At 71.4% G+C, this 57,671-nt stretch carries 45 protein-coding genes (1 of these 45 running past the window's edge); 29 read left to right on the forward strand and 16 right to left on the reverse strand.

Annotated features, from left to right (window positions below; genetic code table 11):
• The coding region (locus tag HZZ10_RS06115) for an acetylxylan esterase (RefSeq protein ID WP_306525945.1) at positions 1-1,030 on the forward strand (1,030 nt) is incomplete at its 5' end.
• 112 nt (positions 1,031-1,142) lie between these two features.
• The gene (locus tag HZZ10_RS06120) at positions 1,143-1,970 is read left to right on the forward strand and encodes an ANTAR domain-containing protein (RefSeq protein ID WP_179912843.1); all 828 of its coding nucleotides are present in this window, start codon (positions 1,143-1,145) and stop codon (positions 1,968-1,970) included.
• A gap of 31 nt (positions 1,971-2,001) precedes the next feature.
• Here the strand turns inward: HZZ10_RS06120 and HZZ10_RS06125 are convergent, their stop codons facing one another.
• The gene (locus tag HZZ10_RS06125; protein WP_179912844.1) at positions 2,002-3,702 is read right to left on the reverse strand and encodes a SpoIIE family protein phosphatase; all 1,701 of its coding nucleotides are present in this window, start codon (positions 3,700-3,702) and stop codon (positions 2,002-2,004) included.
• 268 nt (positions 3,703-3,970) lie between these two features.
• Here HZZ10_RS06125 and HZZ10_RS06130 point away from each other — a divergent pair, with 268 nt between their 5' ends.
• From HZZ10_RS06130 to HZZ10_RS06165, 8 genes are all read left to right on the forward strand, one after another.
• The gene (locus HZZ10_RS06130) at positions 3,971-4,393 is read left to right on the forward strand and encodes an FHA domain-containing protein (RefSeq protein WP_179912845.1); all 423 of its coding nucleotides are present in this window, start codon (positions 3,971-3,973) and stop codon (positions 4,391-4,393) included.
• A 1-nt stretch (position 4,394) separates the two neighbouring features.
• On the forward strand, positions 4,395-5,264 hold the full coding sequence (locus HZZ10_RS06135; protein WP_056136041.1) for a PP2C family protein-serine/threonine phosphatase: 870 nt from the start codon (positions 4,395-4,397) through the stop codon (positions 5,262-5,264).
• Positions 5,261-6,844 (forward strand): FHA domain-containing protein, encoded by a 1,584-nt coding sequence (locus HZZ10_RS06140; RefSeq protein WP_156382861.1) that lies wholly within the window; start codon positions 5,261-5,263, stop codon positions 6,842-6,844. The genes HZZ10_RS06135 and HZZ10_RS06140 overlap by 4 nt, the downstream gene beginning before the upstream one ends.
• Positions 6,841-9,147 (forward strand): serine/threonine-protein kinase, encoded by a 2,307-nt coding sequence (locus HZZ10_RS06145; RefSeq protein ID WP_179912846.1) that lies wholly within the window; start codon positions 6,841-6,843, stop codon positions 9,145-9,147. The genes HZZ10_RS06140 and HZZ10_RS06145 overlap by 4 nt, the downstream gene beginning before the upstream one ends.
• Positions 9,144-15,302 carry an Ig-like domain-containing protein gene (locus HZZ10_RS06150; RefSeq protein WP_179912847.1) on the forward strand — a complete coding sequence of 2,053 codons (6,159 nt, stop codon included), beginning with the start codon at positions 9,144-9,146 and terminating at the stop codon, positions 15,300-15,302. Before HZZ10_RS06145 ends, HZZ10_RS06150 begins: the two co-directional genes overlap by 4 nt.
• A gap of 105 nt (positions 15,303-15,407) precedes the next feature.
• On the forward strand, positions 15,408-16,397 hold the full coding sequence (locus HZZ10_RS06155; RefSeq protein WP_228087168.1) for an AAA family ATPase: 990 nt from the start codon (positions 15,408-15,410) through the stop codon (positions 16,395-16,397).
• Position 16,398: 1 nt separating this feature from the next.
• Entirely contained in the window at positions 16,399-17,631 is a 1,233-nt protein-coding gene (locus HZZ10_RS06160) for a DUF58 domain-containing protein (RefSeq protein WP_179912848.1), read from the forward strand.
• Positions 17,628-20,039, forward strand: coding sequence for a transglutaminase TgpA family protein (locus tag HZZ10_RS06165; protein WP_179912849.1), 2,412 nt, complete (start codon positions 17,628-17,630; stop codon positions 20,037-20,039). Before HZZ10_RS06160 ends, HZZ10_RS06165 begins: the two co-directional genes overlap by 4 nt.
• 35 nt (positions 20,040-20,074) lie before the next feature.
• Here the strand turns inward: HZZ10_RS06165 and HZZ10_RS06170 are convergent, their stop codons facing one another.
• The 3 genes from HZZ10_RS06170 to HZZ10_RS06180 form a co-directional block, all read right to left on the reverse strand.
• Positions 20,075-21,220 (reverse strand): ice-binding family protein, encoded by a 1,146-nt coding sequence (locus tag HZZ10_RS06170; protein ID WP_179912850.1) that lies wholly within the window; start codon positions 21,218-21,220, stop codon positions 20,075-20,077.
• A 173-nt stretch (positions 21,221-21,393) separates the two neighbouring features.
• The gene (locus HZZ10_RS06175; RefSeq protein WP_179912851.1) at positions 21,394-21,813 is read right to left on the reverse strand and encodes a hypothetical protein; all 420 of its coding nucleotides are present in this window, start codon (positions 21,811-21,813) and stop codon (positions 21,394-21,396) included.
• Positions 21,810-22,154: a PadR family transcriptional regulator gene (locus HZZ10_RS06180; protein WP_179912852.1), complete on the reverse strand. Its 345-nt coding sequence runs from the start codon at positions 22,152-22,154 to the stop codon at positions 21,810-21,812. The genes HZZ10_RS06175 and HZZ10_RS06180 overlap by 4 nt, the downstream gene beginning before the upstream one ends.
• 175 nt (positions 22,155-22,329) lie before the next feature.
• Between HZZ10_RS06180 and HZZ10_RS06185 the strand changes: the two genes are divergently transcribed.
• On the forward strand, positions 22,330-23,013 hold the full coding sequence (locus HZZ10_RS06185; protein ID WP_179912853.1) for a TetR/AcrR family transcriptional regulator: 684 nt from the start codon (positions 22,330-22,332) through the stop codon (positions 23,011-23,013).
• Between the two features lie 9 nt (positions 23,014-23,022).
• Here HZZ10_RS06185 and HZZ10_RS06190 read toward each other — a convergent pair whose 3' ends face one another.
• Genes HZZ10_RS06190 through HZZ10_RS06200 form a run of 3 tightly spaced genes read right to left on the reverse strand, consistent with a single transcriptional unit; the run spans position 23,023 to position 26,726 of the window.
• A complete protein-coding gene (locus HZZ10_RS06190; RefSeq protein WP_179912854.1) occupies positions 23,023-23,964 on the reverse strand; it encodes a carbohydrate ABC transporter permease in 942 nt (313 codons plus the stop codon).
• On the reverse strand, positions 23,964-25,013 hold the full coding sequence (locus HZZ10_RS06195; protein WP_179912855.1) for an ABC transporter permease: 1,050 nt from the start codon (positions 25,011-25,013) through the stop codon (positions 23,964-23,966). The genes HZZ10_RS06190 and HZZ10_RS06195 overlap by 1 nt, the downstream gene beginning before the upstream one ends.
• A gap of 6 nt (positions 25,014-25,019) precedes the next feature.
• Positions 25,020-26,726, reverse strand: a complete 1,707-nt coding sequence (locus tag HZZ10_RS06200; protein ID WP_179912856.1) for an extracellular solute-binding protein — start codon at positions 26,724-26,726, stop codon at positions 25,020-25,022.
• 168 nt (positions 26,727-26,894) lie between these two features.
• Here HZZ10_RS06200 and HZZ10_RS06205 point away from each other — a divergent pair, with 168 nt between their 5' ends.
• Entirely contained in the window at positions 26,895-28,238 is a 1,344-nt protein-coding gene (locus HZZ10_RS06205; protein WP_179912857.1) for an MFS transporter, read from the forward strand.
• Positions 28,239-28,390: 152 nt separating this feature from the next.
• Complete coding sequence (locus tag HZZ10_RS06210; protein WP_308507504.1) at positions 28,391-30,055, forward strand: MDR family MFS transporter; 1,665 nt, start codon at positions 28,391-28,393, stop codon at positions 30,053-30,055.
• On the opposite strand, the gene HZZ10_RS06215 is transcribed toward HZZ10_RS06210, so the two are convergent.
• The gene (locus HZZ10_RS06215) at positions 30,052-30,630 is read right to left on the reverse strand and encodes a recombinase family protein (RefSeq protein WP_056136072.1); all 579 of its coding nucleotides are present in this window, start codon (positions 30,628-30,630) and stop codon (positions 30,052-30,054) included. The genes HZZ10_RS06210 and HZZ10_RS06215 overlap by 4 nt on opposite strands.
• 215 nt (positions 30,631-30,845) lie before the next feature.
• On the opposite strand from HZZ10_RS06215, the gene HZZ10_RS06220 reads away from it, so the two are divergent.
• Positions 30,846-31,205: a hypothetical protein gene (locus tag HZZ10_RS06220; RefSeq protein WP_056136076.1), complete on the forward strand. Its 360-nt coding sequence runs from the start codon at positions 30,846-30,848 to the stop codon at positions 31,203-31,205.
• Between the two features lie 272 nt (positions 31,206-31,477).
• Here HZZ10_RS06220 and HZZ10_RS06225 read toward each other — a convergent pair whose 3' ends face one another.
• The 3 genes from HZZ10_RS06225 to HZZ10_RS06235 all read right to left on the reverse strand — a co-directional run bounded on the left by HZZ10_RS06225 (position 31,478) and on the right by HZZ10_RS06235 (position 34,400).
• Entirely contained in the window at positions 31,478-32,041 is a 564-nt protein-coding gene (locus tag HZZ10_RS06225) for a GrpB family protein (RefSeq protein WP_179912858.1), read from the reverse strand.
• Between the two features lie 61 nt (positions 32,042-32,102).
• On the reverse strand, positions 32,103-33,308 hold the full coding sequence (locus HZZ10_RS06230) for a Gfo/Idh/MocA family protein (protein ID WP_179912859.1): 1,206 nt from the start codon (positions 33,306-33,308) through the stop codon (positions 32,103-32,105).
• A 48-nt stretch (positions 33,309-33,356) separates the two neighbouring features.
• A complete protein-coding gene (locus HZZ10_RS06235; RefSeq protein ID WP_179912860.1) occupies positions 33,357-34,400 on the reverse strand; it encodes a LacI family DNA-binding transcriptional regulator in 1,044 nt (347 codons plus the stop codon).
• A gap of 179 nt (positions 34,401-34,579) precedes the next feature.
• On the opposite strand from HZZ10_RS06235, the gene HZZ10_RS06240 reads away from it, so the two are divergent.
• The 4 genes from HZZ10_RS06240 (at position 34,580) to HZZ10_RS06255 (ending at position 37,167) form a co-directional block, all read left to right on the forward strand.
• Positions 34,580-34,921 (forward strand): L-rhamnose mutarotase, encoded by a 342-nt coding sequence (locus tag HZZ10_RS06240; protein ID WP_308507505.1) that lies wholly within the window; start codon positions 34,580-34,582, stop codon positions 34,919-34,921.
• Positions 34,922-34,975: 54 nt separating this feature from the next.
• The gene (locus HZZ10_RS06245; RefSeq protein ID WP_218928498.1) at positions 34,976-35,473 is read left to right on the forward strand and encodes an AAA family ATPase; all 498 of its coding nucleotides are present in this window, start codon (positions 34,976-34,978) and stop codon (positions 35,471-35,473) included.
• A gap of 182 nt (positions 35,474-35,655) precedes the next feature.
• Entirely contained in the window at positions 35,656-36,471 is an 816-nt protein-coding gene (locus tag HZZ10_RS06250; RefSeq protein ID WP_235533974.1) for a potassium channel family protein, read from the forward strand.
• Positions 36,472-36,717: 246 nt separating this feature from the next.
• A complete protein-coding gene (locus HZZ10_RS06255; protein ID WP_179912862.1) occupies positions 36,718-37,167 on the forward strand; it encodes a hypothetical protein in 450 nt (149 codons plus the stop codon).
• A 61-nt stretch (positions 37,168-37,228) separates the two neighbouring features.
• Here HZZ10_RS06255 and HZZ10_RS06260 read toward each other — a convergent pair whose 3' ends face one another.
• Positions 37,229-37,798: a GNAT family N-acetyltransferase gene (locus HZZ10_RS06260; RefSeq protein WP_179912863.1), complete on the reverse strand. Its 570-nt coding sequence runs from the start codon at positions 37,796-37,798 to the stop codon at positions 37,229-37,231.
• A gap of 189 nt (positions 37,799-37,987) precedes the next feature.
• Here HZZ10_RS06260 and HZZ10_RS06265 point away from each other — a divergent pair, with 189 nt between their 5' ends.
• Both HZZ10_RS06265 and HZZ10_RS06270 read left to right on the forward strand, forming a co-directional pair.
• Positions 37,988-38,842: an isocitrate lyase/PEP mutase family protein gene (locus HZZ10_RS06265; RefSeq protein ID WP_179912864.1), complete on the forward strand. Its 855-nt coding sequence runs from the start codon at positions 37,988-37,990 to the stop codon at positions 38,840-38,842.
• A 56-nt stretch (positions 38,843-38,898) separates the two neighbouring features.
• On the forward strand, positions 38,899-40,551 hold the full coding sequence (locus HZZ10_RS06270) for a DNA-3-methyladenine glycosylase 2 family protein (protein ID WP_308507506.1): 1,653 nt from the start codon (positions 38,899-38,901) through the stop codon (positions 40,549-40,551).
• 51 nt (positions 40,552-40,602) lie between these two features.
• On the opposite strand, the gene HZZ10_RS06275 is transcribed toward HZZ10_RS06270, so the two are convergent.
• Positions 40,603-40,953, reverse strand: a complete 351-nt coding sequence (locus tag HZZ10_RS06275) for a ribbon-helix-helix protein, CopG family (RefSeq protein ID WP_056136100.1) — start codon at positions 40,951-40,953, stop codon at positions 40,603-40,605.
• On the reverse strand, positions 40,950-41,222 hold the full coding sequence (locus HZZ10_RS06280; protein ID WP_056136102.1) for a hypothetical protein: 273 nt from the start codon (positions 41,220-41,222) through the stop codon (positions 40,950-40,952). The genes HZZ10_RS06275 and HZZ10_RS06280 overlap by 4 nt, the downstream gene beginning before the upstream one ends.
• 271 nt (positions 41,223-41,493) lie before the next feature.
• On the opposite strand from HZZ10_RS06280, the gene HZZ10_RS06285 reads away from it, so the two are divergent.
• The 4 genes from HZZ10_RS06285 (at position 41,494) to HZZ10_RS06300 (ending at position 46,940) form a co-directional block, all read left to right on the forward strand.
• On the forward strand, positions 41,494-41,718 hold the full coding sequence (locus HZZ10_RS06285; RefSeq protein ID WP_156382864.1) for a hypothetical protein: 225 nt from the start codon (positions 41,494-41,496) through the stop codon (positions 41,716-41,718).
• Positions 41,719-41,868: 150 nt separating this feature from the next.
• Complete coding sequence (rhaI, locus tag HZZ10_RS06290; protein WP_179912865.1) at positions 41,869-43,044, forward strand: L-rhamnose isomerase; 1,176 nt, start codon at positions 41,869-41,871, stop codon at positions 43,042-43,044.
• Position 43,045: 1 nt separating this feature from the next.
• The gene (locus HZZ10_RS06295; RefSeq protein WP_179912866.1) at positions 43,046-45,121 is read left to right on the forward strand and encodes a bifunctional aldolase/short-chain dehydrogenase; all 2,076 of its coding nucleotides are present in this window, start codon (positions 43,046-43,048) and stop codon (positions 45,119-45,121) included.
• Positions 45,122-45,347: 226 nt separating this feature from the next.
• Positions 45,348-46,940: a rhamnulokinase gene (locus HZZ10_RS06300; RefSeq protein ID WP_179912867.1), complete on the forward strand. Its 1,593-nt coding sequence runs from the start codon at positions 45,348-45,350 to the stop codon at positions 46,938-46,940.
• A gap of 82 nt (positions 46,941-47,022) precedes the next feature.
• On the opposite strand, the gene HZZ10_RS20015 is transcribed toward HZZ10_RS06300, so the two are convergent.
• The gene (locus tag HZZ10_RS20015) at positions 47,023-48,138 is read right to left on the reverse strand and encodes a GNAT family N-acetyltransferase (protein WP_194229679.1); all 1,116 of its coding nucleotides are present in this window, start codon (positions 48,136-48,138) and stop codon (positions 47,023-47,025) included.
• Between the two features lie 282 nt (positions 48,139-48,420).
• On the opposite strand from HZZ10_RS20015, the gene HZZ10_RS06315 reads away from it, so the two are divergent.
• Together HZZ10_RS06315 and HZZ10_RS06320 are read left to right on the forward strand one after the other, a co-directional pair.
• Complete coding sequence (locus HZZ10_RS06315) at positions 48,421-49,974, forward strand: GAF domain-containing protein (RefSeq protein WP_056136109.1); 1,554 nt, start codon at positions 48,421-48,423, stop codon at positions 49,972-49,974.
• A 157-nt stretch (positions 49,975-50,131) separates the two neighbouring features.
• Positions 50,132-51,748 carry a methyl-accepting chemotaxis protein gene (locus tag HZZ10_RS06320; RefSeq protein ID WP_056136470.1) on the forward strand — a complete coding sequence of 539 codons (1,617 nt, stop codon included), beginning with the start codon at positions 50,132-50,134 and terminating at the stop codon, positions 51,746-51,748.
• A gap of 293 nt (positions 51,749-52,041) precedes the next feature.
• Here HZZ10_RS06320 and HZZ10_RS06325 read toward each other — a convergent pair whose 3' ends face one another.
• Complete coding sequence (locus HZZ10_RS06325) at positions 52,042-53,598, reverse strand: GAF domain-containing protein (RefSeq protein ID WP_179912868.1); 1,557 nt, start codon at positions 53,596-53,598, stop codon at positions 52,042-52,044.
• 646 nt (positions 53,599-54,244) lie between these two features.
• Between HZZ10_RS06325 and HZZ10_RS06330 the strand changes: the two genes are divergently transcribed.
• From HZZ10_RS06330 to HZZ10_RS06340, 3 genes are all read left to right on the forward strand, one after another.
• Positions 54,245-55,777 carry an ABC transporter substrate-binding protein gene (locus tag HZZ10_RS06330; protein WP_308507507.1) on the forward strand — a complete coding sequence of 511 codons (1,533 nt, stop codon included), beginning with the start codon at positions 54,245-54,247 and terminating at the stop codon, positions 55,775-55,777.
• A gap of 117 nt (positions 55,778-55,894) precedes the next feature.
• Positions 55,895-56,860 (forward strand): ABC transporter permease, encoded by a 966-nt coding sequence (locus tag HZZ10_RS06335; protein ID WP_308507508.1) that lies wholly within the window; start codon positions 55,895-55,897, stop codon positions 56,858-56,860.
• Positions 56,857-57,671, forward strand: partial view of an ABC transporter permease gene (locus tag HZZ10_RS06340; RefSeq protein ID WP_179912869.1) — the 5' portion only. The gene runs 118 nt beyond the window's last position; 815 of the gene's 933 nt are visible here — the first part of the coding sequence; the start codon lies at positions 56,857-56,859; the stop codon falls past the right edge of the window. The genes HZZ10_RS06335 and HZZ10_RS06340 overlap by 4 nt, the downstream gene beginning before the upstream one ends.

Raw genomic sequence — 57,671 nt, forward strand, 5'->3', positions numbered from 1 at the left:
TCTCGACCCCACCCTCCACACCCCCCGAGGACCTGTCATGCCGCACTTCGACCTCCCGCTCGACCAGCTCGTCACCTACCTGCCCGACCGCGAGGAACCCGCCGACCTCGACGAGTTCTGGCACCGGACCCTGACCGAGCAGGACGCCGAGCACCCCCTCGACGTGACCTTCGAGAGGGTCGACACCGGCCTGACCGAGATCGTCACCGAGGACGTCACCTTCACGGGCTTCGGCGGGCAACCGGTCAAGGGCTGGTTCCACAGGCCGGTCCGGCTCGAGGGCCCCCTGCCGACTGTCGTCACCTACATCGGCTACGGCGGCGGTCGCGGCCTGAGCCACGAGTCCGTGCTGCACGCTGCGGCCGGGCACGCGACGCTCGTCATGGACAACCGGGGGCAGGGCAGCGGCCACCGCGTCGGGGCGACCGGCGACGCGGGGCCGACAGGTTCGCACGCGGCAGGCTTCCTCACCGCCGGGATCGAGTCTCCCGAGACGTACTTCTACACACGTATCTTCACCGATGCCGAGCGGGCGGTCCGCGCGGCCCGGCGGCACACAGCGGTCGACTCGTCGGCGGTCCTGGTCTCGGGAGGTTCGCAGGGCGGCGCGCTGTCCCTCGCCGCAGCAGCGCTCACCGAGCTGCGCGACGGTCTCGGCGAGCCTGCGCTGCGTGGCGCGATCGTCGACGTGCCCTTCCTCGCGCACGTCCGCCGGGCGTCGGTGCTCACCTCCGCCCGTCCCTACGGCGAGCTCGTCGAGTACCTGCACACCCACCGCGACAGCATCGAGCAGACCTTCCGCACCCTCAGCTATGTCGACGGCGTGAACCTCGCTGCCCGGACCACGGTCCCGGCGATGTTCTCGGTCGGTCTCATGGACGAGATCTGCCCGCCGTCGACCGTCTACGCGGCCTACAACCACTACGCGGGACCAAAGGAGATGGTCGTGTACCCCTACAACGGCCACGAGAACGGCGGAGCGTTCCAGGAGGTCGAGCACCTGCGCTTCGCCCGGGAGCACCTCGGCTGAGGTGCGGGCAGGCCGCCGGGGCACCGGGGGGCTTGTGGGTGAAGTTCTGCCGACCTAGGCTGGTCGTCTGGTCATGACGCGGCTGGTACGACGTCAGGTGGGAGAACCGGCGATGACCAGCTCGACCTCGACCTCGGCGGCACGTGCCGTCCGGGGCGACCCGTCCCCAGACCCAGCGACCGCCGAGCGCGACATGACCACAGCGGTGTGGTCGGCCCAGCTCCGGGAGCACGCCGTCGGCATGGTGATGGAGTGCCTCGGCCTCCCAGCCTCCGAGGCGCGGAGCCTGCTCGAGAGCTGCGCCGAGGTGCACGGCGTGCCCGTGGAGAACCTCAGCCGCTGGATCGTCGACGACCTGTCGAGGGCGGGGAGCGCGCACTCCCACGTCGTGGCGGCCTTCTTGTCCGACCCCCTCGTCCCGGCCACGGCGCCGGACCGGCGCCACTTCAGGGTCGTGGACGTCGACGGGCACGTCCTCTACAGGCCCACCTACGACGCGTGCGAGCTGGTCCGTCAGGTCGGCACGGCCCCGGCCGGTGCTGTCGTCCAGGTCGAGGCGGCCGACGGGACGTGGGTCGACGGTGTCGGCCGGTGGTCCGGGATCCTGGGGATGGTCTCGCTCGAGCCGCAGGTCCTCGCCGAGACGGACGCCGTCGTGCTGGCGGACCCGGCGACGTCGGACGGGGGGACGGTGTGGCGCATGGCCTTGCTCGACCACCAGGGGCGGGCCCTCGCGGAAGGCACGCTCCCGCCGCGCGCAGCCCCCACTCCCGACCGCTCGCTCGTCGAGCGCGTGCTGCACGGGATGGGCCTGGCGCGCGTCGGCGACTGGGTGGGGTCGAGCGGAGGCGGGGACCGTCCCTTCCACGTCGCCAGGATCCGCCAGGCCGAGGCGTCGTCGCCGTACCAGCCGGCGCGGGGCCACAGCGCTCGTACCTGAGCGCGGCGCGGACCCGGGCTGTGGCAGACGGTTAGACGTCCTGCGGCATCGCCCGGACCAGCACGAGCGCCACGTCGTCCGCCTCGGCTCCCGGGGCGAGCGTCGCCAGGACGTGGTCGGCCAGGTCGTCGACCGAGAGGTCCTGCCGGCCCGCGAGGGTGCGGGTCAGCAGGTCGATGCTCGTGGAGAGCAGGACACCACGACGCTCGACGAGCCCGTCGGTGTAGAGGAACAACGTGTCGCCGTCGCGCAGCTCGACCTCGTGGTCGTGCCGCTCGGCCGTGGGCAGCAGCCCGACGAGCACGTCGTTGGGGCGGTGCAGCAGCTCGACGGTCCCGTCGGCCCGCAGCAGGACGGGGTAGGGGTGCCCGGCGTTCGACCACCGCAGGGTCCGGACCCCGCGCGCCCTGTCGGCCTCGCTCTGCTCGATGCGTGCGACCACGGCCGTGGCTGTCGCCCCGCTCCCGAGCGCGAGGCCCAGGACGGCCTTGTCGGTCTCCTCGAGCACGGCCGAGGGGCAGCCGCCCGTGACGTACGCGATGGTCCGCACGATGCCCCGCAGCTGGGCCATGGTCGCGGCCGCCCGGTGGTCGTGCCCGGTGACGTCGCCGACGACGACTGTCGTCGCGCCGTCCTTGGTGACGAAGGCGTCGTACCAGTCCCCGCCGATCTCGAGGTCGTCACCGGCTGGCTGGTAGCGGACCACGACCTCGAGGTCGCGGGGCGTGGGCGGCGGGGTGAGCAGCGAGTGCTGCAGCTCGATCGACCCTTCGCGGGCCTGCCGGGCGCGGATCTCGTTGAGCTCGGCGTGGGCCCGCAGGTAGTCGATCTGCGCGCGCTGCCACTCCGAGGCGCGCACGGCCGAGGCGACCGCGGAGGTCGTGAGCATCATGAACTGCCTCTGCGAGGCGTCGAAGGGTCTGTGCGGACGTGCGCGCATCACCAGGACGCCACCGGGGGCGCTGTCTCCGTCCACCTCGAGCGGGGCGACGAAGGTCCTCTCGTGCACGACGGGGCGGCCTGTCGTGCGGACCTTGTCCACCAACCCGGTCGGGAGCTCGGCGAGCAGCGCGTCGTCGCTCGTCGCGGCGAGCCGGATCCCCGAGGGCGACGGCAGGTAGACGGCGCAGGCCTCGACGTCGGCCGTGCCGCCGAGCAGGTCGACGACGGTCCGGGCGAGGTCTTCGGTGCTGCCCCGGTGCTCCTGGAGCGCGACGTGCAGCGCGTCGACCGTGCTGAGGCGCCGACGGTCGACCACCTGGCTCGTCGTCTCCGTCGCGATGTCGAGGACACCGACGACCTCACCGGCGTCGTCGACGAGAGGGGAGTACGAGAAGGTGAAATAGGTCTCCTCGTCGAAGCCCGAGCGGTTCATCAGCAGCGGGGTGTCGACGCTCCACGTGGGACGGCGGGTCGTGAGGACCTCGTCGAAGAGCGGGCCGACGTCGTCCCAGATCTCCGCCCACACCTCGTGCGCCGGTGCGCCGAGGGCCCACAGCCGCTTCTGCGTGCCGAGCATCTCGCGGTACCCGTCGTTGTAGACCATCGTCAGCTCGGGCCCCCACACGAACATCACGGGGAAGCGCGTGCTGAAGCACATCCGGGCGGTCTGCCGCAGCGACTCGTCCCAGGTCGAGATCGGACCGAGCGGTGTCTGCTCCCACGGGAAGGCGAGCGTGGCGGCGCCCATGTCGCTGCTCAGCGCCGTCGGCGCGAACCACTCAGAATCCATCGGACCAGCGTAGTGGCCCTCAGGCACCGAGATCCGCGTGCAGCCGACGACGACAGAGGCGGCTCCGGCGCCCCGTGCCAGGGCCGATCTGGCACCCTGCCCGCGTAGCCCGACGGCTCGCCGACACCTGTCGTCCACAAGGAGAAGTTCGTCCTGGTCGCCTCTTGCGCAGCACGGTAAAGTTCGCACGACTGCCCTGTGCCCGATCCGCCTCGCTCACGAGGGGGAGGGCCGGTGGAGCGGTACCACCATCGGGAGGGACTGGACCGTGAGCGAGCCGACAGGTCGACGTGCGCCAGGAGCGCAGGCCGGACCAGCCCTGCAGCAGGGGCACCCTGTGCACCCCGGGCACGGCCACATCGTGCTGCGCTTCTCCGACGGCACCGAGCACAGGCTGCGCGGCATGACCCTCGTCGGCCGCAGCCCGCAGGCCGAGCCCGGAGAGGTCATCACCGACCTCGTCTCCGTCGTCGACCCGGGCCGCTCCGTCTCCAAGACCCACCTGCTCGTCGGCATGGACGCCCGCGGGCTGTTCGTCCAGGACCGCCGCTCGACCAACGGCACCGTCGTCACGCTCCCCGACGCCCAGCAGATCCTCTGCGGCGAGTCCCAGACCGTCCGCGTCCCCGCGGGGGCCACGGTGTCCTTCGGCGACCTCGGCTTCGTCGCCGACGCTGTCGAGCAGGACTGAGATGGCTGCCGTGTACACCACCTGGGGGACCGCGACCGACACCGGACGCGTGCGCACCCTCAACGAAGACGCCCTGCTGGCCCTGCCCCCGGTGTTCCTCGTCGCCGACGGCATGGGCGGGCACGAGGCCGGTGACGTCGCCAGCCGCGTGGTCGTCGAAGAGTGCTCGGTCCTCGTGGGCCGCACCTCCGTGACCATCGAGGACGTCCAGGACTGCCTCGAGCGCGCCGTCGCCCGCATGCACGACATCCTCGGCGACCGCAGCGGCGGCGCGACAGTTGCCGGGGCCGCCGTCGCCACCCACGAGGGCGCGCCCTACTGGCTCGTCTTCAACATCGGCGACTCGAGGGTCTACAGGCTCTCGACCGACGGCTTCGCGCAGGTGAGCGTCGACCACTCCGTCGTCCAGGAGCTCCTCGACTCCGGCAGGCTCTCCGAGGACGAGGCCGTCACCCACGCCGACCGCCACGTCGTCACCCGGGCCCTCGCGACAGACTCCTCCTTCGAGCCCGACTACTGGCTGATCCCCGTCGCCCCCGAAGACCGCCTCCTCGTGTGCTCCGACGGTCTCACCGACGAGCTCGACGACGCCGCCCTGCACCGCATCCTCTCGACCGAGGCCGACCCCCAGGCCGCCGCCGAGTCCCTCGTCGAGGCTGCGCTCGCGGCTGGCGGCCGCGACAACGTGAGCGTCGTCGTCGTCGACGTCGCCACGGTCTGGAACCACCTCGGCTCGACCGACCTCACCAACGACCACGAGACGACGGTCAGCCGCGACGAGCACGCGGCCGTCGTGTGGGACGAGCAGAAGCACGGCGCGACCCTGCCCCGCACCGGCGGACCCCGCACGGCCACGGGAGGCCTGCGATGATCGTCCCCGTCTACACCCCGGGCGACTGGGTGGCCGTGGTCACCGACGGCGCCGTCGCGCTGCTCCCGCCGACCATCGACGAAGACCGCCTCACCCAGGTGTGGGACGCTCTGCGCGAGAGCTCCGACCTCACCCACAGCCTCACGGTCCTCGCCCGCGGCGGTCTCGTGGGCCTGCCGCCCTTCGCGCTCGTCTCGGTCGTCGACGGGCACGTGCGCGGGTTCCTGCGCGGCGACGTCAGGCTCTTCACCGCCGACGCCGACGGCACCCACGAGCACTCCGCAGCGCACGTGGCCACCTGGGCCGAGATCAACGTCGCCGACGCCGGAGCCGTGACTGTCGCCGTCCCCGCCCAGGTCGCCCCCGAGCGTCGTGGACCCCGGATGCCCGCGCTCGCGGCCGTCGTGCGGGCGTCGAGCGTCGAGGTCAGCCTGCGCGCGGGCGTCGAGGCACCCTCACCCGTCCCGCCGGTCCGCGAGCCCGCGGCCGGGGCGCCGGCTGCCTCCGAGACGACCACCAAGGACGGGCTCGACGCGGACGCCCTCGACGGGGAGCAGCCCCTCGACCCGAGCATCCCGGTCCCGGGCCGCGCCGCCCGGCGTGCCCTGGTCACCGACGAGCCCGTGGCCGGTGCCCGGACCAGCCACGCGGCGACAGCCCCGGCGGCACCCCAGCCGAGCCCCGACCCGGTCCGCGACGCCGAGCGTGCCCGCGAGTACGTCGCCCGCCGGGCCCGCGCGACAGCCGCCCAGGCACCGCTCCGCGACAGGACTTCGGTCCCCGACGCAGCCCCGGCCACCTCGCGCCGCGGCTACGACGCCGCGCGCCGCGCGGAGCCCGTCGTGGTCCCCGCGACGTCGGCGACCTCCGCCTCGCCCCTCGTGGCGCGCGCGGACGAGGTGGCACCGCCGCCCCCGCCCGCGACCTCTGCGCCGGTCGTGCCGTCGGTCACCCCCGTGCCGGTGCCTCCAGCAGCACCCGCGCCCACCGCTCCTGCGCCGGGCGGCCTCGACCCCGCGCTCGTCGACCCCACCTTCGCCGAGATGACCGTGGTCCCGGCCGCCGAGCCCGAGCCCGTCGCGCTCGAGCTCACGGGGCCTGACGTCTCTGCGCTCGTCGACGACGACGACAGGTACGGCAGCACGGTGCTCTCGACGAGCCTCGTCGAGATCCGTCGGCAGATGAACAACCGCGAGCCGGACGCCCTCCCCGGGCCCTTCCCCGTGCCCGCGGTCCCGAGGGTCCACAAGATCCGGATGTCCTCAGGGCTGCTCGTGCCGCTCGACCGTGCGGTGCTCATCGGGCGTGCGCCCGTGGTCTCGCGCGTCGCAGCGCGCGACCTGCCCAGGCTCGTCACCGTGGTCAGCCCGAACCAGGACATCTCGAGGACCCACGCCCAGGTGCACACCGACGGCGAAGACGTCCTGGTGACGGACCTCAACTCGACCAACGGCATGCTGCTCACCGAGGCCGGCCACCCGCCGCGCAGGCTGCGCTCCGGCGAGCCGACCCCGATCGCCCCGGGCGCCCTCGTGGACCTGGGCGACGGCGTGACCTTCACGCTGGAACGTGACAGGTGAGCGCCCGCCGGCAGCCCTCGGTCCCCCCGAAGATCCCGGGCTACGAGTTCGTCCGCCTGCTCGGCATGGGCGGCTTCGCCGACGTCTTCGAGTACCGCCAGGAGCTCCCGCGCCGGTCGGTCGCCGTCAAGGTGCTGCTGTCGGGCTCGCTCGACCAGGAGGCCCGCGAGGCCTTCTTCGCCGAGGCCAACGTCATGGCCCAGCTGTCCCACCACCCGTCGATCGTCACCGTGTACCACGCGGACATCGCCTCGGACGGTCGCCCGTACCTCGTCATGGAGTACTGCTCCCGCCCCGGGCTCGGCACGCGCTACCGCATGGAGCGGTTCACCGTCGCCGAGGTGCTGCGCACAGGCATCCGGGTGGCGTCGGCCGTCGAGGCTGCCCACCACCTCGGGATCCTGCACCGCGACATCAAGCCCGCGAACATCCTCGCGACAGACTTCGGCTGGCCGGCGCTGACGGACTTCGGCATCGCCTCGACCCTCGGCTCCTCGGCTGCGGCGACGGGGATGTCGATCCCGTGGGCGGCGCCCGAGCTGCTCGCCGAGCGTCCGACGGGCGACGCCCGCGGCGACGTGTACTCCCTCGGTGCGACCATCTACTCCTTGCTCGTGGGACGCTCGCCCTTCGAGGTGCCCGGCCGCAGCAACAGCCCGGCCGACCTGCTCTCGCGGATCGAGCGCTCGCCGCTGCCCACGATCGACCGCGAAGACGTGCCGCCAGGCCTCTCGGCCGTGCTCGCCCGCGCGATGGCCAAAGACCCGGACCGCCGGTTCCTCAGCGCCCTCGCGCTCGCGCACGCGCTCCAGCAGGTCGAGCGGTCCATGCACCTGCCCGTGACGAGCATCGACCTGTCGCAGGACATCCTCCCGGACTCCTCGGCGAGCCGTGGTGACCTCGGCGGACCGCCCGGCGACGGCTCGCGCGACGACCAGGTGACCCGTCTGCGCCCCGTCGTGAGCATCGACCCCGACGGCGGTACAGGTGGCGCTGGAGGCACTGGCGGTGTCAGCAGCTTCGCGTCGCAGGGCGCCCCTGCGCCCTCGACCCGGGCGCAGGCCCGTGCCGCACGACGCACGCAGGCACCGCCACCGCCGCCGGCCGACGAAGCCCCGCGCGCCTTCGACGAAGACGCCACGCGTCTGCGACCCATCACGACGATCACCGCGCAGACGGCCGTCCCCGAGCCGGGCCGCGACGCGCGGTCCTGGGGCTCGACCGACGGTGTGCGCACGACGACGGGCGGCACGGCTGCGCGTCGCGACGACGCGTCACGCGGGCCTGCGCAGGACGCCGCGCAGCAGCACCCTGCAGGTTCTCCGGGGCAGCAGCCGTACGCAGCCTCGCAGTACGCGGACCCGCAGTACGCCGACCTCCGGTACGCAGACCCGGCGCAGGCAGGTCTCGGGCAGACAGGGTCTGGGCCCACCGGGCCGCAGCACGACGACTCGCTGTACCCGTCGTACCCCTCGTCCCCGTCGTACCCGTCCCACCCGTCGAGCCCGTCGCAGCCTCAGCAGCCCTACCCGCAGCAGGCTCCCTCCGGCTACGCAGGCGCGCCTCAGGGTGCCGCGCCCACCGACAGCCGGCCCGGGGACGGGCCAGCGGCACCGTGGTACCAGGGGAGCGCCCCGGCAGGGCACGCCCCGGCAGGCCATGGTGCCCAGCCTGGCGTGCCGACCGCCGCACAGGGCTACCCGGCGCCGGGCCAGCAGCACCTGCCGCTCCCGCGCGGTCCGCAGGCCCCGCTCAGCCAGCAGGGTCCGCTCGGTCTGCCCCAGGCCCCCTTCAGGCCGGCGGCCACGGCCTTCTCGCCCACCCCGGCCGAGATCCGGTCGCAGCACTACCGCAAGCCGTCCTCCGACGAGGAGCCCGGACGTCGCGGCCCGCACCGCGGGTGGCTCGTCGGCGCGGGTGCCCTGGTCGTCGCCGCGCTCGTGGTCGTCGGGGTGCTCACCCTCGGCCGCGGGGCCGACGAGAACCCCCAGGCCGGCGACGACCCCACGTCCACCCCGACCTCCGTCGAGGAGGCCACGGTCCCCGGTCCGGCCAAGCTGACCGGCGTCGACCAGGGGGACGGCTCTGCGCTGTTCACCTGGGAGAACCCCGACGAGAAGGACGGCGACTCCTACGTGTGGCGCGAGGTCGCCGTCGACGGTCAGGGCGACGCACGTCGCACCACCGTCACCCAGGTCGAGGTCCCCCTCGACGAGACCACGGGCGTGGTCTGCATCGAGGTGTCCATCGTCCGCCAGGACGGGCGCGCCTCGACGATGCCCGTGCAGGAGTGCTCCCGATGAGGCTCGGTCGTGGCACCACGCGCGCCGAGCGGGTCCGGTCGACCTCGGCCGTCGTCGCCGGGGTCACGGTCCCGGCGGTCCTCGCGATCATGGCCGTGATCGACCCCGGCGTGAAGATCGCCGAGGTCGACCTCAACGACGGCGCCGTGTGGGTGACCAACCGGTCAGAGCTCAAGCTCGGCCGCTACGACGCGACGGTCCGTGAGCTCAACGGCGGGCTCGTCGCGACAGACCCGTCCTTCGACGTGCTGCAGTCCGGGCAGGACGTCCTGCTCGTCGAGCCCGGCAGGGTCTCGACGGTCGACCCCGCGACCATGGCCCTGACCACCCAGGCCGAGGTCCCCGCAGGATCGCAGGTCGCGATGGGCGCGGGTGTCGTGGCCGTCACCTCGCCCGAGGGCTCGGTGTGGGTGCGGACCATGACGTCCCTCGCCTCGGTCACGAGCGACACCCCGGGTGACATCGACCTGGGTGACGGCGGCATGGCCGTGGTCGACCCAGACGGCCTGATCCTGGCCCTCGACCCGACCGACGGCACTGTCCACCGGGGCGAGATGGTCGACGGCGCGCTCGCCGTGACCGACGCCGGCACCCTCGAGGGCGCGGCCGGTGTCGAGCCTGAGGCCGTCACTGCGGTCGACGGGACGCTCGTCATGCTCGCCGACGGCACGCTCCACGGGGACGGCTGGACGACCGACCTGGTCGACGGCGCCGCCCCTGTCCTCCAGCAGCCCTCGACCTCGGGCACGTCGGTCGCCGTCGGGACGACCACCCACCTGCTCGAGGTGGACCTCCGGTCCGGCGACGTCGCGGTGACCCCGACCTCCGGGCAGGGCACGCCTGCGGCCCCCGTGCGGCTCGGCGACTGCCTCTACGGCGCGTGGGCCAGCCCCACGGGCAGCTATCTCGTCAGGTGCGGCGACGACGAGCCGACCCTCATCGACCTCGAGCGCATGACAGCCCAGAGCACCCCGGTGTTCCGCGTGAACCGCTCGGTCGTCGCCCTCAACGACACGCTCCAGGGCCTCCTGTGGCTGCCCGACGACATGCCGCGCGTCCAGGTGCCCAACTGGGACCAGATCGAGCAGGACGACGACACCACGGACACCGAGGACGAGTCCGACGAGGTCGAGACCACCCAGCAGCAGCTCACCGAGTGCACGCCGGAGTCTGCGGCCCCGGGCGCGGTGGACGATGACCTCGCCGTCCGCCCCGGGCGCTCGACCATCCTCGAGGTCCTCAACAACGACACCGCCGGCGACTGCGGCATCATCGCGATCGACGAGATCGACACGACCACCCTGGACGCCGGCTTCGCGACAGTCGAGACGATCTACGGCGGGCGTGCGCTGCAGGCCGTGGTGTCACCCCAGGCGCAGGGCAGCGCGAGCATCACCTACACGATCTCGGACGGACGGGGGAACAGCCCGCCCTCGACCGCGACGGTCACGCTGCGCGCCTCCGACCCCGACAGCAACTCGGCCCCGCTCGAGCTGCGCACAGGATCGGTCGAGGTCGAGCAGGGCGCGACCGTCGACGTCGACGCCCTCGCGAACTTCGTCGACCCGGACGGCGACGAGCTCGTGCTGCTCGACGCCGTGACCGACGGGACCGCGACGGTCCGCGCCCGCCAGAACGGCATGCTCACCGTCACGGCCGAGGGGGAGACCCTCGGCCGCCAGACCGTCACCCTCGTGGTGAGCGACGGCATCGAGCAGACGACCGGCCAGGTGGCCGTCGACGTCCGCGCGACGGGGTCGCTCCCGCCGAAGATCGACCCGATCCACGTGGTGACCGAGGCCGGCAAGGACGTCGACGTCGACGTCCTCGAGTCCGTCCACAGCCTCTCCAGGGAGCCCGCCCGCCTCGCGAGCGTCGACGAGCCTGCCGGGACCACGGTCTCGCCGAACCTCGACGACGGCTCCTTCACCTTCACCGCGACCAACGCCGCCACGTACTACGTGCCGTTCACAGTCGTCGCCTCGCCGCAGCAGGCCCAGGGCCTGGTCCGGGTGGACGTCGTCGAGCCGTCGACCGCACCCCAGCGGCCCGTCGCCGTCCGCGACCTCGCACCGCTGCCGCGGGGCGGCGAGGTGCTCGTCGATCCCCTCGCCAACGACGTCGACCCGGCTGGCGGCGTCCTCGTCGTGACGGCGGTGTCCGCCGCGGAGGGCTCGGCCCTCCAGGCCGTGGTCGTGGACCACAGGTACGTGCGCATCAGCTCCCAGCGCGACCTCGACGCGCCCGAGACCCTCGAGTACAGGGTGTCGAACGGCTTCGAAGAGGTCGCCGGGGAGATCCTCGTCCAGCCCGTCCAGCCGAGCGGCCTCGACCACCCGCCCGTGCTGCAAGACCTCGAGGCGACGGTCCGCACCACAGGCGTGGTGACGGTCCCCGTGCTCGACAGCGCGGTCGACCCTGACGGCGACGAGATGAGCATCGTCCCGGACCTCCTCGAGACCCTGCCGGCCGAGAAGGGCCTGCTCTTCGCCTCGGGTGACGTGCTGCGCTTCCAGGCCTCGGGGGAGACCGGTACCGTCGAGACCACGTACAGCGTCCAGGACGCCGGCGGGAACGTCACCACGGCGAGGCTGTCGATCTCGGTCCACGCCTCCGACCCCGAGACGAAGGCCGCCCCGCGGCCTCGCGCGCTCACGGCGCGCACCTTCGACGGCGAGACCGTGCGCATCCCGGTGCCGCTGACAGGCATCGACCCCGACGGTGACGGCGTCACGCTGCTCGGTCAGGGAGACTCCGTGCCGAGCCTCGGCCGTGTCGTGGCTGTGGGCGCGGACTATCTCGAGTACGAGGCGTACCCCGGCTCCTACGGGACCGACACCTTCCAGTACGCGGTCGAGGACTGGACCGGGCAGCGGGCCCAGGCGACCGTCCGCGTCGGGATCTCCCCGCGCAGCGTGCAGGGCCAGCCGATCGTGGCGCGCAACGACGAGGCCACGGTCCGCCCCGGGCAGCGCGTCGAGGTGCGGGTGCTCCGCAACGACGTGGACCCCTCGGGCGGAGAGCTGACGCTCGCCCCCGAGCTCGAGGTCCCCCCGGGTGTCGACGCCCACGTCGACAAGCGGCGTGTGGTCGTCACCGCTCCGGCCGAGCCCGTCGACGCGCTCACGATCGTCTACACGGTCACCAACACGCTCGGCTCGACAGCCCGGGCGACCCTGACCCTGCACGTCGTCGACGACGCCCCGATCGCGGCCCCGATCGCACGTGACGTGACCGTCGCCCCGATCGAGGTGGTCGACAAGACGAGCGTCGAGGTCGACGTGCTCGCCCTCGCCGAGAACCCTTCCGGACCGCTGAGCGACCTCGAGGTGTCGATCCCCTCGTCACACTCGGGCGTCGCGCAGGTGATCGGCGACGGGCAGGTGCTCGTCACGCTCACCGACCGCACGCAGACCATCCCGTACAGGCTGACGAACACCCGGCCCGAGGCCGACGGCGTGGGGGCCTACGCCTTCATCGTCGTGCCTGCCCTCGGTGACTTCCCGCCGACCCTGCGGCCCAAGGCGCGCGAGCTGCGCGTCGCCTCGGGCGAAGAGCTGGTCATCTCCCTCGCCGAGTTCGTCCAGGTGGGCACCGGCAAGACCGCGCGCGTCCGCGACGCCGAGAGGGTCTCCGCGACCAACTCCGACGAGGGCGAGCTGGTCGTCGACGACACCACGCTGCGCTACGTCTCCGCTCCCGGGTACGCAGGCCCTGCGTCGATCACCGTCGAGGTGACCGACGGCGCGACCCGCGACGACCCCGCCTCCCGACGCTCTGTGCTCACCCTCCCGATCACGGTCTTCACCGAGGACGAGCGGCCGCCGACCTTCACGCCGAGCGAGCTGCTCGTACCGCAGGGCGAGTCGACGAGCGTCGACCTGCTCGGCTTCACGCGCGGCCCCCAGGGCGCCTCGGCCGAGCAGAAGTACACCTACGAGGTCGTCCAGGCTCCAGGCAACGGGTTCCTCGCCTCGATCACCCCGGGCACCACGCGCCTCGCCGTGAGCGTCCCCGCCGACGTCGCCCGAGGGACGCTCGGCACGGCGACCGTGCGGCTGGGCTACGGCACCGTCGGGACCATGGACGTCCAGGTGACCTTCAAGGTCGCGGCGAGCTCACGCCAGCTCGCGACGCTCCAGGTCCACGAGGCCGACGGCGCCGCGGGCCGCGACGTGACTGTCAACGCGCTCGCCGGCGCCGGCAACCCCTTCAGCGAGCCGCTCACCCTGCTCAGCGCCTCCCCGGCTGTCGCCGAGCAGGGGACGGCCCGGGTCTCGGGTGGCAACGTCGTCGTCCGGCCCGCTGAGGGCTTCACAGGGCTCATGGTGGTCCGCTACCGCGTCCGTGACGTCACCGGCGACCCGCTGCGCGAGGTCGACGGGACCATCCGGGTGGCGGTCCGCGACATCCCGGCGGCGCCCTCCGCCCCGCGGGTCGGCGAGGTGTCGAGCCGCGCGGTCCCGCTCAGCTGGGACGCCCCGGCCACGAACGGCTCGCCGATCACCGGGTACAGGGTCACCCGATCACCGGGTGGCCAGACCACCCAGTGCGCGACGACAGCCTGCACGATCACCGGGCTGACCAACGGCACCGAGTACACCTTCACGGTCGCCGCGCAGAACGCCCTCGGCTGGTCGGCCGAGTCGCCAGCGAGCGGTCGCGCGACCCCTGACGCCGTCCCCGGCGTCCCCGGGTCGCCGAACCTCGAGCCCGGTGACCGCCAGGTGACCGCGACGTGGGCTGCGCCGGCCAACGACGGCACCCCCGTGACCAAGTACACGGCCGAGCTCTCCGGGCCGCAGGGCATCGTCTCCCGCGAGGTCGCCGGGACCACCATCGTCTTCTCCGGGCTGCAGAACGGCGCGGGCTACACGGTCCGCGTCCGCGCCCACAACTCCGCGACGCCGCCCGAGGGCGGCGCATGGAGCGGTGCATCGCGCCAGGCTGTCCCGGCCGGGCTGCCAGGGACGCCCGAGGTCGGGGCGTCGCGGGTCGAGGACCCGCTCGGCGGGAAGATCAAGGCGACGTGGACCGAGCCTGATGCCAACGGCTCTGCGCTCACAGGCTTCACGGTCGTCGCGCAGAGTCCTGGTCAGCCGACGCTGACGTACCAGGCAGGTGGAGGAGAGCGCGAGACGACATTCTCGTCGGTCGTGAATGGTGCTGACTACACAGTCTCCGTGACCGCGAAGAACACCGTGGGTGCGGGGGCCGCAGGGACCAGCGCTCCGACGTCGACGTACGCGCCGCCTGGTGCACCGACAGGTGGCACTGCAGTTGCTGCCTCGGGCCGGCCTTTCGCGGACGGTCAGGTCACGCTGTCTTGGAACCCTCCCAGCAGCACCGGAGGTGTCGGTGTCGGGATCGTGAAGTACGAGATCGAAGGTGTAGGCGAGGTCCCTGGCGGTACTCGGACTGCGACCGTCGGTGGATTGTTCGGTGGTAGGACCTCTCCCTCGTACCGCGTACGCGCGGTCAACGACCGCGGACCCGCCGGAGACTGGATGACGATCGCGGGCGTCGAGATCAAGACCGTCCCGACCACCCCTGCTGTCTCGGTCACCGCTACCCCAGGAGTCTTCTCACGCGTCACCGGATCATGGAGCCTGAACGGTGAGGGCAGCGACGGTGGCAGCTCGATCAGCGGATATCGCGTGCGGGTGAACGGTGGTGCCTGGCAGAACGTCCCTCCGACCCAGACCTCTGTGTCCTTCACGGAGTTCATCGCTGACGCAGGCACCACGGTCGAGGTCGTGGCAGTCAATGCCCAGGGTGACAGCCAGATCGGGAGCGGGGGTGGAAAGCCGACCGTGCCGACGGCTCCAGACGCGCCGCCGGACCTGACGGCGTCGACAGTCACGGAGCCGCCATCGATCAGCTTCTCTTGGGGGGAGCCCACGACCCACGGGAGTGATGTCTCCGGGTACGTCTACCGCGTCTATCGCACCGATGCTGCGGCTCCCGGATGGACCGATGCGTCAGGGGACCAGGCATCCAGCCGATCTGTCACCGTGTCGCAGGGGATCAGCCCAGGTGGCTACATCATCGAGGTGGCCGCTCGAAGTGATCGCGGGCTCGGCGCGGTCCAGCGGATCAATGCTGTGGTCGAAGCGTCTTCCGGGCCACCCACGCCCGACCCCGGCGGCGGCTAGACCAGACCCGCGCCGCGCGTCCCGCAGCGCCCCCGGCCGACCGGCCATGATGACGTCCGACAGACCAGCAGCCTCGCTGCCCCCGACAGAAAGCAGCACCTCCCGATGACCTCGAACGCGACGCCCGGCCCCATGACGGCCGAGCAGGCGGCCTGGTTCGCCCAGACCTTCAGCACGCTCGTCGACAACGTCGGCGTGGCTGTCCTGGGCAAGACGCACGTGGTGCGCCTGACGCTCACGGCCATGCTCGCCGAGGGCCACATCCTGCTCGAGGACGCCCCGGGCACGGGCAAGACGATGCTGGCCAGGGCGCTCGCCGCGACCGTCGACGGCACGCACCACCGCATCCAGTTCACGCCCGACCTCCTGCCCTCGGACGTCACGGGTGTGACGATCTACGACCAGAAGACGAGCGTCTTCGAGTTCCACAAGGGCCCGATCTTCGCCTCGGTGGTCCTCGCTGACGAGATCAACCGCGCCTCGCCGAAGACCCAGTCGGCCCTCCTCGAGGTCATGGAGGAGTCACGGGTGACCGTCGACGGGACCTCGTACCCCGTCGGGCGACCGTTCATGGTCATCGCGACGCAGAACCCCATCGAGCAGGCTGGCACGTACCGCCTGCCCGAGGCGCAGCTCGACAGGTTCCTCATGAAGACCTCGCTCGGCTACCCCGACCACGCGTCGACGGTCCAGATCCTCGCAGGGTCGGCCGCCCGCGACCGGACGTCGGCCATCACGTCGGTCATCACCTCGGCGGCCGTCGCGAGCATGGCCGACCTCGCGGCCACCGTCTACGTCGACACCTCGATCAACGACTACGTCGCCCGCCTCGCCGAGGCCACGCGCACCGACGCCGAGACCCGCCTCGGGGTGAGCGTCCGCGGCTGCCTCGCGCTCGTGCGCTGCGCCAAGGTGTGGGCCGCCGCCCAGGGCCGTGCCTACGTCATCCCGGACGACGTCAAAGAGCTCGCCGTCGCCGTCCTCTCGCACCGCCTGGTGCTCGACGTCGAGGCCGAGTTCGCGGGTGTGACCCCCGAGGAGATCGTCGAGCGGATCCTCGGCGAGACCGTCCCTCCGACGGAGCGGGCCGTCTGACGTGAGCGGACCCGCAGCCCTCGGCGGCAGGAGGGGCTCGACAGGTCGTCTCGCGCGCTCCGCCGTGCGCGGGGTGCGGGCCAGGACGGGAGGCCTCACAGGCCTCGGGTGGGGCATGGTCGTGGCCGCGGCGGTCACGCTCGTCGTCGGCCGCCGCTACGGGTGGGCCGAGCTCGTCGTCGCCGCCTGCGTGCTCGCAGTCGCCGTGCTCGTCTCGGCCGCGATGACTGTCGGGCGCTCGCACTACGCGGTCGACGTCGACCTCGCCGACGACGCCGTGACCGTCGGCGAGCGCGCGATGGGTCGCATCGAGGTGCGCAACGTCGGCCGTCGCCGTCTGCTCCCGGCCCGCATCGAGCTGCCCGTCGGCATCGGCTCGGCCAGCTTCGCGCTGCCCAGCATGGCCGCGGGCGCCGTCCACGAAGAGGTCTACGCGATCCCGACCACCCGACGCGCCATCGTGGTCGTCGGCCCCGTCCGCTCCGTCCGCGCCGACCCGTTCGGCATCGCGCGCCGCGAGGTGCTGTGGACCGACCCCGTCGAGCTCTACGTCCACCCTGTCACCGTGTCGCTGACCGGGACCCGCGCCGGGCTGCTGCGCGACCTCGAGGGGCAGTCGACCCGCAGCCTGTCGGACGACGACATGTCCTTCCACGCCCTGCGCGAGTACATCCCCGGGGATGACCGCCGCAGCATCCACTGGCGCACGAGCGCCCGCACCGGCACGCTCATGGTCCGCCAGTTCGAGGACACCCGCCGCACCCACACAGCCCTCGCCGTGTCGACGGACACCGAGGACTACCGCCACGAGGACGAGCTCGAGCTCGCCGTGAGCACCTTCGCGTCGCTCGGCACGCACGTGATCCGCGAGGGCCTGGAGATCACGGCGCTCGCCGGGGACCAGCGCCTGCGGACCCAGACCCCGCGCCGGCTGCTCGACGACTGCTCAGCGCTCGTCGCGACGCCGCGGGCCGCCGACGCCCACGACCTCTCCAGGGTCGTCGCGCGGAACGCGCCGTCAGCCTCGATGGCGGTCGTCATGACGGGGACGGTGCCCACACGGGCCGACCTGCGGACCAGCTCGTCCCATCTGCCCCCGGGCCTGCGGACGGTGTTCGTCCAGTGCGACCCCGGCGCCGAGCTGAGCCTGCGGACGCAGGGCACGCTCTCGGTGTCGACCCTCGGGAGCGTCGAGGACCTCCCGCGGCTCTTGCGCCAGCTGGTGACAGGATGACCGGCCTGCTGGGCGCGACCCGCCCGCCCGAGACGACGACAGACACCCAGGGGCGCAGCATCCGGATCGTCGGTGCGCCCGCCGGCTCGCGCCCTGCCGCGGGTCTGCTCGTCGACGTCCTCGTGGTCGCCGTCGCCGTCCTGCTCGCCCTCGTCCCGCTCGTGCCCGTCTTCGGTCTCGGTGCAGCGGCCCCGGCGATCGTCGGCGGCGTGGTGGTCGGTGCGGTCCTGGCCGTCGCCGCGGTCGTGCGCCGCTGGCCTGTCGTGGTGACCCTCGCCGCAGCCGTGCTCGCCTACGCCCTGCTGGGCGGTCCGCTGGCCGCCCCCGCCACGACCACAGCCGGTGTGCTCCCGACGGGCAGCACGCTCGTGACCCTCGGGCAGGGTGTCGTCACCTCGTGGAAGCAGGTGCTCACCCTCGAGCCGCCGCTCGGGTCGAGCGGCACAGGGCTCGTCGCGCCCTTCGTGCTCGGGCTCGCCGCCGTGCTCGGGGGCGGCCTGCTCGCTGCGAGCCGGCAGGCCTCCGGCCGCGCCGCGACGGCCCGGCTGCTCGTCGCCGTCGCCGTGCCGCCCGCCGTCCTCGTGCTGTCCATCCTGCTGGGCACGGTCGAGCGGACCCTCGCTGTGGTGGTCGGTGCGAGCATGACGGTCCTGCTCGTCGTGTGGGTCGCCTGGCGGCGGGGTGCGTGGCGCCCGCAGCGGGTGCCGTCGCTCGCCGTGCTCGCGATCCTCTCGATCGGCGGAGGCGTCCTCCTCGCTCCTGTCGTCGCGGGCGACACCCCGCGCTTCGTGCTGCGCAGCGTGATCGTCCCGCCCTTCGACCCGCGCGACTACGCCAGCCCGCTGTCGGCCTACAGGGCCTTCATCAAGGACCAGCGCGAGGCCGACCTGCTGACGGTCGACGGCCTCCCCGAGGACGGGCTCGTCAGGGTCGCGACGATGGACAGCTTCGACGGGGTCGTCTGGAACGTCGTCGGCGACGGCGAGCCGCAGGCCTCCGGTGCCTTCCGCAAGGTCGGCGACGTCATCCCGGTGACAGTCGCCGGGGCCGAGGCACAGGTCGAGGTCGAGGTCGGCGAGCTGCGCGGACCGTGGCTGCCGACCGTCGGCGAGACCCGACGCGTGACCTTCTCAGGCCCAGACGCCGACCGCACCCGTGAGGCCTTCCGCTTCAACGACGCGACGGGGACCGGTGTGCTGAGCACCTCGCTCGTCCCCGGGCAGACGTACACCCTCGACGCGGTGGTGCCGCCTCCGGTGACGGACCAGGAGATCGGCGACGCGCAGGCGAGCAGCCTCGCCGTCCCCGCACCGCAGCAGGTGCCCGACATCGTCGTCGAGCGCGCCAAGCAGGTGACCGCGAGCGCGACGTCCCCCGCCGGCGCAGCGCGTGCGATCGAGACGTACCTGCACGAGACCGGCTACTTCAGCCACGGCGACGACTACCCCTCGCTCGCCGGGCACTCGGCGTACCGCATGAACCTGCTGCTCGGCGAAGACCTCATGGTGGGCGACGCCGAGCAGTACGCCTCGCTCATGGCCCTCATGGCGAGCCAGTCCGGGCTGACGGCCCGGGTGGTCCTCGGTTTTGTCCCGTCCGAGGAGCAGCGCGGCGACGACTCGATCACCTTCACCGGGGGCGAGATCCAGGCGTGGACGGAGATCGCCTACGAGGGTGTCGGCTGGGTGCCGTACTTCCCGACGCCCGACACCAACCGGACGCCCGAGACGGCTGACGAGGAGGTGCAGAACGAGCCGCAGCCGCAGGTCGTCCAGCCTCCGCCGCCGCCCGCCGAGCCTGTCTCCCCGCCGTCGGAGGACGCCGAAGACCCGTCGGTGACGACCAACGAGGAGGAGACCGCCGCCGAGGGGAACCTGCGCGCCGTCCTGCTCGTGGTCGCCGCCGTCGCCATCCCGCTGCTGCTCCTGCTCACGCCGTTGCTCGTGGTCGTCGCGCTCAAGGCGCGCCGTCGGCGTCGTCGCCGTCGGGCCGCGACCGCCGAGCTGCAGATCAGCGGCGGGTGGGACGAGGTGCTCGACACCGCGCACGACTTCAAGGTTCCCCCGCCCGCCGACGCCACCCGGCGCGAGGCGTCGAAGGCGCTGCTCGAGACCTTCCCGAAGGCACCCGTGGCCCTGCTCGCCGACCAGGCCGACGCCGCGGTGTTCTCGGCCGACGGCGCCGGTTCTCGAGGGGTCTCGCGCTACTGGGCCGCGGTCGACGAGACCGTGCACACGATCCGCACCCACGGGTCGGCCTGGCGCCGGCTGCGCGGGACGCTCGCGCTCACGTCGCTGCGTCGTCGCCGACGGGCCCGGGCCGAGGCTGCGGCCCCGGCGCCAGCCGACCGAGACGCTCGACGTGCTCGAGCACAGCGCCCTGCACGGCGGCGTGGGCGACAGTCCTGAGGTGCCGGTTCAGGCGGAGGTTCCGGCCAGCAGCGTCAGCTCTGGCCCTTCCTGCGACGCACGGCGAGCGTGGTGATGCCGAGGACCACCAGCACCCCGGCCGCGAGCAGCAGCGGGGTCGAGCCCGCGCCCGTCGCAGAGAGGTCTTCGTCGCGGTAGCGGTCCGAGACCGCGGGCGAGGTGCGTCGGGCTCCGGCGGGGGTGCTCGGTCCCTGACCTGAGCCCGGGGGGACGCCAGCACCCGGGGTCGGGCCCGTCGGCGGCGCAGGGGTCACAGGTGCGGGCGTGTCCGAGGGGACGACCGTCGGGACAGGTGTCACGGTCGGGGTGTCGGTCGGTGCCGGGGTGTCGGTGGGAGACGGCGTCTCGGTCGGCGTCTCTGTGGGCGTCTCGGTGGGGGTGTCGGTCGGCGTGGGGACGTCGCACACAGGTGCGGTGATCGTGTTGTTGATGAGCGTGACCGCGCCGGTCTGCGCGAGTGCCCGACCCTCGAGCGTGGCGCCAGAGTCCATGCTGATCGACGTCGACGCCATGACGGTGCCGACGAAGTCGGTGCCCGTGCCGATCACGGCGCTCTCGGCGATCTGCCAGTACACGTTGCACGAGGCGGCGTCACCGAGGAAGGCAACCTCGCTGTCCGTCGCCGTCGTCAGGCCCGAGGTCAGCTGGAAGATGAACACGGCTGCGGGGTCACCGAGGGTGTCGAGGGTCAGCGTCCCCGTGAGCTGCGCGGCCGGGAGCCTGTAGGTGCCGGGGGTGAGGGTCTGCCCACCGAGCTCGGCGGGGAGGTTGATGAAGGGCGTGCGGCCCGCGGCGTCGCCGTAGGCGGCGGTCAGGTCTGACTTGGCCTGGAGAGCCACAGCGTCTCCGAGGTGCACCTCGCCGCCGACGATCCCAGGCGGGAAGCCGGGTGCAGTCGTCCCCGGGTGGACGCCCAGGCTCTGGCCCAGGACCGACGGACCGGTGTTGGTGACGGTCTCTGCGCCGAGCACAGAGAAGCTCCCGGTGGTGCCGAGCGAGACCGGCGGGTCGGCGGCCTCGGCCGGCAGCTGGTCGAGCACGACGAGGGTCGAGCCGAGGGCCAGCACCGCGACCACGGAGACGGCGAGGACCGGCCGGGCCCCCGTGCCGAGGGCGCGCGGGGATCGGGACGTGCGGTCTCTACGGGCTGCAGCCGTCATGGGGTGTCCTCTCATAGGGCACCCCCGGAGGCAGACGCCACGAAGGCCGGCCAGCTCGAGAAAGCACCGGCAGCACGGTGGCCACCTGCCCTGAGTAGAGCACCCATCGGGGCGTCACGCGCGGTCAGGGGCGACGCCGCAGGTCACAGCCTCGGCCGCCGCAGCGGCATGCGTCAGATCCGCCAGGCGGCCGCACGACGCCGCGAGCGGACGGCGATGCCGATGACCAGCCCGACGAAGGTCAGCACGAGGGCGATCCCCGCTGTCAGGCGCACCCACGGCGGCAGCCCCCACAGGGTGGCCGTCTCGTCGAGGAGACCGAAGACACCGCTGATGATGAGGAAGGCCCCGCAGAAGCCGAGCGCTGCCGCGGCGACCGCGAACCACACGACCTCTCGCTCCCGCGAGCGCGGGGCGAACTGGTCGGCGTACCGGGAGACCGGGCCGAAGGCCTCGACAGGGTCCTCGCCCGACTCTGCGAGGTGGCTCTGGACCTCCCGCACGATCTGCCGGGCGGCCTCGGCGGGCACGTCGCGGACGTCGAGCGCCTCGGCGAGGTCGGAGGCGTACTGCTCGTGCGTGCTCTTGCTCATGACGTGCCCTTCGTCCCGGTGATGATCGCTGTGCTGACCTGCGTGAAGGCGACCCAGTCGGCCCTGTACGCCTCGAGGCGCTCGCGGCCGGCCGAGGTGATCGAGTAGTACTTGCGCCCCGGTCCGCTGTCGCCCTCGCGCCAGGTGGCGACGACGTCGCCGTCCTGCTCGAGCCGGGCGAGCAGCGGGTAGAGGGTGCCGCCCTTGACGACACCCATCCCGCCGTCCGCGAGGCGCTGGGCGACGAGGTACCCGTAGGTCTCGCCCTCGCTCACGAGCGACAGGACGGCGCCGACGAGCGCGCTCCGCAGCCACTCGGCAGGCCATCGTGGTGTCTCCATGAGGTAGATGGTGGCACGATCTAGATGGGGACGCAACCTACATGGCCGTCCGATCTATCGGGTCAGGGGACCTGTGCGGGGTCCCGCCGGTGGGTGCAGGCTGGGCTCTGGTCGGTGGGTGAGAGCCTGCAGGGGTGTCGTCGTCGGGCTCGGCGGTCGTCTAGTCTTCGCTGGTATGGCATCAGAGCAGAGTCAGCCGGAGGCCCGTGACGTGCAGGACCAGGCTGCAGGGGACGTAGCCGCAGGTGAGCAGCCCGTGGGGGTCCAGAAGGCGCGGAGCCTGCGCCGGCGCAAGGAGATCGTCGAGGCGGCGATGACCACCTTCGCGAACCGAGGCTTCTACAACTCCTCCCTGGCCGAGATCGCGGACGAGGTCGGGATCTCGGCCGCCGGGATCCTGCACCACTTCAAGACGAAGGACCAGCTCCTCACCGAGGTGCTGCGCACCCGCGACATGGTCGACATCGAAGAGGCCGCCCACGGGCGCGAGCTCGTCGGGCTGGAGTTTCTGAGGCACCTCGTGGACACCGCGGCGCTCAACAGCACCCGGCCGGGCATCACGCAGCTCTACGCGGTGATGTCGGCCGAGTCGGTCACCACGGACCACCCCGCGCAGGAGTGGTTCCGCGGCAGGTACGTGGGGCTGCGGGAGATGGTCCAGAAGGCGCTCTCCCAGGCGCGGGACATCGGGGAGCTGCGCGACGACGCCGACGTCGCCGAGACGGCGATCGCGATCATCGCCGTGATGGACGGCCTCCAGGTCCAGTGGCTGCTGGACCCGGAGACCGTCGACATGGCCGCTGTCACGCACCGTACGATCGACGCACTCGTCGCCTCGCTCGCCCCCGAGGAGGACTGAGCAGGGCGGTCAGCCCTTGATCGCCCCCGTGAGCACACCCTTGGTGAAGTAGCGCTGCGCGAAGGGGTAGAGCAGGAGGATCGGGATGGTCGCCACGACGATCACGGCCATCTGGAGCGTCTGCCCGGGCGGTGGCGGCTGGTCCGGCGCCTGGATCGAGGTGAGTGCCGAGCCCTGGACCACGTACTGGTTGAGGACCACCTGGATGGGCCACTTCGACGTGTCGTTGAGGTAGATCATCGCGTTGAAGAACGAGTTCCAGTACCCGACCGCGTAGAACAGCGCGATGACGGCGAGCACGGCCTTCGACAACGGGATGACGATCCGGGTGAAGATGCGCCAGTCGCTCGCCCCGTCGAGACGCGCGGACTCGAAGAGCTCGCTCGGGAGCCCCATGAAGAAGTTGCGCACCACGACCATGTTGAAGGCCGAGATGAGCCCGGGGACGATGAGCGACCAGTACGAGTCGAGCAGCCCGAGGGACCTCACCAGCAGGTAGTTGGGGATGATCCCCGCGCCGAAGAGCATCGTGCACAGCACGAGGACGAGGATCGTCTTGGCCCCGGGCACGTCCCGGGTCCGCATGAGCCCGTAGGCCAGGGTCGTGGTGAAGATCATCGACAGGGTGGTGCCGACGGTCGTGATGCCGATGGACACGAGCATCGCGCGGGTGACCACGTCTCCGCCGAGGATCGACCTGTACGCGTCGAGGGAGAAGGCGGTCGGGAAGAACCCGCCCGACGCGGCGGCCTCGCGCGAGGCGAAGCTCATCGCGATGACGTAGACGAAGGGGTAGAGCATCACGAGCACGATGAGCGCGATGGTGATCGCCTTGAGGGCCTGGACCCCGGGGGACGGTGTCCCCATCCACACGGGTCGCTTGCCGGATGGCCTGTAGACCGGGACCGCGCGGTCGAGCAGGGGCGCTGGCGCCTGCGGTGCTGCTGTCATCAGAACAACCCTCCGGTCCCGAGCCTCTTGGCGAACTTGTTGGCGGCCAGCACGAGGACCGTGCCGATGACGCCCTTGAACAGCCCGGCTGCCGTCGACAGGCCCCAGTCGCCGCCGGCGATGCCGCGGTAGTAGACGAAGGTGTCGAGCACCTCGGCGGCGTCTGCGCCGACCGCGGGCTGCTGGAGCAGCAGCTGTTCGAAACCGACGGTCAGCACGTTGCCGATGGTGAGGATGAGCAGCAGCGTGATGACGGGGACCAGGCCGGGGAGCGTGATGTGCCACGTCCTGCGGGCAGCCCCGGCACCGTCCACGGCCGCCGCCTCGTAGAGCTCGTTGGGGATGCCGCTGATCGCAGCGAAGAAGATGATCGTGCCCCAACCGATGTCCTTCCAGATCACCTGCGAGACGACGAGCGCCTTGAAGGTGTCCGGGTCGGACATGATGTTGACGTTGTCGAGCCCGATGGCCGAGAAGAGCTCGGCTGCTGGTCCGGCCCCGCCGAACACCTGCTGCCAGATCGAGATGACGATCACCCACGAGATGAAGTGGGGCAGGTAGACGATCGACTGGACCACGCGCTTGGTGCGCTCGGAGATGAGCGAGTTGAGCAGCAGGGCCAGCAAGATCGGCGCCGGGAAGGCGAAGACGATCTGCAGGGACGAGATGAGCAGGGTGTTCTTGAGCGCCCCGAGGAACTGCGGGTCCGAGAACATCGCCGTGAAGTTGTCGAAGCCCACCCACTCCGAGCCGCCGATGCCCCAGTAGGGCGAGTAGTCCTGGAAGGCGACCACGTTGCCGAGCAGCGGCACGTAGGCGAACACCAGGAAGAACAGCATCCCGGGGACGATGAAGGCGTAGGTCCAGCGCTCCCGCTTCATGCGGGTCCACACCGACGCCTGCTCGCGCAGGACGTGCTCGAGCCGAGGGTCGTCGCGCCGACGGCGACGGCGTCCCGGCCTGATGGCCCTGCCGCGCCCGGCCGGTGCGTCGCTCGCCGCCGGGGAGGTGCCGGCCTGTGCCGGCACCCCGTCCTTGGTCACGGACATCGGCGGTCAGACCTGCTCGGCGAGAGCGGTCTCGTAGGCCTTGCGGACCGTGTCGCCGCCGGCCTTGCGCCAGGCGTCGCGGTACTCGTCGAGCTGGTCGAGCGACATGCGACCCGAGACGATCCCGTTGCGGTAGTCGGTGTCGACAGCGGCGAGCTTCGAGCCCTCGCTGACGTTCGGCTCGTTGTAGAGCCCGACGACGGGGCTGGGGACCGTCGCCGCGATGAGCGGCTCGAGGGTCTGCTGGAAGTTCTCGACGAACTCGACCGAGGTCGGGGCCACCACGAAGGACGGCGACTTGAAGGCGCCGAGCCACTGGAGCGCGGCGCGGTCGTTGTTCGCGGTCTCGTCGTTCAGGTCTTCGATCACACCACCCTCGCCGAGCGTGTAGTTGTAGCCCTCGGCGCCGGTGTGGATGAACAGCGCCTCGGTGCTGCCGTCAGGTGCGCGCCAGTAGTTGACGACGTCGAGGAGCTCGGCCAGGCGCTCAGGGTCTTCGGCGGCCTTCGCCGAGATCGAGACCATGCCCCAGTAGCCGTCGTTGCGCTGCACGACGATCTCGCCTCCGTCGACGGCAGGCGGGACGAACATCCGAGGGTCGGCGCCCTCGGTGATGTCCACGGTGTCGCGCAGGATGTTCGCGCCGAAGTAGCCGTTGAAGGAGTCGACGGTGATCGCGAGCTGGCCGTTGGTGAACATCTCGGCGGCCTTGTTGCCCTGGGTCCCGAGGGCGAGCGCGTCCGGGTGGTAGACCCCGGCCTTCCAGAGCTGGGTGTGGAACTCCAGGACGTCGGCGTAGGCGTCGGTCTCGATGACGTTGACGAGCTTGCCCGAGTCGTCGAGCTGCCACGTGGTGCCGGCCCGGAACATCCACTCCACGACGGCCTGGAGCTTGCCGTCGAAGGCGCCGATGCCCCAGTGCTGCTTGCCGTTGACCGACTTGAGGGCGGCGACAGCCGTCATCATCTCGAGGAAGCCTGCGGCGTCGGCGGGCATCTCCTCGTAGCCGGCGGCCTGCATGAGGTCCCACCGGATGGCCGGGAAGTTGGTGAGGTACGGGTCTTCGTTCGGGATGCCGAAGAGGTGCCCGTTCTTGGCGGAGGCCTTCCAGGCGTTCGACCCGACGTTGGCGAGGTTGGGCCAGCGCAGGATCTCGTCGCCCGCGAGCACCTCGGAGAGGTCGGCGAACACCCCGTCGTTGATGGCCTTCGCGGCGACGGCGTTGGTGTCCTGGACGAACAGCAGGTCCGGGACGTTGCCCGAGGCGATGGTCGTGGCCATCTTCTCGTTGTAGGTGTCGAAGGCGACGAGGGTCGGCTCGAAGGTGCCGCCGAGCCGCTCGTTCAGCCCGGCCCAGTACTCGTTGGCCGGGGCCTTCTGGGGAGGAGCGCCCCAGAGCACCTGGAAGGTCGTGACCTTGCCGCCGGACAGCGGGGCCTTGGTCACCGAGTCGTAGTACTCCTGGATCGGCTGGGTGTAGATGGTCGGCATGCCCTCGACAGCACTGACGATCCCGCCGGGGACCTCCCTCGGCGCGACGTAGGTGGGCAGCGCGAGGGCGACGGCCTCGCGGGGGTTCGGGCGGGCGCCCCCGCCCCCGCCGCCCGAGCAGGAGGCGAGCGTCACGGACAGCGCCGCGATGCCGGTGAGGCTGAGGAAGGTGCGCCGGCTGAGCTGTGCATCGAGTCGGGGACCGAGAGGTGCCGAGGACATCCGCTTCTCCTTTGAAGGTGGTGATGCTCAATCAGCCACGACGGTAGCGCCAGCCCCGTAGAATGTCTAACGAACGTTCAGTAAGTTGGCGTGACCTGCGAGGACATCCCTCCACCTAGACTTCGTGCCTACCACTCATCAGTCCTGCTCGAGAGGCAGCCCCCAGCCGTGTACTCGTTCCTCCTGGCGATCATCTACGTCGCCTTCATCAGCCTCGGGCTCCCGGACTCCCTCGTCGGGGCGGGGTGGCCGGTCATGCACCAGGACCTCGGTGTCCCGCTGGCCTACGCCGGCATCATCACCATGATCATCGCCGGGGGCACGATCTTCTCGAGCCTGGCCTCGGAGCGGGTCACCCGCCGCTTCGGTGCTGGCATCGTCACCGCTGCCAGCGTCGGGCTCACCGCAGCCGCGCTCGTCGGCTTCTCGGTCTCCGGCTCGTTCTGGGTGCTGTGCCTGTGGGCCGTGCCCTACGGGCTGGGGGCCGGCGCTGTCGACGCTGCGCTCAACAACTACGTCGCCCTGCACTACGCGGCCCGGCACATGAACTGGCTGCACAGCTTCTGGGGCCTGGGCGCGTCGATCAGCCCGTTCATCATGAGCTACGCCCTGACGTCAGGTCAGGGGTGGTCGAGCGCCTACAGGATCGTCGGTCTCACGCAGGTCGTGCTCACCTTCGTGCTGATCATGACCCTGCCGGTGTGGGGGAGGGCGGCCAAGACGGCACTGATGGCACCGGCAGTACCAACTGCACCGAAGGCACCGGTGGGGCGCGACGACGGCGACGTCGCCCCTGGTGCCGACACCGCCGTCGGTGCCGGACAGGCGGCGGGTGGCGGCACGGCGGCCCTCGACGGGCAGGCGGGCGGAGCCGAGCCGTCCGGCAGACGCAGCGCTCACGTGCCGCTCGCGGAGGCGCTGCGCATCCCCGGGGTCGTACTCATCCTCGTCGCCTTCTTCGCCTACTGCGCGCTCGAGAGCACGGCGATCCTGTGGGCGTCGACCTTCCTGGTCACCGACCGGGGCGTCAACCCCGCGACGGCGGCGGCCTTCGCCTCGCTGTTCCTCATCGGCATCACCGGTGGACGGTTCCTGGCAGGTTTCTTCGCCGACCGCGTCGGTGACAAGCAGCTGATCCGCGGTGGCTTCGTGACGATCGGCGTGGGTGTCGCGATGCTCGCGCTCCCGCTGGGGGCAGACGCGCCGGCTCTCGTCGGCCTCGTGGTCGTCGGGCTCGGGTGCGCGCCGATCTACCCGGCGATCATCCACTCCACCCCGGTGAACTTCGGTCGGGACAGGTCGCAGGCCGTCATCGGTATCCAGATGGCCGCGGCGTACACGGGCTCGACCCTGGCGCCGCCGCTGTTCGGCGTGGTCTCGACCTGGGTGGGGATGTGGACGTTCCCGCTGTTCCTCGCCGTGCTGGCGGTCCTGGGTCTGCTGATGTCCGAGCGCCTGAACAAGCTCGTGGGACGCAGGGCGCCGGCCGAGGGGCTCGCTCGCAAGTCCTGAGCGCTGAGCTCTGGGTGCCGTGCTCGGGCATCGGACGTCGCCGATCCTCTGCTCGAGATCCTCTCGTCAGCGGTCCGACCTACTCTGTCACTGGTGTGCCTGTCGTCGCCCAGCGTCACGGCCCCATCCCCTCCGGCCCGAGAGAGACCCCTGTGAGCACCGAGAAGACCCCCGTGACCGAGACGCCCCGCGTCGAGGCCGCACCCCGCTTCGGCTGGATCTACGCGAGCCTGCTGCTCGTCATGTTCCTCGCCGCCCTCGACCAGACCATCGTCGGCACGGCTCTGCCGACAGTCGTCGGAGAGCTCGACGGCGTCAACCACATGGCGTGGGTGGTCACCGCCTACGTGCTCGCCATGACCATCGCCATGCCGGTCTACGGCAAGGTCGGCGACCTCGTCGGCCGCAAGAAGCTCTTCCTCTTCGCCATCGCCCTGTTCCTGCTCGGCTCGGCCCTGTGCGGCGTCGCGCAGGACATGATCCAGCTCATCGGCTTCCGTGCGCTCCAGGGCCTCGGCGGTGCTGGCCTGATGATCACGTCGCAGGCGATCCTCGCCGACCTCGTCCCCGCCCGTGAGCGTGCCAAGTACATGGCGCCCATGGGTGCCGTCTTCGGTGTCGCGTCCGTCGCGGGTCCGCTGCTCGGCGGCTGGCTGACCGACTCGGTCGACTGGCGCTGGATCTTCTGGGTCAACCTGCCGCTCGGCATCGCGGCCTTCGCCGTCGCCGCGACCATGATCCACCTGCCCAAGCGCACGTCGACCGCCAAGATCGACTACCTGGGCATCGCGACGATGGCGGTCGCCGTGACGGGCATCGTGCTGGTCTGCACCTGGGGCGGGACCGAGTACGACTGGTCGTCGCCGACGATCCTCGTGCTCGCCGTGGTCGGGGTCCTCGCCACGGCCGCCTTCCTGGTGGTCGAGCACCGCGCCGTCGAGCCGATCATCCCGCTCGGTCTGTTCCGCAACCGGACCTTCGTGGTCGCCACGACCCTCGGGCTCTTCGTCGGGGCGGGCATGTTCGGTGCGCTCGCCTACATGCCGACCTTCTTGCAGATGGCCTACGGGGTCAACGCGACGGAGTCGGGCCTGCTGCTCATCCCGATGACCGTCGGCATGCTCACGGGGTCGTTGTTCTCGGGGGCGAGGGTCAGCAAGACCGGCCGGTACAGGATCTACCCCGTCGTCGGGACCGTGATCGCGGCCCTGGCGATGCTGCTGCTCTCGCGGGTCAGCGACGAGACACGCCTCTGGGCCGTCTGCGCGATCCTCGCCCTCATGGGTCTGGGCATCGGGCTGTTCTTCCAGCTGCTCGTGCTCACAGTGCAGAACGCCGTGCCGCCGCGTGAGATCGGGACCGCGACGTCGTCGAACAACTTCTTCCGCGAGATCGGTGTCACCCTCGGCACCGCGATCCTCGGGACGGTCTTCGCCTCACGGCTCACCTCGGGCCTCGCCGACGCGCTCAGCGGCACCGAGGGGGTCGACCTGCCCGGCGCCACGAGCCTCACGCCCGCGATCGTCCGGTCCTTGCCCGACGCGGTCCAGTCGGGGGTGGTCGACGCGTACACCGACGCGCTCATCCCGCTCTTCGCCTTCCTCGTGCCGATGTTCCTCGCCGGGACCGTCGTCGCGCTGTTCCTGCCGCACATCCCGCTCGCGAGCCGGAGCGACGTGGCGGGAGCGCTCGAGGGCGAGTCGGCGGGACAGCCTGGTGACGAGGTCGTCGGCGAGGTGGTCGGTGAGTCCGCCGACCAGGCTGTCGACGAGTCGGTCGGTCGGCCGGCGGACGAGGCGTCGGGCGCGCAGCGCTAGCCGTCGCCGGGGAACCGCACCCGCCGGACCGCCCTGTACACGGTCGCCCGGGACACCCCGAAGATCTCGGCGACCTCGCTCGCGGTGCGTGACCCCTCGTGGAGGGTGGTGACGAGCTGGCGTTCCTGCGCAGGGGTGAGCGTCGGGCGTCGGCCGCGCAGGTGGCCCTTGGCGCTGGCCTCGGCCATCCCCTCGCGGGTGCGCAGCCTGACGAGGTCCGCCTCGAGGTCGGCGACGAGGGCCAGGCAGTCGCACAACGAGAGGGCGTCGGGACCACCCAGGCAGTAGTGGTCTGCGCCCACACGGAGCATCGCCCCGGCTGCTGCCAGCCGGTCGACGATGTCGCGGGCGTCCGGGACAGACCGCGCGAGCCTGGCCAGGGCTGTCACGACCAGCGTGTCTCCACGTCCGCAGCGGGCGAGCGCGTCGGCCAGACCTGGCCGGTCCCGGTCCGTGCCGGTCAGCCCGCGGTCGACGTAGACGGCAGCGGGGACGACCCCCAGCGCCCGGAGCGCGCTCACCTGGGCTGTGCGGTCGCGCGGGGTGACCGAGACGCGTGCGTAGCCGATGAGCATGTGGACGACGCTATCCGCGGGTGCGGCGTCCGGGGTCCTGGGCCGATGGGGACTGGTCCCCTGGGGCGGCGGCAGCCGGGGCCGTGGTGTCTCACTGAGGGTCCCCCGTGCGAACTGTCGAGATCTCCCGTCAGGCGCACCAGCGCAGCGTTCCCGAGCCGTCGAGGGTGCGGTGCGGTCTGGACGACCTGGCCTGCCCGGGCGAGCGTGAAGACATGAACACGAACAGGACGTCACTGAAGCGAATCATCGGCGCAGCCGGCGCGACGGCTGCACTCCTCCTGGCGGTCCCCGCCACTGCGCAGGCCGCAGACACGATCGACTACACGCTCACCCGGGCGGAGGTCGCCCAGCAGGCCGCGGACGCACAGTCGCAGACCGACCTCATCTGCGGTGCGCTGCCGTGGCCGATCAGCTGGGCGTGCTCGCAGAACCAGGCCAACGGCGGCATGCGAGACGCACTGCAGGACGCCTACGTCGCCGGGTGCGGGCTGCGCGTGCAGGTCACCCCGACAGGCTCGGGCGCGTCGTACGACAAGGCGACCTACCAGTACACCAAGGTCAACTGCCGCTGACCCAGCCCGAGAGCCCGCGCGGCACCGCAGCCGCGCACCGACCCAGACCGCACCAGACTGCACGACGAGGCCGGCGGGGGACGAGACAGTCTCCCGCCGGTCTCGTCGTGTACGGCTGCGCTGACCGTCGCGAGCCCCTCGGGCCGCGCTTCGTCTGGGCGTCGGTGACTGCCTGCTGGCCGGGCGCTAACCGCAGGCCGGGCGCTGCCCGCGTGATGGGAGCTCTCCGCAGTTCGCGCGCTGTCCGCATGCTGCGCTGGCCCGGGTTTGCGCTATCCGCGCGCGGCGCGGGCCCGGTCCTTGATCGCGACGATGACATCGGTCTTGGCGTCGGCGTAGGAGTTCATGTCGTCCCACCGGGTGCTCATGAGGGACCGCTTGGTGCTCTCGTAGAGCTCACGGTCGGCGGCGTCGGCGCGCAGGTGGTCGCGGAGCAGCAGGTACTCGTGGACCGCGGGATCGTCCTTCTCGAAGACGTGCACGTGGACGTCGCGCCCCGTGGTGCGGACCAGACGGTGCCGTGGCTCACGGACCCGCAGCACGTACCCGGCCGCGAGCAGCCCGTCGAGATAGTCCTCTTCTGCGGTGATGTCGTCGACGCCGACCACGATGTCGATGATCGGCTTCGCTGCGAGCCCGGGCACCGAGGTCGACCCGATGTGCTCGACGAGCACCTCAGTCCCGGAGAGCGCCTCGCGGATCCGCTGCTCGTGGTCGCGATAGAGGGCGGGCCAGGTCTCGTCGTAGTCGTGCAGCGTGATGGTGAGCGGCTCGACACCGCCGATGAGGTCGAGCGTGGTCACGTCAGGACGGCGCGGTGTGGGGTTCTGAGTCACGAGTCCATCGTCGCACCGCCCCGCGCCACGCGACCGGGCGAACCAGGGGCCGGCAGAGAGGTCAGGCCTTCATCGAGGCGTGCAGACCCGCCTCGGTGCGAGGGTCGCGGACCGAGCTCTCCAACCCTGTCGACAGCACGCTGGTCTCGCGCAGCTCGTCAGCGGTGACGCGGCGACCGCCCGCGTCGGCCGAGGCGTAGATCGCGGTGACGATCTCGAGGGGGCGTTCCGCCGAGGACGCCACGTCGGGCAGGACGGTTCCCTCGCGCAGCGCACGGTACGTCTCGCGGACCAGCGGGACGTGACCGCTCGGCTCGTCCTCCTCAGGGAGCGCCCACCCGGCTGCCTCCTCGGCGGGGACGCCCGGTGCCGGGGTGATCCGCCAGTCCGGTCCGGAGTGCCCGTACAGGTGCTCGACCTCGACGGTCGCGCGCTCGCAGTCGACACGGACATGGCTCGTCTCGCGCGGGCTGAGGGTCGAGGACACGGCCGTGGCGACCACACCGCTGCGGAACAGGATGGTCGCGGTCGACAGGTCGTCCATCTCGGTGTCGCGGTCCAGGCGCCAGGTCTGCGCGCTGATCTCCTGCCAGTCGCCGAGCAGGTGGGCGAGCAGGTCCATCTGGTGGATGCCGTGACCGAGCGTCGTGCCGCCACCCTCGCTGGCCCAGCGTCCGCGCCAGTCGACCGCGTAGTAGTCGGCGCCGCGGAACCACAGGGTCTCGCACTGCGCGACGAGCGGTCGCCCGAGGGCACCCGAGCGCAGGAGGTCGCGGACGTGCTCGGCGCCGGAGCCTGTGCGCTGCTGGAAGACGGTCGCGAGGGCGACCCCTGCGGAGTCGCAGGCCTCTTGCATGTCGTCGAGCTCGGCGAGGGACAGCGCCGGGGGCTTCTCGCAGACGACGTGCACCCCTGCCGCGGCGGCCTCGAGGGTCTGCTCGCGGTGCACGCCGGGCGGGGTGCACAGGTGCACCACGTCGAGCGTCTCAGAGGCCAGCAGCTCGGTGAGCGTCGCGTACCGACCGGGCACCGCGTACCTGGCGGCGAAGTCGTCGAGGCGGCGGGCGTCGGGGTCGGAGCAGGCGACGAGCTCGGCGAGCGGGTCGAGGGCGATCGCCTGCGCGTGCAGGTGGGCGACGGCCCCGGTGCCGACGATCGCCGCGCGGATCGGCCTGCCTTGGCCGATCGGTGCCCACGGGGCCCGCTCCGGCGGGACGCTGCCACTGCTGGCAGCGGTCGTCGAGGCAGGGAGTGCAGAGTCAGACATCGTCGTTCGCTCCGTCAGGTAGTGCGGGTCGCGCGGGTGGTCAGGTGCTCACCCGGCGTGGCTCGAGGCTCGGACCACGAGCTCGGGCTGGAACTGGACTTGCTCGTGGCGGAACCTGTCGCCCTGCGTGTGCTGGGACAGCAGCAGGTCGGCGGCCCTGTAGCCGAGCTGGTGGGTGGGCTGGCGCACGGAGGTCAGCGGGATCGCGAGCTCCCCGGCGAAGTTCACGTCGTCGTAGCCGACCACGGCCATCTCGCCGGGCATCGCGATGCCCTCGGCGCGCAGGGTCCGCTGGACCCCGAGGGCCACGAGGTCGTTGACGCAGAACACGGCCGTCGGGCGGTCGACACCGGCTGTCGTCGTGGCGAGCAGCTGGCGCATCGCGGCCTCGCCGCCGTCGGCGTTGAGGGACGAGGCGGTGATCTCGGTGAGGTGGGTAGCCGGGTCGAGCCCCGCCGCGTCGAGGGCGCGGAGCATGCCCGCGTGCCTGTCGCCGCACTGGCGGATGCTGTGCGCGCCGTTGACGAAGGCGATGTGCGTGTGGCCCTCGGCGACGAGGTGGTTGCCGGCGAGCTGACCGCCGACCACGTCGTTGACCGCGGCCGACGAGATGTCCGGGACGGGCGAGGTCGCGTCGAGCAGCACCACGTTGACACCGCGGGCGCGGAGCTCGAGCAGCGGCTCGATGTCGTCGGTCGAGGGCACCACGAGCACCCCGTGGACCCCGTGCTCCTCGAAGAGCCGCAGGTAGCGGGCCTCACGGTCCGGGTCTTCGTCCGAGCTCGCGAGCATGAGCGTGAAGTCGTCCTCGGCGAGGCGGTCTTCGATGCCGCGGGCCACCTCGGTGAAGAAGGGGTTGCCGATGTCCAGGACGATCGCGCCGACTGTCGTGATCGTGCCCGCGCGGAGCTGACGGGCTGAACCGTTGGGCACGAACTGGAGCTCGGCGATCGCGTCGAGGACCCTGTCGCGGGTGGTGGGGGAGACGCGGTCTGGTCGGTTGAGGACGTTGGAGACCGTCCCGACGGAGACGCCGGCTGTGCGCGCGACGTCGCTGATGGAGCTCCGCTTGCGCGCAGTGGGCGTGGTCACCGTGGTGGGCCTTTCGACGTGGGGTGCGCCGGGAGCGTCGTCGAGCCCGGGTGCCCTTGAATACTAGTGGCGCTTGACCTGCTCAGGACGTGGGACGTACGGTCCTCGACATCGCGCTGAACCGATTCACAAGAATGTAGCGCATGACACCGAGGGCGAGGAGGTCCACAGTGGCCCGCGTGTGCTTTGTCTCCAAGGTCCGCCCCGACAGGCTCGACGAGTACCGCGCGCGGCACGCCGCCGTGTGGCCCGAGATGCTCGAGGCCCTGCGCGACTGCGGGTGGCGCGACTACCACCTGTTCTTGGCACCCGAGGGCCTGCTCGTGGGCTTCGTCGACGTGGACGACTACGACGCGGCCCAGGCGGCGATGGCGCAGACCGGGGTTAACGCGCGCTGGCAGGCGGAGATGGGGGAGTTCTTCGTCGCCGACGACACCGCGCCCGACGAGGGGATGGTGCGGCTCGAGCAGGTGTTCCACCTGGAGTCGCAGCTGGCCGAGGCGGGGCTGCCGACAGGCTGAGCAGCGGCAGCCCGCTCGTCCGGGGGCGCTGCGGCTAGCCTGGCCGACGTGGGCATGAAGAACTTCTTGGTCGAGGGCGTCTCCGGGACCGGCAAGACCGCGGTCTGCACGGAGCTGCAGCGACGCGGCGTCCACGCCGTCCATGGCGACCGCGAGCTGGCGTACCAGGGAGACCCGATCACGGGAGTGCCCACCAGCACGAGCGACCACGAGCACCACATCTGGGACGTGGCGGCAGTGAGGCGCCTCATCGCGGACGACAGCACGCCGGTGACGTTCCTCTGCGGCGGGTCGCGCAACCATGCTGCGTTCGTCGATGATCTCGACGGGGTCTTCGTGCTGACTGTCGACGTCGAGACCTTGGTCCGACGGCTGGACGGGCGCCCTGGCGACGAGTGGGGGCACGCGCCTGAGGAACGAGAGCTGATCCTGCGTCTGCACCAGACGCAGGAGGACGTGGCGACCTCGGGGATCGCGGTCGACACCACCCTGCCCGTGGCGGAGGTCGTCGACACGATCCTGAGGTTGAGCGGGGCAGGGGCTGCTCGGTAGGGGGAGCGTTCGAAGCCCCAACAGGTTGGCGACCGGTGCCTGCTCGCCGCCTTCGTCGAGCCCTCCGGACGTCCGTGGTGTTCGCATGCGTCTCGCAACTGACAACTACGACAGCCGGAATCCCCATGAGATCCGAGTCTTGGTGGCAACGTCGGTGGAGACCGACCTGGCAGACTGTGCGCGTGTCGCGACGTGAGCGGTGGGAGAGCTGGTCCGAGGGACCGTTGACGGTCGGGGCGCTGCTGTTCCTCGTGGCCTATGCGATCCCGATCATCTGGCCCGCAGTCAGCGAGGGTGTCCGTGCTCTCGCGTCGGGTGCGGTGGCACTGACCTGGGCGATGTTCGGTGTGGACTACGCCGTGCGCCTGATGGTCTCTGAAGACCGGCGACGGTTCTTCCTCGGCAATCTCTTCGACCTTCTCGTGCTGGTGCTCCCGCTGCTGCGACCGCTGCGGTTGCTCCGACTCGTCACGCTGCTGTCAGTCTTGAACCGCACGGGGGCGCAGGGACTGCGCGGGCGGGTGGTGACCTACGCGGCTGGCGGCACGGCCCTGCTGGTCCTGTGCGGGGCTCTGGCGATCACCGATGCCGAGCGGGGCCAGCCGGGGGCGACGATCACCCGGTTCGTTGACGGGATCTGGTGGGCGGTGACCACCATGACGACGGTCGGGTACGGCGACACCTATCCGACGACTGCGACCGGGCGGGTGGTGGCAACAGTCCTGATGGTCGGAGGGATCGCCCTGCTGGGTGTCGTGACGGCGACCCTCGCCTCGTGGTTGGTCGAGCGGGTGACTGAGGCGAACGAGGCCGAGCAGGCGGCCACCAGGGCGCAGGTCGCAGACCTCTCAGCCCAGGTCGCGTCGTTGGAGACCTTGCTCCGCGATGCGCTTGGGGCTGCCAGCGACCCCTCCCCGCCGCGGGCGCCCGGGCGCCTTGGTGCCCCGGGGCAGGATGCCGACTCGGCAGGCATGCTCGGCCCGCTCTCTCCTGCGTAACCGTCACGTCCGCCATCGGACCTGATGAGACGTCTTCTGGTGGAGACCAGCATCAGCTGCCCGACGAGACGTCTCGCAAGACATCGCTTGCGAGACGTCGGTCTGACGGCGCACCAGGCTGACCTCCGAACCCGTGCCCCTCGCTCGGTCTCGTCGAGCGGCTGATCGAGCCTGCGGCCTGGCCGCGGTCGATGGCCGCGGCCAGGACCGCCGGACGAGCTCCGGTCTGAGCAGTAGCCTGTCGGCATGTCCATCCTCACTGAGATCTTCACCGCATCACCTGAGCACGCCATGTCTCGCGCCAGGGCGCACGACGAGGGTCGCCCGCCGACCCCGGTCGGTGACCTCTTCGAGACGACGGGTGTCACGGACCTCGAGCTGGAGGTCCTCGGTGAGATCGTCGCGAGGGCGGTCGGCGTCGGTGGGATCGACACAGAGCTCCACCCTGTCCACCTCGAGCTCGACGAGCTGTCGCAGGTCCCCGATGCCGTGGTCGCGGCCTGCGCAGAGCTCCCCGCGCTCGATGCCGACCCCACGGTGAGCGTGAGCATCGACGCTGTCATCGCATCGTTCTGCGCGCTGGAGGACATCGACCTCGCCGAGCCCGAGGCGTCAGACCTCGTCCGTCGGGTCATCGATCTTGCGGTCCTGGCCCACCGGCGCGGGGACGGGCTCTATCTCTGGACCTCGCTGTAGGTCCCTCGACGGACGCGGTCCCGGCCGAGGCCGATGCGAACGGAACCTTCGTCCCAGCACGTCAGGTCCGGCGGGCGTCCGACCTCTCGTCGCCGTGACGGCCCGGGCCGCGGTCGGGCGAGGCCACAGCCCGTTGGTAGAGGCTCGATCCTAGGACTCTGGTGCTGCCTGGGGCTGTCACGGTCGTGTCTCTCACGTGCTGGAAGCCCTGGGACTCGTAGAAGCGTCGCAGGCCGTGGTTGTCGTCGGTGCAGTCGAGCCTCACGAAGGTCTTGCGCTGGTCGGCAGCGCGGGCTGATGCCCAGCTCAAGAGCTCGTGCCCCAGGCCGCGACCGCGGCTCGCCTGAGCCACGGCCAGACGATGGACGTAGAGGGCCGGGGCGGTGTCGGTGCCCCAGGTCTCTGCGTCGTGGTCGGTGACGGTGATGATCGCCTGCAACCCGCTCTGGTCGCGGACCACGAAGAGCTCGCCGCGCTCGGCGTCCCCCAGGACGACCTCAGCCGGGATGGCGTGCCGCCACTGGTCGATCGACCGCTCGTGCAGCCAGCGCCTGGCTCCGTCGAGCAGAGCCACGGCCTGGGTGACATCGTCAGGCGTGCCCTGCTCGACGGCCAGATCGGTGGGTCCCATGCCGCCACCCTAACCACCGCGTGCGAGGGGGCCGCAGGCGCCTCGTGCCCCGAGGTGTCGTCGACAGCACGTCCCGCACGGAGCTTCCACGGAAGACCCGCGGTGGGTCGCGCATCGCGTCCCATGCTGCCGACGGTGGTGTCCGATGACCGCCAGACACCGAAGGCCAGGGCCGGTGTACTTGCAGGCATGAACCTCCCTCAGAGCCATGCTGCCGACCTCTTCCGTTCCCTCCACACCACTGCGCACCCGCTCGCGCTCGTCACTGTCTGGGACGTGGCGAGTGCTCTGGCCGCCCAGGACGCCGGCGCCCCGGCCATCGCGACGACCAGCGCCGGTGTCGCCTGGTCCCAGGGCGTCCCCGACGGTGATCACCTGGACCGAGCGCGGGCCGTGTCCGTGCTCGCCGCGATCGCCTCGGCGGTCGACGTGCCGGTCTCGGCGGACATCGAGGGTGGGTACCCGGACAGCACGGGCGACGTCACCGAGACGGTCCGCGCGGTGATCGAGGCTGGGGCCGTGGGCCTCAACATCGAAGACGGGTCGAGGTCACCTGACGAGCTCTCCAGGCGGATCGCTGTCGCGCGCCGGACCGCGGACGAGATGGGCGTCGGCCTGTTCGTCAACGCGCGGTGCGACGTCTACCTGACCGGGGCCATCGCGCCGGCGGAGCGACTCGAGGAGACCGTCCGTCGGACTGCCGCGTACGTCGAGGCCGGCGCCGACGGGATCTTCGTCCCCGGTGTGGTGGACGCCGAGACCATCTCTGCCCTCGCCGGGGCGGTCCAGGTACCGTTCAACGTCATGGTCGGACCGGGCGCGCTCGACGTGGCAGGGCTCGGCCGGCTCGGCGTGGCCCGCGCGAGCCTGGGATCCTCCGTCGCGCAGGCCGCGATGACGACAGTCCGGGACGCGACGGCCGAGCTGCTCGCCACCGGGACCTACGACGGTCTCACCGGGGCGCTCGACTACGGGTACGTCGACGGGCTGCTCACACGGGCGTCGTCGAGCGAGGCGCGCCGAGGGGCGACGATGGACGCGTGAGGACCGACCACCACCACGAGCGCGGAGCCGTGCCGACCTCTCGAGACCGTCGCACCGTGACGGCGCCCCCGGACGCGAACGGGCCGGGCTGCTCGCTGGGGGACCCGCGGTTCGTCGAGCGCTACACCGCGATCGACGCCCGGGACGTGAGGTTCGACGGGCAGTTTGTCACCGCGGTGTCCTCGACCGGCATCTACTGCCGCCCCTCCTGTCCGGCGCGTACCCCGAAGCCCCAGAACGTCACGTTCTACACCTCGTCGGCAGCAGCTCACGAGGCTGGGTTCCGGGCGTGCCGGCGCTGTCTGCCCGAGGCGACGCCCGGCACACCCGAGTGGGACCTGCGCGGTGACCTCACAGGCCGGGCCATGCGGCTCATCGCCGACGGGGTCGTCGACCGTGAGGGTGTCGACGGGCTCGCCACGAGGCTCGGGTACACGCCGAGGCACGTCCACAGGTTGCTCGTGGCCGAGCTCGGGGCGGGCCCGGCGGCCCTCGCCCGTGCGCAGCGTGCCCAGACGGCACGCTCGTTGCTGGTGGGGACCGATCTCGCGATCGCCCAGGTGGCGTTCGCGGCCGGGTTCGGCTCGGTGCGCCAGTTCAACGAGACGGTCCAGCTGGTCTTCGCGGCACGGCCTAGCGACCTCCGCGCCCGCGCGCGGGCCTCGGAGAGCGTGAACGGCCCGTCGCAGGTGACCGGGCGGGATTCGATCCGGCTCGACGTCGACCTCCCCGTCCGGCAGCCCTTCGACGCACCAGGAGTGCTGTCCTTCCTGGCCGACAGGGCTGTCGAGGGGGTCGAGTCGGCCGGGGTCCTGGCCGACGGGACCCTGAGATACGCACGGACGCTCCACCTGCCGCACGGCCCGGGGGCTGTGGAGGTCCTGGCAGAGCAGACCGCAGATGCGACGTGGCGGATCCGTGCGCGCCTCGAGCTCTCCGCCCTGTCCGACGTCGGCCCGGCGGTCGCCCGGGTGCGTCGGATGCTCGACCTGGACGCAGACCCGTCCGCGATCGACGCAGCCCTCGCAGCCGACGGTGCGCTGAGCGCGCTCGTCGCAGAACGGCCAGGGACCAGGGCACCCGGGACCGTCGATCCCCAGGAGATCCTCGTCCGGGCGCTCGTCGGCCAGCAGATCTCGGTCGCCGCGGCCCGGACGCACCTCAGCAGGCTGGCTGCAGCCCTCGGGTCGCCCTGCGTCTCGACCTTCTCGGGGCTCGACAGGCTGTTCCCGACACCCGAGCAGATCCTCGACGGTGTACCTCTTCCTGTCGCGGGGGAGCCGCTCGACCCTCAGCGGCTGCTCAGGCTGCCCGCACGCTCGATCGCCTCCGTCGTCGGTGCTGCTCGTGCGCTCGTGGACGGAGACCTCGAGCTGCACGTCGGCGTCGACGCCGCCACGGTGCGCTCAGCGCTGCTCGCCCTACCCGGGGTCGGCCCGTGGACGGCGTCCTACGTCGCGATGCGCGTCCTGGGCGACCCCGACACCTGGTTGGACGGCGACGTCGCCCTGCTCTCCGGCGCGCGGGCGGTCGGGCTGCTCGGCCCGCAGAGCGCTGGTCGGTCAGAGCACCGGGTCCTGGCGGCTCGGGCCCAGGTGTGGGCGCCGTGGCGGTCCTACGCGGTCATGCATCTCTGGCGCGCGTCGTCGCAGGCTCGGTCCGCGGGTGCGTCGTCCGGGCGGAGCGCAGGGGCGGCGCGCGAGAGGTAGGCGGGGCGAAGGGCCTGTCGTGGACGAGCCGACAGGAGCTAGCAGCAGGTTCTAGGAGGCGTGAGCGAGATCCGACGCCTCAGCCAGGTAGGCGTCGAGTGCCTTGCGGACGAGGTCGCTCCGGCTGAGACCGAGCTTGGCCCGGACCTCTTCGATCGCCTGGTTGGTCTGGTCACTGACCGCCACGTTGATGCGGGGCGAACGCTGGCCGTGCGGTCTGGGGGGTTCGCCGTCCAGGCGGGGTCGTCCGACTCTGCGCTCGACGGCCGCGACGTCAAGTCCTGCTGCCTCGAGCATGGCGCGCGCCTCCGCGCTGGCCTGCGGTCCGGTGACGGCACGTCGAGGGGTGGTGACTCCGGACTCAGCCCACTGAGCCAGCTGCCGGTCAGTCTCTTCGCTCATAGCTTCTCCTCATATCCAACGGTGGTGCGAGTCGTCTCGCGAAGCCTCATGACGTGGAAGACACGGACATCCCCCGGCGGGGTGATGTTCACCATGACCTCCAACGTGCCGAAGCGGCTAGGTCCGATGTAGAGCCGCGGGCTCGTGTCGTGCCCTGGGCGAGGGTCCTCGAAGTCGTCGTACAAGGCGTGGGCATAGAGCATGGCGTAGAGCGCTTCGTCCTGCGGGATGTCGTGCTCGCCAGCGCTGTCTGCCCACGTCATCGCCATAGCAGCGATCGTCTCACGACACCGTATTTGTGTCCACCAAAATTGGACCGGGCTGGAGTGTCTGAGATTGCGAGTAGTCGTCGCCCCGATGTTGGTGGTCTGCGACGTCTGCTCGACACTGTCTGCGGTCGCAACCAGCGGCCAGGACGGTGACGACGCCCGCGACGGCCACGCGGCGGGCGTTCGTGGGAAGCAGGGGGAGAGGCTGGCGCGCGTCGTCGCAGGCTCGGTCCGCGGTCGCGGACCCGAACGGCTCGGATACGGTACGGCCATGAGAACGCAGCGGTGGCGACCCAGATGGGTGGTCGGAGCGCTCGCGGTCGCGGCAGTCGTCGTCTTCTGGTGTCTTGCTGCCCGAGGGGGAGGATGCTCCGACGCGTCCTTCGACTCGACGTGCACGACCAGCACGATGGGCGGTCTCCCGGCTCTTGTCGGCGTCCTGATCGTCGGCACCTCTGCTGTCGCCTACTGCGTGGTCCGCGCCTTCCGGAGGTAGTGCCGGCCGACGACGGACCGCTGCCAGGTGGCCCTGCTGCGCGTGCTCATCCGTCTCGTAGCAGCTCCTCCATGCCCTTCACGGTTGACGGAGTCGCGCGCCGCTCCGTACAGTTCTCTTGAAACGATTCACAACGAGGTGGAGAGCCAGATGTCACACGCTGAACTGAGCGCCGACGCGCGCCAGGCGCTGCTCGCGCAGACCATAGAGCTGCCGTCCTGGGCCTTCGGCAACTCCGGGACCAGGTTCAAGGTCTTCGCGCAGGAGGGTGTCCCGCGCGACCCCTTCGAGAAGATTGCGGACGCTGCGCAGGTGAATCGATACACGGCGACGGCGCCGCGTGTCTCCCTGCACATCCCGTGGGACCTCACCGACGACTACGCCGCGCTGTCTGCGCACGCGCAGGACCTCGGGGTCGAGATCGGCGCGATCAACTCGAACCTCTTCCAGGACGACGACTACATGCTCGGGTCGCTCACGCACCCGGACCCGATCGTCCGCAAGAAGGCCGTCGACCACCACCTCCAGTGCGTCGACGTCATGCGCGCCACAGGCTCGACCGATCTCAAGCTCTGGCTGCCCGACGGCCTCAACTACCCGGGCCAGGACAACCTGCGCGCCCGCCAGGACCGCCTGGCCGACGGCCTCGCCGAGATCTACGCGGCCCTCGACCCCGAGCACCGCCTCGTCATCGAGTACAAGTTCTTCGAGCCGGCCTTCTACTCCATGGACATCCCGGACTGGGGTACCGCGCTGCTGCACTGCCTCGCCCTCGGCCCGCAGGCCGTGGTCGTCCTCGACACCGGGCACCACGCACCGGGGACCAACATCGAGTTCATCGTCGCGCAGCTGCTGCGTCAGGGGCGCCTCGGCGCCTTCGACTTCAACTCGCGCTTCTACGCCGACGACGACCTCATGGTCGGGGCGGCCGACCCCTTCCAGCTGTTCAGGATCATGCACGAGATCGTCCAGGCCGGGGCGCTCGCCCCCGACTCGGGCGTGAGCTTCATGCTCGACCAGTGCCACAACATCGAGCCCAAGATCCCCGCGCAGATCCGCTCGGTGATGAACGTCCAGGAGGCCACGGCCAAGGCGTTGCTCGTCGACACCGTCGCCCTCGACGCCGCACAGCGCTCCGGTGACGTGCTCGGTGCGAACGGCGCCCTCATGGACGCCTACAACACCGACGTCCGACCGCTGCTCGCCGGTCTGCGCGAAGAGCAGGGCCTGCACCCGGACCCGCTCGCCGCCTACGCGGCCTCCGGCTACGCCGAGAAGATCGTGGCCGAGCGCGTCGGTGGCGCGCAGGCCGGATGGGGAGCCTGACATGACGACGACCCCCAGCACCAGCACGACCACCCCCGCGGCCGACCTCGTCGCCCGGTCCAACCGCCTCGGCGCCGACCCCCGCACCACCAACTACGCCGGTGGCAACACCTCCGCCAAGGGCACCGAGACCGACCCCGTCACCGGCGAGCCTGTCGAGCTGCTGTGGGTCAAGGGCTCGGGCGGCGACCTCGGCACCCTCACGGAGAAGAACCTCGCCGTGCTGCGCCTCGACAGGATCCGCGCCCTCACCGGCGTGTACCCCGGCGTCGACCGCGAAGACGAGATGGTCGCAGCCTTCGACTACTGCCTGCACGGGAAGGGCGGTGCCGCGCCGTCGATCGACACCGCGATGCACGGCCTCGTCGACGCCGCGCACGTCGACCACCTGCACCCCGACTCCGGCATCGCCCTCGCGACAGCCGCCGACGGCGAGGCCCTCACGGCCGAGTGCTTCGGCGACAGGGTCGTGTGGGTGCCGTGGCGCCGCCCCGGCTTCCAGCTCGGCCTGGACATCGCTGCGGTCAAGGACGCGAACCCGCAGGCCATCGGCTGCATCCTCGGCGGGCACGGCATCACCGCCTGGGGCGAGACGAGCGACGAGGCCGAGGCCCGCAGCCTCGAGATCGTCGCGACGGCCGAGGCCTTCATCGCCGAGCGCACCGAGAGGCTCGCGGCCGAGGGGAAGCATCCCTTCGGGGCGGTCGTCCCCGGCTACGAGGCCCTCGACCCGGCCGAGCGCCGGACCAAGGCCGCGAAGCTGGCCCCGGTGATCCGCGGTCTCGCATCGACCGACGCCCCGCAGGTCGGGCACGTCACCGACTCCGACGTGGTCCTCGACGTGCTCGCCCGCGAGCGTCTCGCCGAGCTCGCGGCGCTCGGCACGAGCTGCCCCGACCACTTTCTCCGCACCAAGGTCAAGCCGCTCGTCGTCGACCTGCCGTCCTCGGCGACCGTCGACGAGATCTCTGCGCGCCTCGTCGAGCTGCACGCGGCGTACCGCGAGGACTACCAGGGCTACTACGACCGCAACGCGACCCCCGACTCCCCGGCGATCCGCGGCGCCGACCCGGCGATCGTGCTCGTACCGGGCGTCGGCATGTTCTCCTTCGGCAAGGACAAGCAGACCGCGCGCGTCGCGGGCGAGTTCTACGTCAACGCGATCAACGTGATGCGCGGTGCCGAGGCCATCAGCACCTACGCACCCATCGACGAGGCCGAGAAGTTCCGCATCGAGTACTGGGCCCTCGAAGAGGCGAAGCTCCAGCGGATGCCCGCACCCAAGCCGCTCGCCACCCGCGTCGCGCTCGTCACCGGAGCCGGTTCGGGCATCGGCCGGGCGATCGCCGAGCGTCTGGCCGCCGAGGGGGCGTGCGTCGTCATCGCGGACCTCAACCTCGAGGGTGCGCTGGAGGTGGCCGACCAGCTCGGCGGTCCCGACGTCGCTGTCGCCGTCCGCGCGGACGTGACGAGCGAGGCCGACGTCGCCGCCCTCGTCGACGAGGCCGCGCTCGCCTTCGGTGGGGTCGACCTCGTGGTCAACAACGCCGGGCTGTCGATCTCGAAGCCGCTGCTCGAGACCACCGCGAAGGACTGGGACCTCCAGCACGACGTCATGGCCAAGGGGTCGTTCCTCGTCGCCCGCGAGGCGGCCCGCGCCATGATCGCCCAGGCGATGGGCGGCGACATCGTCTACATCGCGTCGAAGAACTCGCTCTTCGCCGGGCCCAACAACATCGCGTACTCGGCGACGAAGGCCGACCAGGCGCACCAGGTGAGGCTGCTCGCGGCCGAGCTCGGGGAGCACGGCATCCGGGTCAACGGCGTCAACCCTGACGGCGTGGTCCGTGGCTCGGGCATCTTCGCCGGAGGGTGGGGGGCCAAGCGGGCTGCGGTCTACGGCGTCGCGGAGGAGGACCTCGGTGCGTACTACGCGCAGCGCACGCTGCTCAAGCGCGAGGTGCTCCCCGAGCACGTCGCGGCCGCGGTCTACGCCCTCACCGGGCCGGACCTCAGCCAGACGACAGGGCTGCACGTGCCGGTCGACTCGGGTGTCGCGGCGGCGTTCCTGCGCTGACGATCAGCAGCACGACAGCACGACAGCACGACAGCACGACAGCACGACAGCACGACAGCACGACAGCACGACAGCACGACAGCACGACAGCACGACAGCACGACAGCACAGCACCGCGCGGACCCGGGCAGCGGAGCCCGGGCCCGCGCCCCGCACGGCCGAGGCCGTGCGCACCGCCCGCGCACGGCGCGCCGGCGGGCATCAGCATCGTGGAAGGTGCAGTGACGTGGAGAGACGGACGACGGCCTTCGCGGCCGTGGACCTCGGGGCCTCGAGCGGTCGCGTGATCCTCGGGCGGGTGATCCCTGGAGACGCCCTCGACGGCAGCCAGACCCGGGTCGAGCTGCACGAGGTGACGCGGTTCCCCAACGGGCCCGTCGAGGTCGACGGCACCCTGCACTGGGACATCTTGCGCCTGCACCAGGGGATCCTCGACGGGCTGCGCGCAGCGGTCCGCGAGACCCAGGCGTGCGGCGACGTCTTCGGCGGCGTCGGCATCGACTCGTGGGCTGTCGACTACGGCCTGCTCGACGCCGACGGCGCGCTGCTCGGCAACCCCGTGCACTACCGAGACTCTCGGACCGACGGTGTCCCGGCGCGGGTCTTCGATCAGATCGGCTCGGGCGAGCACTACGCCGTCAACGGTCTGCAGACCCAGCCCTTCAACACCGAGTTCCAGCTCGTGGCCGCGGCCGGGTCCGCGCAGCTCGACGCGGCCCGCACGCTGCTGCTCGTCCCCGACCTGCTGACAGCCTGGTTGACCGGTCGCCGGGTCGCCGAGGTGACGAACGCGTCGACCACCGGTCTGCTCGACGTGCGGTCGCGGCAGTGGTCCACGACCCTCGTCGACGCCTTGCAGAAGGCCTTCCCTTCGCTGCCCGAGCTCCTCGGGTCGGACGGTCTGCTCCCGGCGCTCGTCGAGCCCGGGACCGTCGTCGCGCCTCTCGCCGACGACGTCGCCCGCGCCGTCGGTGCGCCTGCCGGAGTCCCGGTCATAGCGGTCGGTTCGCACGACACAGCCTCGGCCGTGGTGGCCGTCCCCGCGACGAGCGAGCACTTCGCGTATGTCTCGTGCGGCACGTGGTCCCTCGTCGGGCTCGAGCTCGACGCTCCGGTCCTCTCCGAGGCCAGCCGCGAGGCCAACTTCACCAACGAGCTCGGCGTCGACGGGACCGTGCGATACCTGCGCAACGTCATGGGTCTCTGGCTGCTCCAGGAGTCCGTCCGCACGTGGAACGCGGCAGGTCTGCCCGCAGACCTGCCTGACCTGCTCGCCGCCGCTGCGCTCGTCCCGGCGCTCACCACGGTCGTCGACGTCGATGCGCCGGAGTTCCTCGCCCCCGGAGACATGCCCGCGCGGATCGCCGCTGCGGCCGAGCGGACCGGCCAGACGCCGCCGCAGTCGCAGGCCGAGACCGTCCGCTGCATCCTCGACTCCCTCGCGGTCGCCTACAGGCGGGCCGTGCGCCAGGCCGGCGAGCTGTCAGGGCGCGACGTCGACGTGGTGCACATGGTCGGCGGGGGAGTGCGCAACGAGCTGCTCTGCCAGCTCACCGCCGACGCGACAGGGCTGCCTGTGGTGGCGGGACCTGTCGAGGGGGCGGCTCTCGGCAACGTCCTCGTGCAGGCCCGCGCTGCCGGTGTCCTCAGCGGGGACCTCGCTGCGCTGCGTGCCGTGGGAGCACGAGGCGTCCCGCTGCGCAGGTACGTGCCCGGTGGCGGAGGGGCAGCAAGTCTCGCCGCAGAGCACTGGGCCACCGCGGAGGCCAGGCTCGTCGGGGCTGTGCTCGGGGCTGTGCTCGGGGCCGTCGACGCCTGACCACTCGGCTGAGGGGCCTCGAGGCAGGTGCGAGCCCAGAAGCGCTCGCCAGTCCGGAGGGCCGCCAGCCTGGCGGGGCGGCCTAGCCGTGCTGGACCGGCTGGTCGCGCAGCGCGAGGATGAACTCTTCGACGACCTCGCCACGGCCGTTGGCGAAGCCTGAGTCCTCACCGATCACCTCGAAGCCGCAGCGCTTGAGCACCGTCAGCGACCCGACGTTGTCCTTGGCGGTGCGGGCGTGCATCGGTCGGTCGGTCACCTCGGTGAGGATCGCGCGCAGCGCCTTGGTCGCGACACCCCGGCCCCAGTACTCGCGGCCGATCCAGTAGGTGAGCTCGTGCTCGTCGTCCTCGACGTAGGTCATGATGCTGCCCGCGACACGGCCGCCCACGAGGATCGTTCGGGCCGTGACCTGGGGGTCCTCGCGCAGGATCTTCCACCGGGCGTCGAAGCGGCCGCGGTCGGTCGGGTCCTTGACGGTGAAGGCTGCGATCCGGTTGGCCTCGCGGTCCTGCTCCATGCGGAAGAACACGTCGATGTCAGCCGAGATGATCGGGCGCAGGACGACGTCGGCCGGGGCCGCGACGAGCTCGACCTCGAAGCCCGCGGAGTTCTGCAGGAATGCTGCGTAGTGGCCGGGGCGCCCGTCGGAGGGCTTGCCGCCAGCCCACGGGTACCTGTCGGCGAAGAGCGGTGTCCAGCCCTTCTCCTGCGCAGCTGCGTACAGACGGTCGACGCGGGCCTGCGACCCCGAGTGCAGGGCGAGGTGGTTGAGGCCGGGCCGGAGCCTGTCGTGCTCGGAGGAGGACAGCGCGGCGGACTGCTCGAAGACCAGGTACGTCCCGCCGAGCCTCAGGCTGAACCCTGTGTCCCACGTCTGGAAGGGGGAGTAGCCGAGCTCGGTGAGCAGCCAGCCCCAGGTGGCGCGGGCCTCCTCGAGGTCGGGGACCCAGATCTCGACATGGTGGAGCGTGCCGCGCGCCGAGGCGATCGGCGCGGCGGGGACCGCGGGCGCGGCAGGCGCGGCGGGGGATGCCTGACCGGAGTCGGGCACTGTGGGGGTGGACGGCGCAGACGCAGCCGAGGCCGACGACGTGTCGGTGGCTGCTGCGGTCGGGGCGGAGGGCGTGCCGAGGCCAGCCTGCGCCGAGGCAGGCTGGGCGGTCGACGACGCGGTCGTCTCGGGCTGGACAGTCACAGGTCCACGGTACGCGGCGGCAGGTCGGTCACCAGTGCCGTAGGGCCTGTCCGGCGTGTGCTCATCTTCACGTTCTGGTCACGTGACACGGCGGCGCCGTGCCCCACCGCGGTGCCCATCATCGCCGAGTTCGGGCGGCTCGCAAGGCGGGGGAGCATCTCCTTCCTCACAGTGCTCAAAACTTAAACTACTAGCCAGGCGAGCCGATGAAGTCGTCGGAGGGGGTCACTTCAACCGAAGAACGACCGACGCTGCGCCGCAGGGCGCCAGAGGAGCACCATCATGTTCACGCTGAGAAGGACACACGCGGCAGCCGACGCGAGCCTGGCGCTCGCCGAGGCGCGCCAGAACACCGACGCGGTCACCGCGGTGGTCGAGGCGCTCGCGCGCAGCCGGGAGCCTGGCGACGCCGTGCAGCGCGTCCTCGACGTCGTGCGCGAGCAGTTCGGCTGGGCCTACGGCTCGTACTGGCGGATCGCCGAGGACGAGCCCGTGCTCGAGTTCGCCCAGGAGTCCGGCTCGGTCGGCGAGGAGTTCCGCGCCGTGACGGCCACGGCCTCGTTCCGTGAGGGCGTGGGCCTGTCCGGTCGCGCGTGGAAGTCCCGCGACCTCGTGGTCGTCGAAGACCTCGGTGACCTCCGCGACTGCGTGCGGGCGCCTGCCGCCCAGCGCGTCGGTGTCCGCAGCGGTATCTGCTTCCCCCTCTACGAGGACGGTCAGGTGGCCGGGACGATGGACTTCTTCGCGACCGAGGTCCTCGCGCTCTCGCCCCAGCGCGTCGAGACTCTGCGCAGCATCGGTGTCCTGGTGTCGCAGGCCCTCGAGAGGGTCGTCGTCGCCGAGCGACAGGCCCTCGACAAGCAGGACGTCGACGCCGTGAGCTCTGTGCTGCGCGAGGTCTCTGTCGCGACCTCCCGGGACGCCGCGCTGTCGCGCGCCCTCGACACCATCCGACGTGACTTCGGCTGGGACTACGGGTCCTTCTGGCAGATCGACGAGGCCGACCAGGTGCTGCGCTTCGGCCAGGAGTCGGGCCAGGTCGGCGAAGAGTTCCGCACCGTGACCCGTGCGGCCTCCTTCGCCCAGGGTGTCGGCGTCGCGGGGCGGGCGTGGAAGACGCGAGACCTCGTCTACGTGCGCGACCTCGCGCAGGTGACCGACTGCGTGCGTGCACCCGTCGCCCAGCGCGCCGGGGTGAAGTCCGGGGTGTGCCTGCCGATCCTCGTCCGCGGGACCGTCGTCGGGACGATGGACTTCTTCGTCACCTCGACACTCACGATCTCTGCTGGCCGTGAAGAGGCTCTGCGCAACACGGCCTTCCTCCTCGGGCAGGCCCTCGAGCGCATCGAGGCTGCGGACCGCCTGACGACCGCGGGCAACGAGCTCGTCGCGTCGATCGACGAGGTCGAGCGCAACGTGCTGTCGGCCACCCGTGTGGCGACAGACGGGCGTCTCCTCGCGGAGCGCGCGAACGACGAGGTCACCCGGCTCGGCGAGTCGTCGCAGGAGATCGGCACCGTGGTCAACGTCATCGGGCGGATCGCCGCGCAGACGAACCTGCTCGCCCTCAACGCGGCGATCGAGGCCGCGCGGGCCGGTGAGGCGGGCCGCGGGTTCGCCGTCGTCGCCAACGAGGTCAAGGACCTCGCCAACGAGACGGCACGGGCCACGACCGAGGTCGGGCAGCGGATCTCCGCGATCCAGGAGCTGGTCGACGAGGTCGTCGGGTCGCTGACGAGCATCAGCGACGCCGTCGGTCAGATCAACGAGACCCAGGCGACCATCGGCGGCGTCCTCACGGAGCAGGCTGCGGTCACGCGCGCGATCCTCGACTGAGGGCCGCGGGGGTGCGGGGCGAGCTGCCCCGTGCCGTCCGGAGGGAGACCCGTCCCGGGTGGCAGGGGGCCGTGGGACGGGACTCACATAGTTGAAACCTCAATCAGTGAAGACCGGGGTCGATCTGAAGGGTCCCCTGAGATGTACGGAGAGCACCATGAGCATCCCCCCGCAGAAGCGCGCAGCAGCCCGGCTCGAAGACCTGAGCGTCCGCGTCAAGGTCCTCGGCGTGGTCGCGATCGCGACAGTCGTCGCCATCGTCATCGGCCTGGTCGGGCTGCAGGCCCTGTCAGCCTCGGCCGACACGACCGAGCAGCTCTACGAGGAGAACGTGCTCGGTGTCCTCCACGCCTCGGAGATGGAGCTCGCGATGAACGACATGCGGCTCCGCTCGCGTGACGCGATCCTCGCGCTCGACCCCGACAAGACGCGTGAGAAGCTGACCGAGCTCGACGACGCCGAGGCGGCCTTCGAGGAGGCCGAGGGCCTCTACGCAGCGACCCCGCTCGACGCCGCGCGCGAGAAGACCCTCGCCGAGCTCACCACGACGATCGACGCCTACCTGACGGTCCAGCGCGACGTCATGGGACCCCTCGCGATCGCCGGCGACATCGAGGGCTGGACAGCGGCCAACGACGAGCAGTCTCGCCCGTTGACCACCGCCATGAACGAGCAGATCTCGAGCCTCGTCGAGACCGAGCGGACCCGCGCCTCCGAGGCTGTCGAGGCCTCGCGCGACAGCTACGTCCAGCAGCGGACCGTCTCGGTGGTCATCCTGATCGCCGGTGCGCTGCTCGCGCTGACCCTGGGCTGGTTGGTCGCCCGTGGGATCACGCGGAGCGCCGTCGCCGTGCAGCGGGTCGCCGAGCACCTGGCCGAGGGCGACCTCACGCAGACCTCCGGTCTGACCTCTCGTGACGAGATGGGCCGGATGGGCGCCGCGCTCGACGTCGCGACCCGCAGGCTCGGCGAGGTCATGAGCACCGTGGTGCGGTCCTCCGACTCGGTCGCCGCCGCGTCGGAAGAGCTCTCGGCCAGCTCGCAGCAGATCTCGGCCGGTGCTGAGGAGACCTCCGCTCAGGCCGGGGTCGTGTCGGCAGCGGCGCTCCAGGTCTCGGGCAACGTGCAGACCGTCGCAGCCGGCGCTGAGGAGATGGGTGCGTCGATCCGGGAGATCTCCCAGTCGGCCAACGACGCCGCCCGGGTCGCTGGAGAGGCCGTGACCGCCGCAGCCAGCGCCACGGGTTCGGTGGCCCAGCTCGGTGCGTCCAGCCAGGAGATCGGCGACGTCGTGCGCGTCATCACGACCATCGCCGAGCAGACGAACCTGCTGGCCCTCAACGCGACCATCGAGGCCGCGCGTGCTGGTGAGGCCGGCAAGGGCTTTGCTGTCGTCGCCTCGGAGGTCAAGGAGCTGGCGCAGGAGACGGCCCGCGCGACCGAGTCGATCGGACGCCTCGTCGAGACCATCCAGTCGGACACGGCGGGTGCCGTGTCCGCGATCGAGCACATCACCGGCGTGATCTCGTCGATCAACGACTACCAGCTGACGATCGCCTCGGCCGTCGAGGAGCAGACCGCGACGACGACGGAGATGAGCCGCAACGTGGCCGACGCCTCGACCGGGGTGGGCGAGATCGCCGGCAACATCACCGGGGTCTCGGACGCCGCCGACTCGACCACGCAGGCGCTCGCCCAGACGACCGTCGCGGTCAACGAGCTCGCCCGGATGGCCACAGAGCTGCGGGCCTCGGTCTCGACCTTCACGTACTGACCGGCACGGCCGGGTCGGCTTAGGCCGGGCCGGGCGGGCGGGGTCCGGCCTTGGCGGGCTCAGGCCGGTCCGGCGCGGTCCGGCCCCGACTACTCGAGGTCGCACGGGTGGCCGCGAGGTCGTACGTCCGGGGCCGAGGTCGCACGGACACGCCGAGCCGCCTCTCTGAGGGGCCCTGTTCGGCGTGTCTGTGCGACCTCGACCGGGATGGTGCGACCTCGGTCGGTAAGAACGACCTCCGTGGGGGACGTGCGACCTCGGCAGAGGTGCGGCTCGGCGCGGGATCGCTCGTGTCAGCGCAGGATCGCGCGCGTCACCGATGCCTGCTCGGTGAGGACCGAGCCGATGACGTGCTGCGTCTCGTTGATCCGTTCGACAGCGTCGCGGATCTGCGCGAGGGACGAGACGGCCGACTGCGCCTGGCTCTGGATCGCGTCCACCCGGCCCTGCACCTGGGTCGTGGCGCGGGCCGTCTCGTTCGCGAGGTCCTTGACCTCGCTCGCGACGACCGCGAACCCGCGGCCCGCCTCGCCGGCGCGGGCAGCCTCGATGGTCGCGTTGAGCGCGAGCAGGTTGGTCTGCGCGGCGATCGTCTGGATCGTCTTGACGACGTCCCCGATCTCCTCGCTCGACCTGTTGAGCCGTGCGATGTCCTCGTCGGCCTCGAGCGCGAGCCGCTGCCCCTCCGTCGCGACGCCCGTCGCCGAGAGGACGTTGCGCTCGACCTCTTCGATCGACGTGACGAGCTCTTGCCCGGCGGTCGCCAGCCTGTCGGCGTCGGCGAAGCGCTCGAGCGCCTGACCGAGCAGGAACACGGTGTCGCGCAGGGCGGCCTCGCGCCCCTGCGACAGGGGGAGGCGGGAGGTCGAGAAGAAGTCCATCGTGCCGACGACGACCCCGTCGACGATCACTGGCAGGCAGACCCCCGACTGCACGCCCTCCTTCTGCGCGACAGGGGCGCGCACGCAGTCGGTCACCTCGGCCAGGTCCGCGACGAACAGCAGGTCGCGCTGGCGCCACGTGCGCCCCGCGAGGCCGACTCCCTCGGCGAAGGACGCCGACTGGGTCACCTCGCGGAAGGCGGCGCCGACGGTGCCGGACTCCTGGGAGAAGTGCAGCTTCTGGTCGGTCGCGTCGACAGCCCAGTACGAGCCGTAGGCCCAGCCGAAGCCCTCCCGGATGGTGCGCAGCGCCCGGGCCAGGGCGACGTCGGCGCTCGGGGCGGTCGTCACCTCGCGCAGCACTGCGGAGGTGGCCGAGGTGTCCTGCGCTGCCGACGCCTGACGCTCGCCCTGCACCACGCGCTCGAGCGTGCGGGAGACGAGCGTGCCGATCACCGTGAGCGCACGGTGCCGTGCGGGGGAGAGGTCGAGGACCTCTTCGGTGAAGAAGTCCATCGTGCCGACAGTCCGCCCGTCGACGCGCAGCGGGAAGCAGACGCCCGAGCGGATCCCCGCACGCTGGGCGACGGGTGCGCGGACGCAGTCGGTGAGGTCGCCGAGGTCCGGGACGGCGATCATCTCGTCGGCGGCCCACGCCCGCCCGCTCAGCCCGACACCCCGGGCGAAGGTCGCGCTGCGCGTGACGGCCCGGAAGTCCTCGGAGGCCGCGCCGGACTCGGCGACGAAGTGCAGCGTCGAGTCTTCGGCGCTCACCGACCAGTACGAGCCGTAGGTCCAGCCAAAGGCCTCGCGCACGACCTCGAGCGCGACCAGTGCCGCAGTCGAGCTGTCCCGCGTCGTGGCGAGACGCTCCTGCACCAGCCCGACCGCGTTCAGGTCGGTCTGCGACTGCACGAGCTCGGCCCGCACGGCATCCAGCTCTCGGGCTGATCTGCGCGATCCCCACATGACGACTCCTCGAGTCAGGTCGCCCCCTTGCGCCACGCTGGCGTGTGCGTCTCATCGGGCGGCGCGGGGCGTTCATGAGGGACCGGGGAGGGTGGTCGTGCCGACGGGACCCAGTGCAGCGCGGAGCGAGACGACCGCGTCCACATCGCAAGACAGGTGTTCACATGTCGACACGGAGATGCCACAGTCGTCCCATCATGCGCCGCGACACGACCGTGCTCTCGCACGTCAGCCCCCTTGCACAGCCCCGCCACGTCGGCGCCGGCTGCTGTTGTCGCTGTAGCCGCTGAGCGGTTCGCCACCCACTCGCAGCTTGGCCCAGGGCAGGGGCCGCGACGTGAGACGGTCCCCGACCGCTCCCTGATCCCCGTCACCACCCGCGCACGGCGCGAGGTCTGCTGACCGCGATCAGGCCACTCGACCCCTCGAGCCACGCCCCACCCCGGCCGACATCTCGTCGTACTCGGGTGCGCACCTCGCTCGCGCCTCCCCAGGACACGTCCTCGGATGTCGTCGAGCGCACCTCCTCCGCCCTGCGGCGTCGACGACGCTGCTCGGTGCCGCCTCTCCTCACCACCCCGCCCCACGGGGTGGCGCCCTCACAGCCCGACCGGCCCACCGGTCGCCCGGGCAGAACGGACCACCTGTGCGAGTTCCCGCAGTCTGCATCCACGCTACGGCCAAGGCCGCAGCGGCCCTCCTCACAGCCTCCCTCCTGCTCACCGCGTGCTCTGCCGATGCGTCAGACTCGGGCTCCGGCAGCGCCGCGGCCTCAGGCATCTCGGACGAGATCGTCATCGGCTCGACCAACGAGCCCACGGGGCTCGTCCGCAACGTCGGCGGGAGCTCGGGCATCTCGCAGACCATGACCCGCAACGTCTACGAGGGCCTCACCTCGGTCGACGTCGACGGCACCGTGATCCCGACGCTCGCCGAGTCCTGGGACGTGTCCGAGGACGGCCTCACCTACACCTTCCACCTGCAGCAGGGCGTGACCTTCCACGACGGGACGCCGTTCACCGCGGCCGACGTCGCGTGGAGCATCTCCGAGGCGATCGGTCCGGACTCCAAGAGCGCCCGCAAGAACGACCTGCTCGTCATCACCGACATCGCGCAGCCCGACGAGCAGACCGTCGAGCTGACGCTCTCGCGCCGCAGCCAGTCGCTGCTGTTCAACCTGGCCTCGGTGACCGTCGTCAAGGACGGCGACACGGAGCTCACGAGCGACAACGGCACGGGCCCGTACAGCCTCGTCGAGTGGACGCAGGGCGACCACCTCACCATCGCACGCAACCCCGACTACTGGGGCGAGCAGCCGAAGAACGAGGGTGTGACCTTCAGGTTCTTCAAGGACACGACAGCACTCAACAACGCGCTGCTCACCGGCGACCTCGACCTCGTGATCGCAGAGGACTCCCCGGACCAGCTGCTCCAGTTCGAGGGCAACGACGACTTCACCATCACCGAGGGCACCTCGACCACCAAGCAGCTGTGGGCCTTCAACGACCGCGAGGCGCCCTTCGACGACGTCCGTGTCCGCCAGGCGCTCTACACGGCCCTCGACCGCGAGCGCATCCTCGACACCGTCTGGGACGGCTACGGTCAGGTCATCGGCTCGATGGTCCCGCCGACCGACCCCTGGTACATCGACGACCTCGCCGACGCGCACGCCTACGACCCCGACGCCGCCAAGGCCCTGCTCGCCGAGGCCGGCGTGAGCGACCTCGAGATCACCGTCGACTACGTGGCGGGCGAGCCGTCTGACACCATCGCGCAGCTGATCCAGACAGACCTCGCAGACGTGGGCGTGACGCTCACGCTCAACCCGATCGACGACGCTACCTGGTACCAGAAGATCTACACGGACCACGACTTCGAGACGACGATCATGGGCCACGTGAACCCGCGCGACGTGGTCTGGTACGCGAACCCGGACTTCTACTGGGGCTACGACAACGCCGACGTCCAGCAGTGGGTCGCCGACGCCGACGCCGCCACCTCCGAAGAGGAGCAGGTCGAGCTGCTCACCCAGGTCAACCAGACGATCGGCGAGGAGGCGGCCACCGCGTGGCTGTACCTCGACCCGCAGATCCGGGTCGCCCGCTCCGAGATCAGCGGCTTCCCGGTCGACCAGGTGACGGAGAGCTTCTACGTCGCCGACATCGTGCGAGCGGACTGACCCGCCCTCATGACGTCGTCCCTGCACCCTTCGAAGACACCCTCGCTGGAAGCACCCGTGCCGCAGGCACCCGCGCCCCGGCGCGCCCTGAGGGCGAGCGCCCCGATGCTCCGCTACGTGGCAGTCCGCCTCGTGACGCTCCTCGTGTCGCTCGTGCTCGCAGCCGTCGTCGTCTTCGTCGTGCTGCGCCTGCTCCCGGGGGACAGCGCGGGCACGACGCTGGGTGTGGGGACGACGACAGACCAGCTCGACCAGCTGCGCAGCGAGCTGGGTACCGACCAGTCGTCGCTCGCGCAGCTCGGTGACTGGGCCGGTGCTCTGCTGACGGGCGACCTCGGCACGTCCTTCGTGTCGAGGCTGCCTGTCGGCGAGCTCATCACGAGCAAGCTGCCGATCACCGTCCCGCTGAGCCTGGCAGCCTTCGTGCTGTCGGTCCTCGTCTCGGTGCCGCTCGGCGTCGTCGCGGCCGTGAAGCGCCGCGGTGTCGTCGGTGTGGCAGTCTCCGCGGTCTCCCAGCTCGGGGTGGCCGTCCCGGTGTTCTGGGTCGGGGTGCTGCTCGTGTGGATCTTCGCCTTGCGCCTCGGGGTGCTGCCGCCCGGTGGCTTCCCGCGGCAGGGCTGGGACGACCCGGCGGCCGCCGTCCGTTCGCTCGTCCTGCCCGTCGTGACGGTGTCGATCGCGATGTCGTCGGTCATGGTGCGCTACGTGCGGTCGGCGACGCTCGACGTGCTCGACCAGGACTACGTCCGCACGGCCCGATCGCTCGGCTACGGACGCTGGCAGGCGCTCGCGCGGCACGGTCTGCGCAACGGCGCCGTGCCCGTCGTGGCGATCCTCGGCATCGAGCTCGCGACCTCGCTGCTCGGCGCCGTAGTCATCGAGAACGTCTTCGCTCTCCCCGGTCTGGGCACGCTGCTGCTCGACTCGGTCACCGGGCGCGACCTGCCCGTCGTCCAGGCGCTCGTGCTGGCGATCACGGCCGTCGTGCTCGTCGTCAACTTCGGGGTCGACCTCCTGCAGCGGGCCATCGACCCGCGCCTGCGGCTCGGCTCGACCCTCGGCGCGGCTGGAGGCTCGCGATGACCGACCAGCTCGACTCGCCCCGCGGCCCGCTCTCTACCGCCGCACCGTCTTCCGACGCGCCCGGCTCTGCGCCGGACGCATCCGCCGCTGCCCCGCGCCGCGCGCCAGCCCGTCGCCTGCGCAGCCCGTCCTTCGTCGTCGGGGCCTCGATGGTCGCGGTCGTCGTGCTCGTCGGCCTCGTGGCCTTCTTCTGGACGCCCTACACGATCGGCACCCGCGGGACGGGGGAGCGTCTCGGTGGTCCGAGCGCCGACTTCTGGCTCGGCACGGACAAGCTCGGGCGGGACGTGCTGAGCCAGCTCATGGCCGGCGCGACCAACGCCGTGGTGGTCGCCGTGTGCTCGGTCGCGATCGCCGCGGTCCTCGGGATCACGCTCGGCGTCCTCGCCGCGTCGACCACGCGGTGGGTCGACGTGGCCGTGCTCAACGTCGTCGACCTCATGATCGCCTTCCCGACCCTCCTGCTCGCCATGCTCATCGTCACCGTGCGCGGCGCCTCGCTCAGCTCGGTGATCGCTGCGATCGGCATCTCAGGTGCTGCGGTGATCGCGCGGATCACGCGCATCAACGCCTCGCGGGTGCTCCGCGAGGACTACGTCGTCGCGGCAGCCGCCTCGGGGACGGGCTGGTGGGGGACGGTCCGGCGGCACGTGCTGCCCAACGTCGCCCCGACCCTGCTCGTCCAGCTCATGCTGCTCGCCGGGGCCGCGATCCTCGCCGAGGCGTCGTTGTCCTACCTCGGCCTCGGGCCACGCCCGCCCTACGCCTCGTGGGGACGCATGCTCAACGAGGCGCAGGCGACCATCTCCGC

It is taken from the genome of Sanguibacter inulinus, from assembly GCF_013415325.1.
GTDB classification, from domain to species: domain Bacteria; phylum Actinomycetota; class Actinomycetes; order Actinomycetales; family Cellulomonadaceae; genus Sanguibacter; species Sanguibacter inulinus.

Bases quoted from the DNA above. Each gene is read 5' to 3' on its own strand.
- HZZ10_RS06120 (WP_179912843.1), top strand. From the start codon at position 1,143: ATGACCAGCTCGACCTCGACCTCGGCGGCACGTGCCGTCCGGGGCGAC.
- HZZ10_RS06125 (WP_179912844.1), bottom strand. From the start codon at position 3,702: ATGGATTCTGAGTGGTTCGCGCCGACGGCGCTGAGCAGCGACATGGGC.
- HZZ10_RS06135 (WP_056136041.1), top strand. From the start codon at position 4,395: ATGGCTGCCGTGTACACCACCTGGGGGACCGCGACCGACACCGGACGC.
- HZZ10_RS06140 (WP_156382861.1), top strand. From the start codon at position 5,261: ATGATCGTCCCCGTCTACACCCCGGGCGACTGGGTGGCCGTGGTCACC.
- HZZ10_RS06150 (WP_179912847.1), top strand. From the start codon at position 9,144: ATGAGGCTCGGTCGTGGCACCACGCGCGCCGAGCGGGTCCGGTCGACC.
- HZZ10_RS06155 (WP_228087168.1), top strand. From the start codon at position 15,408: ATGACCTCGAACGCGACGCCCGGCCCCATGACGGCCGAGCAGGCGGCC.
- HZZ10_RS06165 (WP_179912849.1), top strand. From the start codon at position 17,628: ATGACCGGCCTGCTGGGCGCGACCCGCCCGCCCGAGACGACGACAGAC.
- HZZ10_RS06170 (WP_179912850.1), bottom strand. From the start codon at position 21,220: ATGACGGCTGCAGCCCGTAGAGACCGCACGTCCCGATCCCCGCGCGCC.
- HZZ10_RS06175 (WP_179912851.1), bottom strand. From the start codon at position 21,813: ATGAGCAAGAGCACGCACGAGCAGTACGCCTCCGACCTCGCCGAGGCG.
- HZZ10_RS06180 (WP_179912852.1), bottom strand. From the start codon at position 22,154: ATGGAGACACCACGATGGCCTGCCGAGTGGCTGCGGAGCGCGCTCGTC.
- HZZ10_RS06185 (WP_179912853.1), top strand. From the start codon at position 22,330: ATGGCATCAGAGCAGAGTCAGCCGGAGGCCCGTGACGTGCAGGACCAG.
- HZZ10_RS06190 (WP_179912854.1), bottom strand. From the start codon at position 23,964: ATGACAGCAGCACCGCAGGCGCCAGCGCCCCTGCTCGACCGCGCGGTC.
- HZZ10_RS06195 (WP_179912855.1), bottom strand. From the start codon at position 25,013: ATGTCCGTGACCAAGGACGGGGTGCCGGCACAGGCCGGCACCTCCCCG.
- HZZ10_RS06200 (WP_179912856.1), bottom strand. From the start codon at position 26,726: ATGTCCTCGGCACCTCTCGGTCCCCGACTCGATGCACAGCTCAGCCGG.
- HZZ10_RS06215 (WP_056136072.1), bottom strand. From the start codon at position 30,630: ATGCTCATCGGCTACGCACGCGTCTCGGTCACCCCGCGCGACCGCACA.
- HZZ10_RS06220 (WP_056136076.1), top strand. From the start codon at position 30,846: ATGAACACGAACAGGACGTCACTGAAGCGAATCATCGGCGCAGCCGGC.
- HZZ10_RS06230 (WP_179912859.1), bottom strand. From the start codon at position 33,308: ATGTCTGACTCTGCACTCCCTGCCTCGACGACCGCTGCCAGCAGTGGC.
- HZZ10_RS06245 (WP_218928498.1), top strand. From the start codon at position 34,976: ATGAAGAACTTCTTGGTCGAGGGCGTCTCCGGGACCGGCAAGACCGCG.
- HZZ10_RS06255 (WP_179912862.1), top strand. From the start codon at position 36,718: ATGTCCATCCTCACTGAGATCTTCACCGCATCACCTGAGCACGCCATG.
- HZZ10_RS06260 (WP_179912863.1), bottom strand. From the start codon at position 37,798: ATGGGACCCACCGATCTGGCCGTCGAGCAGGGCACGCCTGACGATGTC.
- HZZ10_RS06265 (WP_179912864.1), top strand. From the start codon at position 37,988: ATGAACCTCCCTCAGAGCCATGCTGCCGACCTCTTCCGTTCCCTCCAC.
- HZZ10_RS06275 (WP_056136100.1), bottom strand. From the start codon at position 40,953: ATGAGCGAAGAGACTGACCGGCAGCTGGCTCAGTGGGCTGAGTCCGGA.
- HZZ10_RS06280 (WP_056136102.1), bottom strand. From the start codon at position 41,222: ATGGCGATGACGTGGGCAGACAGCGCTGGCGAGCACGACATCCCGCAG.
- HZZ10_RS06285 (WP_156382864.1), top strand. From the start codon at position 41,494: ATGAGAACGCAGCGGTGGCGACCCAGATGGGTGGTCGGAGCGCTCGCG.
- rhaI (WP_179912865.1), top strand. From the start codon at position 41,869: ATGTCACACGCTGAACTGAGCGCCGACGCGCGCCAGGCGCTGCTCGCG.
- HZZ10_RS06295 (WP_179912866.1), top strand. From the start codon at position 43,046: ATGACGACGACCCCCAGCACCAGCACGACCACCCCCGCGGCCGACCTC.
- HZZ10_RS06315 (WP_056136109.1), top strand. From the start codon at position 48,421: ATGTTCACGCTGAGAAGGACACACGCGGCAGCCGACGCGAGCCTGGCG.
- HZZ10_RS06320 (WP_056136470.1), top strand. From the start codon at position 50,132: ATGAGCATCCCCCCGCAGAAGCGCGCAGCAGCCCGGCTCGAAGACCTG.
- HZZ10_RS06325 (WP_179912868.1), bottom strand. From the start codon at position 53,598: ATGTGGGGATCGCGCAGATCAGCCCGAGAGCTGGATGCCGTGCGGGCC.